At 69.3% G+C, this 53,461-nt stretch carries 61 protein-coding genes and 1 pseudogene (2 of these 62 only partly in view); 43 read left to right on the forward strand and 19 right to left on the reverse strand.

The genetic code is table 11. The annotated features are described in order from the left end of the window. The 9 genes from ACIBI5_RS16925 to ACIBI5_RS16965 all read left to right on the forward strand — a co-directional run. Window positions 1-315, forward strand: the final stretch of a protein-coding gene (locus tag ACIBI5_RS16925; protein ID WP_397247662.1) for an NADH-quinone oxidoreductase subunit G. 2,061 nt of this gene lie to the left of the window's left edge; the window shows 315 of its 2,376 coding nt (coding positions 2,062-2,376); its start codon lies beyond the left edge, outside the window; its stop codon occupies window positions 313-315. After that, on the forward strand, window positions 312-1,649 hold the full coding sequence (gene nuoH, locus ACIBI5_RS16930) for an NADH-quinone oxidoreductase subunit NuoH (RefSeq protein ID WP_397247664.1): 1,338 nt from the start codon (window positions 312-314) through the stop codon (window positions 1,647-1,649). The genes ACIBI5_RS16925 and nuoH overlap by 4 nt, the downstream gene beginning before the upstream one ends. Further along, the gene (nuoI, locus tag ACIBI5_RS16935; RefSeq protein WP_090931991.1) at window positions 1,636-2,151 is read left to right on the forward strand and encodes an NADH-quinone oxidoreductase subunit NuoI; all 516 of its coding nucleotides are present in this window, start codon (window positions 1,636-1,638) and stop codon (window positions 2,149-2,151) included. Before nuoH ends, nuoI begins: the two co-directional genes overlap by 14 nt. Beyond that, on the forward strand, window positions 2,144-2,908 hold the full coding sequence (locus ACIBI5_RS16940) for an NADH-quinone oxidoreductase subunit J (protein WP_397247666.1): 765 nt from the start codon (window positions 2,144-2,146) through the stop codon (window positions 2,906-2,908). Before nuoI ends, ACIBI5_RS16940 begins: the two co-directional genes overlap by 8 nt. Then, window positions 2,905-3,201, forward strand: coding sequence for an NADH-quinone oxidoreductase subunit NuoK (gene nuoK, locus ACIBI5_RS16945; protein WP_184958585.1), 297 nt, complete (start codon window positions 2,905-2,907; stop codon window positions 3,199-3,201). Before ACIBI5_RS16940 ends, nuoK begins: the two co-directional genes overlap by 4 nt. Before the next feature lie 70 nt (window positions 3,202-3,271). Next, complete coding sequence (gene nuoL / locus ACIBI5_RS16950; RefSeq protein WP_397247668.1) at window positions 3,272-5,119, forward strand: NADH-quinone oxidoreductase subunit L; 1,848 nt, start codon at window positions 3,272-3,274, stop codon at window positions 5,117-5,119. Next, a complete protein-coding gene (locus ACIBI5_RS16955) occupies window positions 5,119-6,678 on the forward strand; it encodes an NADH-quinone oxidoreductase subunit M (RefSeq protein ID WP_397247670.1) in 1,560 nt (519 codons plus the stop codon). Before nuoL ends, ACIBI5_RS16955 begins: the two co-directional genes overlap by 1 nt. After that, window positions 6,675-8,258, forward strand: coding sequence for an NADH-quinone oxidoreductase subunit NuoN (gene nuoN, locus ACIBI5_RS16960; protein ID WP_397247672.1), 1,584 nt, complete (start codon window positions 6,675-6,677; stop codon window positions 8,256-8,258). Before ACIBI5_RS16955 ends, nuoN begins: the two co-directional genes overlap by 4 nt. Before the next feature lie 8 nt (window positions 8,259-8,266). Next, on the forward strand, window positions 8,267-9,256 hold the full coding sequence (locus ACIBI5_RS16965; RefSeq protein ID WP_379638235.1) for a polyprenyl synthetase family protein: 990 nt from the start codon (window positions 8,267-8,269) through the stop codon (window positions 9,254-9,256). On the opposite strand, the gene ACIBI5_RS16970 is transcribed toward ACIBI5_RS16965, so the two are convergent. Both ACIBI5_RS16970 and rarD read right to left on the reverse strand, forming a co-directional pair. After that, window positions 9,248-9,586: a hypothetical protein gene (locus ACIBI5_RS16970; protein WP_397247674.1), complete on the reverse strand. Its 339-nt coding sequence runs from the start codon at window positions 9,584-9,586 to the stop codon at window positions 9,248-9,250. The two genes, ACIBI5_RS16965 and ACIBI5_RS16970, sit on opposite strands and share 9 nt — an antisense overlap. A gap of 2 nt (window positions 9,587-9,588) precedes the next feature. Further along, window positions 9,589-10,506 carry an EamA family transporter RarD gene (gene rarD / locus ACIBI5_RS16975; RefSeq protein WP_397247676.1) on the reverse strand — a complete coding sequence of 306 codons (918 nt, stop codon included), beginning with the start codon at window positions 10,504-10,506 and terminating at the stop codon, window positions 9,589-9,591. Window positions 10,507-10,630: 124 nt separating this feature from the next. Between rarD and msrA the strand changes: the two genes are divergently transcribed. Beyond that, window positions 10,631-11,290, forward strand: coding sequence for a peptide-methionine (S)-S-oxide reductase MsrA (gene msrA, locus ACIBI5_RS16980; RefSeq protein ID WP_397247678.1), 660 nt, complete (start codon window positions 10,631-10,633; stop codon window positions 11,288-11,290). A gap of 289 nt (window positions 11,291-11,579) precedes the next feature. On the opposite strand, the pseudogene ACIBI5_RS16985 reads toward msrA, so the two are convergent. Continuing rightward, window positions 11,580-12,566 (reverse strand): annotated as a pseudogene (locus ACIBI5_RS16985) (ATP-binding protein); the annotation flags it as partial. On the opposite strand from ACIBI5_RS16985, the gene ACIBI5_RS16990 reads away from it, so the two are divergent. The 4 genes from ACIBI5_RS16990 (at window position 12,497) to ACIBI5_RS17005 (ending at window position 14,474) form a co-directional block, all read left to right on the forward strand. After that, the gene (locus ACIBI5_RS16990) at window positions 12,497-12,793 is read left to right on the forward strand and encodes a helix-turn-helix domain-containing protein (RefSeq protein WP_397247680.1); all 297 of its coding nucleotides are present in this window, start codon (window positions 12,497-12,499) and stop codon (window positions 12,791-12,793) included. The pseudogene ACIBI5_RS16985 and the gene ACIBI5_RS16990 sit on opposite strands and share 70 nt — an antisense overlap. Before the next feature lie 189 nt (window positions 12,794-12,982). After that, window positions 12,983-13,294: a hypothetical protein gene (locus tag ACIBI5_RS16995; RefSeq protein ID WP_397247682.1), complete on the forward strand. Its 312-nt coding sequence runs from the start codon at window positions 12,983-12,985 to the stop codon at window positions 13,292-13,294. Further along, window positions 13,270-13,686 (forward strand): DNA-binding protein, encoded by a 417-nt coding sequence (locus ACIBI5_RS17000; protein ID WP_397247684.1) that lies wholly within the window; start codon window positions 13,270-13,272, stop codon window positions 13,684-13,686. Before ACIBI5_RS16995 ends, ACIBI5_RS17000 begins: the two co-directional genes overlap by 25 nt. 545 nt (window positions 13,687-14,231) lie before the next feature. Beyond that, the gene (locus ACIBI5_RS17005; RefSeq protein WP_397247686.1) at window positions 14,232-14,474 is read left to right on the forward strand and encodes a hypothetical protein; all 243 of its coding nucleotides are present in this window, start codon (window positions 14,232-14,234) and stop codon (window positions 14,472-14,474) included. A 134-nt stretch (window positions 14,475-14,608) separates the two neighbouring features. Here ACIBI5_RS17005 and ACIBI5_RS17010 read toward each other — a convergent pair whose 3' ends face one another. Together ACIBI5_RS17010 and ACIBI5_RS17015 are read right to left on the reverse strand one after the other, a co-directional pair. Continuing rightward, window positions 14,609-15,481 (reverse strand): hypothetical protein, encoded by an 873-nt coding sequence (locus ACIBI5_RS17010; RefSeq protein WP_397247688.1) that lies wholly within the window; start codon window positions 15,479-15,481, stop codon window positions 14,609-14,611. After that, entirely contained in the window at window positions 15,481-16,020 is a 540-nt protein-coding gene (locus ACIBI5_RS17015; protein ID WP_397247690.1) for an RNA polymerase sigma factor, read from the reverse strand. Before ACIBI5_RS17015 ends, ACIBI5_RS17010 begins: the two co-directional genes overlap by 1 nt. 84 nt (window positions 16,021-16,104) lie before the next feature. Between ACIBI5_RS17015 and ACIBI5_RS17020 the strand changes: the two genes are divergently transcribed. Both ACIBI5_RS17020 and ACIBI5_RS17025 read left to right on the forward strand, forming a co-directional pair. Next, window positions 16,105-16,287, forward strand: a complete 183-nt coding sequence (locus ACIBI5_RS17020; protein WP_397247692.1) for a hypothetical protein — start codon at window positions 16,105-16,107, stop codon at window positions 16,285-16,287. Between the two features lie 215 nt (window positions 16,288-16,502). Beyond that, on the forward strand, window positions 16,503-16,931 hold the full coding sequence (locus tag ACIBI5_RS17025; protein ID WP_397247694.1) for a hypothetical protein: 429 nt from the start codon (window positions 16,503-16,505) through the stop codon (window positions 16,929-16,931). Between the two features lie 21 nt (window positions 16,932-16,952). Here the strand turns inward: ACIBI5_RS17025 and ACIBI5_RS17030 are convergent, their stop codons facing one another. Then, on the reverse strand, window positions 16,953-17,690 hold the full coding sequence (locus ACIBI5_RS17030) for a MerR family transcriptional regulator (RefSeq protein ID WP_397247696.1): 738 nt from the start codon (window positions 17,688-17,690) through the stop codon (window positions 16,953-16,955). Window positions 17,691-17,751: 61 nt separating this feature from the next. Here ACIBI5_RS17030 and ACIBI5_RS17035 point away from each other — a divergent pair, with 61 nt between their 5' ends. The 3 genes from ACIBI5_RS17035 (at window position 17,752) to ACIBI5_RS17045 (ending at window position 19,358) form a co-directional block, all read left to right on the forward strand. Further along, window positions 17,752-18,411 carry a hypothetical protein gene (locus ACIBI5_RS17035; protein WP_397247698.1) on the forward strand — a complete coding sequence of 220 codons (660 nt, stop codon included), beginning with the start codon at window positions 17,752-17,754 and terminating at the stop codon, window positions 18,409-18,411. 300 nt (window positions 18,412-18,711) lie between these two features. Continuing rightward, window positions 18,712-19,059 (forward strand): type II toxin-antitoxin system RelE/ParE family toxin, encoded by a 348-nt coding sequence (locus ACIBI5_RS17040; RefSeq protein ID WP_397247700.1) that lies wholly within the window; start codon window positions 18,712-18,714, stop codon window positions 19,057-19,059. Continuing rightward, window positions 19,059-19,358, forward strand: a complete 300-nt coding sequence (locus tag ACIBI5_RS17045) for a multiprotein-bridging factor 1 family protein (RefSeq protein ID WP_397247702.1) — start codon at window positions 19,059-19,061, stop codon at window positions 19,356-19,358. The genes ACIBI5_RS17040 and ACIBI5_RS17045 overlap by 1 nt, the downstream gene beginning before the upstream one ends. Before the next feature lie 248 nt (window positions 19,359-19,606). Here the strand turns inward: ACIBI5_RS17045 and ACIBI5_RS17050 are convergent, their stop codons facing one another. Further along, window positions 19,607-20,206, reverse strand: a complete 600-nt coding sequence (locus ACIBI5_RS17050; protein ID WP_397247704.1) for a GntR family transcriptional regulator — start codon at window positions 20,204-20,206, stop codon at window positions 19,607-19,609. 24 nt (window positions 20,207-20,230) lie between these two features. Beyond that, window positions 20,231-21,088 carry a DMT family transporter gene (locus tag ACIBI5_RS17055; protein WP_397247706.1) on the reverse strand — a complete coding sequence of 286 codons (858 nt, stop codon included), beginning with the start codon at window positions 21,086-21,088 and terminating at the stop codon, window positions 20,231-20,233. An 81-nt stretch (window positions 21,089-21,169) separates the two neighbouring features. Between ACIBI5_RS17055 and ACIBI5_RS17060 the strand changes: the two genes are divergently transcribed. After that, window positions 21,170-21,547, forward strand: a complete 378-nt coding sequence (locus ACIBI5_RS17060; protein ID WP_397247708.1) for a hypothetical protein — start codon at window positions 21,170-21,172, stop codon at window positions 21,545-21,547. Here the strand turns inward: ACIBI5_RS17060 and ACIBI5_RS17065 are convergent. Beyond that, window positions 21,544-22,029: a GNAT family N-acetyltransferase gene (locus tag ACIBI5_RS17065; protein ID WP_397247710.1), complete on the reverse strand. Its 486-nt coding sequence runs from the start codon at window positions 22,027-22,029 to the stop codon at window positions 21,544-21,546. The genes ACIBI5_RS17060 and ACIBI5_RS17065 overlap by 4 nt on opposite strands. Window positions 22,030-22,141: 112 nt before the next feature. Here ACIBI5_RS17065 and ACIBI5_RS17070 point away from each other — a divergent pair, with 112 nt between their 5' ends. Both ACIBI5_RS17070 and ACIBI5_RS17075 read left to right on the forward strand, forming a co-directional pair. Next, window positions 22,142-22,777, forward strand: a complete 636-nt coding sequence (locus ACIBI5_RS17070; protein ID WP_397247712.1) for a TetR/AcrR family transcriptional regulator — start codon at window positions 22,142-22,144, stop codon at window positions 22,775-22,777. Beyond that, complete coding sequence (locus ACIBI5_RS17075) at window positions 22,774-23,583, forward strand: nucleotidyltransferase domain-containing protein (protein WP_397247714.1); 810 nt, start codon at window positions 22,774-22,776, stop codon at window positions 23,581-23,583. The genes ACIBI5_RS17070 and ACIBI5_RS17075 overlap by 4 nt, the downstream gene beginning before the upstream one ends. On the opposite strand, the gene ACIBI5_RS17080 is transcribed toward ACIBI5_RS17075, so the two are convergent. Then, window positions 23,469-24,713 carry an FAD-dependent monooxygenase gene (locus ACIBI5_RS17080; protein WP_397247716.1) on the reverse strand — a complete coding sequence of 415 codons (1,245 nt, stop codon included), beginning with the start codon at window positions 24,711-24,713 and terminating at the stop codon, window positions 23,469-23,471. The genes ACIBI5_RS17075 and ACIBI5_RS17080 overlap by 115 nt on opposite strands. Before the next feature lie 52 nt (window positions 24,714-24,765). Next, on the reverse strand, window positions 24,766-27,807 hold the full coding sequence (locus ACIBI5_RS17085) for a BTAD domain-containing putative transcriptional regulator (protein ID WP_397247718.1): 3,042 nt from the start codon (window positions 27,805-27,807) through the stop codon (window positions 24,766-24,768). 32 nt (window positions 27,808-27,839) lie between these two features. Here ACIBI5_RS17085 and ACIBI5_RS17090 point away from each other — a divergent pair, with 32 nt between their 5' ends. Continuing rightward, complete coding sequence (locus ACIBI5_RS17090) at window positions 27,840-28,538, forward strand: toxin glutamine deamidase domain-containing protein (RefSeq protein WP_397247720.1); 699 nt, start codon at window positions 27,840-27,842, stop codon at window positions 28,536-28,538. Window positions 28,539-28,552: 14 nt separating this feature from the next. After that, window positions 28,553-28,849, forward strand: a complete 297-nt coding sequence (locus ACIBI5_RS17095; RefSeq protein WP_397247722.1) for a YrhB domain-containing protein — start codon at window positions 28,553-28,555, stop codon at window positions 28,847-28,849. 3 nt (window positions 28,850-28,852) lie between these two features. Here ACIBI5_RS17095 and ACIBI5_RS17100 read toward each other — a convergent pair whose 3' ends face one another. The 3 genes from ACIBI5_RS17100 to ACIBI5_RS17110 are packed head-to-tail and all read right to left on the reverse strand — an operon-like array spanning window position 28,853 to window position 30,511. Beyond that, window positions 28,853-29,347 carry a hypothetical protein gene (locus ACIBI5_RS17100; protein ID WP_397247724.1) on the reverse strand — a complete coding sequence of 165 codons (495 nt, stop codon included), beginning with the start codon at window positions 29,345-29,347 and terminating at the stop codon, window positions 28,853-28,855. Window positions 29,348-29,352: 5 nt separating this feature from the next. Further along, the gene (locus ACIBI5_RS17105) at window positions 29,353-29,676 is read right to left on the reverse strand and encodes a hypothetical protein (RefSeq protein ID WP_397247726.1); all 324 of its coding nucleotides are present in this window, start codon (window positions 29,674-29,676) and stop codon (window positions 29,353-29,355) included. 10 nt (window positions 29,677-29,686) lie between these two features. Continuing rightward, window positions 29,687-30,511 (reverse strand): YbaB/EbfC family nucleoid-associated protein, encoded by an 825-nt coding sequence (locus ACIBI5_RS17110; RefSeq protein WP_397247728.1) that lies wholly within the window; start codon window positions 30,509-30,511, stop codon window positions 29,687-29,689. A gap of 85 nt (window positions 30,512-30,596) precedes the next feature. On the opposite strand from ACIBI5_RS17110, the gene ACIBI5_RS17115 reads away from it, so the two are divergent. The 6 genes from ACIBI5_RS17115 (at window position 30,597) to rfbD (ending at window position 36,031) form a co-directional block, all read left to right on the forward strand. Beyond that, complete coding sequence (locus ACIBI5_RS17115; RefSeq protein ID WP_397247730.1) at window positions 30,597-30,959, forward strand: MmcQ/YjbR family DNA-binding protein; 363 nt, start codon at window positions 30,597-30,599, stop codon at window positions 30,957-30,959. Between the two features lie 89 nt (window positions 30,960-31,048). After that, a complete protein-coding gene (locus ACIBI5_RS17120; protein WP_397247732.1) occupies window positions 31,049-31,399 on the forward strand; it encodes a hypothetical protein in 351 nt (116 codons plus the stop codon). Between the two features lie 269 nt (window positions 31,400-31,668). Then, window positions 31,669-33,123: a sugar transferase gene (locus ACIBI5_RS17125; protein ID WP_397247734.1), complete on the forward strand. Its 1,455-nt coding sequence runs from the start codon at window positions 31,669-31,671 to the stop codon at window positions 33,121-33,123. Window positions 33,124-33,125: 2 nt separating this feature from the next. Further along, window positions 33,126-34,196, forward strand: a complete 1,071-nt coding sequence (locus tag ACIBI5_RS17130; RefSeq protein ID WP_397247736.1) for a glucose-1-phosphate thymidylyltransferase — start codon at window positions 33,126-33,128, stop codon at window positions 34,194-34,196. A 54-nt stretch (window positions 34,197-34,250) separates the two neighbouring features. Beyond that, window positions 34,251-35,180 (forward strand): dTDP-glucose 4,6-dehydratase, encoded by a 930-nt coding sequence (rfbB, locus tag ACIBI5_RS17135; RefSeq protein ID WP_397247738.1) that lies wholly within the window; start codon window positions 34,251-34,253, stop codon window positions 35,178-35,180. Beyond that, window positions 35,180-36,031, forward strand: coding sequence for a dTDP-4-dehydrorhamnose reductase (rfbD, locus tag ACIBI5_RS17140; protein WP_397247740.1), 852 nt, complete (start codon window positions 35,180-35,182; stop codon window positions 36,029-36,031). Before rfbB ends, rfbD begins: the two co-directional genes overlap by 1 nt. Here the strand turns inward: rfbD and ACIBI5_RS17145 are convergent. After that, window positions 36,013-36,588: a dTDP-4-dehydrorhamnose 3,5-epimerase family protein gene (locus ACIBI5_RS17145; RefSeq protein ID WP_397247742.1), complete on the reverse strand. Its 576-nt coding sequence runs from the start codon at window positions 36,586-36,588 to the stop codon at window positions 36,013-36,015. The genes rfbD and ACIBI5_RS17145 overlap by 19 nt on opposite strands. A 123-nt stretch (window positions 36,589-36,711) precedes the next feature. On the opposite strand from ACIBI5_RS17145, the gene ACIBI5_RS17150 reads away from it, so the two are divergent. From ACIBI5_RS17150 to ACIBI5_RS17205, 12 genes are all read left to right on the forward strand, one after another. Then, window positions 36,712-37,917, forward strand: coding sequence for a class I SAM-dependent methyltransferase (locus tag ACIBI5_RS17150; protein WP_184958545.1), 1,206 nt, complete (start codon window positions 36,712-36,714; stop codon window positions 37,915-37,917). Further along, window positions 37,914-38,675, forward strand: a complete 762-nt coding sequence (locus ACIBI5_RS17155; protein WP_379639470.1) for a glucose-1-phosphate cytidylyltransferase — start codon at window positions 37,914-37,916, stop codon at window positions 38,673-38,675. Before ACIBI5_RS17150 ends, ACIBI5_RS17155 begins: the two co-directional genes overlap by 4 nt. Continuing rightward, window positions 38,672-39,310 (forward strand): PIG-L deacetylase family protein, encoded by a 639-nt coding sequence (locus ACIBI5_RS17160; protein ID WP_397247744.1) that lies wholly within the window; start codon window positions 38,672-38,674, stop codon window positions 39,308-39,310. The genes ACIBI5_RS17155 and ACIBI5_RS17160 overlap by 4 nt, the downstream gene beginning before the upstream one ends. A gap of 1 nt (window position 39,311) precedes the next feature. Then, a complete protein-coding gene (locus ACIBI5_RS17165; RefSeq protein ID WP_397247746.1) occupies window positions 39,312-40,331 on the forward strand; it encodes an NAD-dependent epimerase/dehydratase family protein in 1,020 nt (339 codons plus the stop codon). Beyond that, complete coding sequence (locus ACIBI5_RS17170; protein WP_397247748.1) at window positions 40,328-41,566, forward strand: DUF4910 domain-containing protein; 1,239 nt, start codon at window positions 40,328-40,330, stop codon at window positions 41,564-41,566. The genes ACIBI5_RS17165 and ACIBI5_RS17170 overlap by 4 nt, the downstream gene beginning before the upstream one ends. Continuing rightward, a complete protein-coding gene (locus ACIBI5_RS17175) occupies window positions 41,566-42,528 on the forward strand; it encodes a hypothetical protein (protein ID WP_397248029.1) in 963 nt (320 codons plus the stop codon). Before ACIBI5_RS17170 ends, ACIBI5_RS17175 begins: the two co-directional genes overlap by 1 nt. Then, entirely contained in the window at window positions 42,525-43,961 is a 1,437-nt protein-coding gene (locus tag ACIBI5_RS17180) for a lipopolysaccharide biosynthesis protein (protein ID WP_397247750.1), read from the forward strand. Before ACIBI5_RS17175 ends, ACIBI5_RS17180 begins: the two co-directional genes overlap by 4 nt. Then, on the forward strand, window positions 43,958-44,818 hold the full coding sequence (locus ACIBI5_RS17185) for a glycosyltransferase family 2 protein (RefSeq protein ID WP_397247752.1): 861 nt from the start codon (window positions 43,958-43,960) through the stop codon (window positions 44,816-44,818). Before ACIBI5_RS17180 ends, ACIBI5_RS17185 begins: the two co-directional genes overlap by 4 nt. A gap of 68 nt (window positions 44,819-44,886) precedes the next feature. Continuing rightward, window positions 44,887-45,753 (forward strand): hypothetical protein, encoded by an 867-nt coding sequence (locus ACIBI5_RS17190; RefSeq protein ID WP_397247754.1) that lies wholly within the window; start codon window positions 44,887-44,889, stop codon window positions 45,751-45,753. Between the two features lie 72 nt (window positions 45,754-45,825). Continuing rightward, window positions 45,826-46,695 (forward strand): hypothetical protein, encoded by an 870-nt coding sequence (locus ACIBI5_RS17195; RefSeq protein ID WP_397247756.1) that lies wholly within the window; start codon window positions 45,826-45,828, stop codon window positions 46,693-46,695. A 10-nt stretch (window positions 46,696-46,705) separates the two neighbouring features. After that, entirely contained in the window at window positions 46,706-47,410 is a 705-nt protein-coding gene (locus tag ACIBI5_RS17200; RefSeq protein ID WP_397247758.1) for a hypothetical protein, read from the forward strand. A gap of 2 nt (window positions 47,411-47,412) precedes the next feature. Beyond that, complete coding sequence (locus ACIBI5_RS17205; RefSeq protein ID WP_397247760.1) at window positions 47,413-48,807, forward strand: O-antigen ligase family protein; 1,395 nt, start codon at window positions 47,413-47,415, stop codon at window positions 48,805-48,807. On the opposite strand, the gene ACIBI5_RS17210 is transcribed toward ACIBI5_RS17205, so the two are convergent. Next, window positions 48,762-49,802, reverse strand: coding sequence for a hypothetical protein (locus tag ACIBI5_RS17210; protein WP_397247762.1), 1,041 nt, complete (start codon window positions 49,800-49,802; stop codon window positions 48,762-48,764). The genes ACIBI5_RS17205 and ACIBI5_RS17210 overlap by 46 nt on opposite strands. A 13-nt stretch (window positions 49,803-49,815) precedes the next feature. Next, window positions 49,816-50,361 (reverse strand): dTDP-4-dehydrorhamnose 3,5-epimerase family protein, encoded by a 546-nt coding sequence (locus ACIBI5_RS17215; RefSeq protein ID WP_397247764.1) that lies wholly within the window; start codon window positions 50,359-50,361, stop codon window positions 49,816-49,818. A 26-nt stretch (window positions 50,362-50,387) separates the two neighbouring features. Here ACIBI5_RS17215 and ACIBI5_RS17220 point away from each other — a divergent pair, with 26 nt between their 5' ends. After that, window positions 50,388-51,218 carry a glycosyltransferase gene (locus tag ACIBI5_RS17220; protein WP_397247766.1) on the forward strand — a complete coding sequence of 277 codons (831 nt, stop codon included), beginning with the start codon at window positions 50,388-50,390 and terminating at the stop codon, window positions 51,216-51,218. Window positions 51,219-51,220: 2 nt separating this feature from the next. Here ACIBI5_RS17220 and ACIBI5_RS17225 read toward each other — a convergent pair whose 3' ends face one another. Both ACIBI5_RS17225 and ACIBI5_RS17230 read right to left on the reverse strand, forming a co-directional pair. Further along, window positions 51,221-52,411: a glycosyltransferase family 4 protein gene (locus ACIBI5_RS17225; protein ID WP_397247768.1), complete on the reverse strand. Its 1,191-nt coding sequence runs from the start codon at window positions 52,409-52,411 to the stop codon at window positions 51,221-51,223. Then, window positions 52,401-53,461 carry the 3' portion of a nucleotide sugar dehydrogenase gene (locus ACIBI5_RS17230; RefSeq protein ID WP_397247770.1) on the reverse strand. Its footprint extends 253 nt past the window's final position, so only the last 1,061 of its 1,314 coding nucleotides appear in the window; its start codon lies off the right edge, out of view; it ends in the stop codon at window positions 52,401-52,403. The genes ACIBI5_RS17225 and ACIBI5_RS17230 overlap by 11 nt, the downstream gene beginning before the upstream one ends.

Below are 53,461 nucleotides of genomic sequence, written 5' to 3' on the forward strand. Positions count from 1 at the left end.
GCGCCGCAGGCGGGTCAGGCGCTGCTGGCGACCTGGCACCTGCTGCTCGACGACGGCCGCATGCAGGACGGCGAGCCCTACCTCGCGGGCACCTCCCGCGCGGCCGAGGCGCTGGTCTCCGAGAGCACCGCCGCCGAGATCGGCGTGGGCGACGGCGACAAGCTCGTCATCGGCGACGCGATCACGCTGCCGGTGCGCATCGCCGAACTGCCCGACCGTGTGGTGTGGGTGCCGGCGAACTCCGGCGGCAGCTCGGTCACCCGCGACCTGCGCGCGGTGTCCGGCGACATCGTCACGATCGGGAGCGCTTCATGATCCTCCTCGCCACGGAACCGACCCTGGCCGACTTCGGCAAGGATCCGCTCTGGATCACCATCGTCAAGGCGCTGATGCTCTTCGTCTTCCTGATGCTGGGGATCCTGTTCGGCGTCTGGTACGAGCGCAAGCTCATCTCCAAGCTGCAGAACCGCATCGGCCCCAACCGGGCGGGCAAGTTCGGCCTGCTGCAGTCGGTGGCCGACGGCCTGAAGATGGGCCTCAAGGAAGACCTGTTCCCGAACACCGTGGACAAGGCGCTCTACCTGATGGCTCCGGTCATCATGGTGATCCCCGCGTTCCTGGCCTTCTCGATCACGCCGTTCGCCGGCATGGTCAACCTGTTCGGCGTGCAGACGCCGCTGCAACTGGTGGACCTTCCGGTCGCGGTGCTGTTCATGCTGGCCATGGGCGCCATCTCGGTGTACGGCGTCGTGCTGGCCGGGTGGTCGTCGCGCTCGCCGTACGCGCTGCTGGGTGGTTTGCGGAGTGCGGCGCAGGTGGTCTCCTACGAGATCGCCATGGGACTGTCCTTCGTCGGCGTGTTCCTGTTCGCGGGGACGCTGTCCACGTCGGAGATCGTCAAGGCGCAGGCCACGGGCGGGGAGTTCTGGGGCATCCCGATGCCCTCCTGGTACGTGGTGCTGCTGCTGCCGTCCTTCCTGATCTTCGTGATCTGTGGCTTCGGCGAGGCCGCCCGTATCCCGTTCGACCTGCCCGAGGGCGAGGGCGAGCTGGTCGGCGGGTTCCAGACCGAGTACTCCTCCTCGCTGAAGTTCGCCCTGATCATGATGGGCGAGTACCTGCACACGTTCACCGCGTCGGCGATGGCGATCACGCTGTTCCTGGGCGGCTGGCAGGCGCCCTTCGGCCTGCCGGACGAGGGCTGGTGGGGACTGCTCTGGTTCTTCATCAAGTTCGTCCTGGTCTTCTCCTTCGTGGTCTGGGTACGGGCCTCGCTGCCGCGTGTCCGCTACGACCAGCTGATGTCGCTGGGCTGGAAGGTCCTCATCCCGCTGAACCTGGCGTGGATCATGCTCGTGGCCTCGGTCCGGGCGATCATGTACGTCAAGGAGGGTCCGACCTCCGGCTTCGAGGGAAGCATGGCGGTCGTCCTGACGATCACCGCCGTCGTGGTCCTCGGCGCGCTCGGCATCTGGGCCCGGTTCGACACCGTCAACCAGCGCCGCAAGGAAGCCGAGAAGGCCAAGGTCGCCGCGGAGTTCGAGGAGCTGGACCGCGAGCCGACCGCCGGCGGATTCCCGGTGCCGCCGCTCGATCTGCCGCACTACCACGGGGTGCAGCACAAGGAGGTTCCCAGTGGGACTAACTGATTGGCTGAACCCCGTCAAGGGCTTCGGCGTCACCTTCCACACGATGTTCAAGAAGCCCGTCACGGTGAACTACCCGGAGGAGAAGCGGCCCACGGCCCCTCGCTTCCACGGTCGCCACCAGCTCAACCGCTGGCCCGACGGGCTGGAGAAGTGCGTCGGCTGTGAGCTGTGCGCATGGGCGTGTCCGGCCGACGCGATCTACGTCGAGGGCGCGGACAACACCGAGGAGGAGCGTTTCTCCCCGGGCGAGCGCTACGGGCGCACCTACCAGATCAACTATCTGCGGTGCATCCTGTGCGGTCTCTGCATCGAGGCTTGCCCGACTCGCGCGCTGACCATGACCAACGAGTACGAGCTGGCCGACACCAACCGTGAAAGCCTCATCTACACCAAGGAGATGCTGCTCGCACCGCTGACGCAGGGCATGGAGCAGCCGCCGCACCCGATGCGGCTCGGTGAGACCGAAGAGGACTACTACCGCCTGGGACGGACCAATGGGTGAGCAAGTCACTTTCTGGGTGCTCGCCGTCGTGTCCGTGTCGGCGGCCCTGGGCGTGGTGTTCAGCCGCAAGGCGGTCTACTCCGCGCTGATGCTGGGCGGCGTCATGCTCTGCCTGTCGGTGCTGTACGCGGCGCAGGACGCGCCGTTCCTCGCCGCGGTGCAGATCATCGTCTACACCGGCGCCGTCATGATGCTCTTCTTGTTCGTGCTCATGCTGGTGGGCGTCGACTCCTCCGACTCCTTCGTGGAGACGTTGAAGGGGCAGCGCTTCTGGGCCGCGATCGCCGGGCTCGGCTTCGCCTCGCTGATCATCCTGGCCGTCGGCAACGCCGTCTTCGGCAACGCCAAGGGCCTGGCCGCGGCGACCGGTCAGGGCGGCTACATCCGCTCGCTGGCCGGGCAGATCTTCACCCGCCACGTGTTCGCCTTCGAGGTGACCTCGGCGCTGCTGATCACCGCGGCGCTCGGCGCGATGGTCCTCGCCCACCGCGAGCGGCTCACCGCCAAGGCCACGCAGAAGGACCTCTCGCGCGCCCGGTTCCAGGGCGACCAGCCCTCGCCGCTGCCCGGCCCCGGCACGTACGCCCGGAGCAACGCCATCGACATGCCGGCGCTGCTGCCCGACGGCTCGGTCTCCGAGAAGTCGGTCAACCGCTACATCGCGCGCTACGACGTCGAGCACGGCCACCTGCCCGCCGACCCGAAGCTCGCCGAGGCGATCAAGCACTCGGTCGAGGTCGAGGAGGACTCGAAGTGACGACGCAGTACCTGATCCTCTCGGGGCTGATTTTCGCCATTGGCGCGCTCGGTGTGCTGATCAGGCGTAACGCGATCGTGGTGTTCATGTGCGTGGAGCTGATGCTCAACGCCTGCAACCTCGCGTTCGTCACCTTCGCCAGGCAGAACGGCAACCTCGAAGGCCAGATCATCGCGTTCTTCGTGATGGTGGTGGCCGCGGCCGAGGTCGTGGTCGGTCTGGCCATCATCGTGACGATCTTCCGAACCCGCAGGTCGGCGTCCGTGGACGACGCGAACCTGCTGAAGTACTGAGGGGTGACTGGTGGATCCCGTTAAGATCGCCGATTTCGCTGGCAGCGGCGCGATCGGTGTGTCATGGCTGATGATCGCCTTGCCACTCCTCGGCGCCGCGATTCTGCTGGTTCTCGGCCGGATCACGAACAAGTGGGGACACCTGCTGGGCGTGGCGATGTCGCTCGCCTCGTTCGTCGTGGCGGTGCTCGGGTTCGTGGAGTTGCTCGGGCTTCCCGAGGAGAACCGGCGGCTGGCCGTACACCTGTATGAGTTCATCCCCGGCATGGTCGACATGGGGCTGCTGATCGACCCGCTGTCGATCAGCTTCGCGCTGCTGATCACGGGTGTCGGATCGCTGATCCACATCTACTCGATCGGCTACATGTCGCACGACCCCGACCGGCGCCGGTTCTTCGCCTACCTGAACCTGTTCGTCGCGGCGATGCTGCTGCTGGTGCTGTCCGACAACTACGTCGGGCTGTTCATCGGCTGGGAGGGCGTGGGTCTCGCGTCCTACCTGCTCATCGGGTTCTGGCAGTTCAAGCCGTCGGCCGCGGTCGCGGCGAAGAAGGCGTTCATCGTCAACCGCGTCGGCGACTTCGGCCTGCTGGTCGGCATGTTCATCATCTGGACCTCCTTCGGCACGCTCGCCTTCGGCGACCTGCAGGGCAAGGTGGGCGAGGCCTCCTCGGGCACGCTGACCGCGATCGGGCTCCTGCTGCTGCTCGGCGCGTGCGGCAAGTCGGCCCAGCTGCCGCTGCAGTCCTGGCTTCTGGACGCGATGGAGGGCCCGACCCCGGTCTCGGCCCTCATCCACGCCGCCACCATGGTCACCGCCGGCGTCTACCTGGTGGTCCGCTCGGGCGCGTTCTTCGAGGCATCCAGTACGGCTTCGCTCGTCGTCGCCATCGTCGGCGTCGCGACCCTGCTGGCCGGTGCGATCATCGGTTGCGCCAAGGACGACATCAAGAAGGGCCTGGCCGGCTCGACGATGTCGCAGATCGGCTACATGATGCTCGGCGCCGCCCTCGGCCCCGCCGGCTACGCCTTCGCGATCGCGCACCTCATCGCGCACGGCTTCTTCAAGGCCGACATGTTCCTCGGCGCCGGTTCGGTCATGCACGCCATGAACGACGAGGTCGACATGAGGAAGTACGGCGGGCTGCGCAAGCTCATGCCGATCACCTTCGCCACCTTCATGGTGGGCTACCTGGCGATCATCGGCTTCCCGTTCCTGTCCGGGTTCTACACCAAGGACGGGATCATGGAGACGGCCATGGAGCACGGGCAGTGGATGGGCTGGCTGGCCGTGCTGGGCGCGGGCATCACCGGCTTCTACATGTCCCGCATGATCTTCATGACGTTCTTCGGCGAGAAGCGCTGGGACAAGGACGCGCACCCGCACGAGTCGCCCTCGGTCATGACGGTGCCGCTGATCCTGCTGTCGCTCGGCTCGATCGGCCTGGGTTACTACCTGATCAGCGACAACCGGTTCATGAAGTTCCTCGCCCCGGCCGTCGGCCTGCCTGAGCGGCTGCCCGAGTTCCACCTGTTCAGCACCACCACGGTGGGGCTGTCGTCGCTGGCCCTCGTCGCCCTGGGCGCGGGCTTCGCCTGGTACAAGTACGGCAAGTCCGAGGTTCCGGTCCTGGCGCCGCGCGGTTCGTTCCTGACCGTCTTCGCCCGGCGCGACCTGTACGGCGACGCGCTCAACGAGTCGCTGTTCATGCGCCCCGGCCAGTGGCTGACCAGGATCGCCGTCTTCTTCGACAACCGCGGCGTCGACGGCCTGGTCAACGGGCTGGCGGCGGCGATCGGCGGGACCTCGGGCCGCATGCGGCGGCTGCAGACGGGCTTCGCCAGAACGTACGCGCTGTCCATCCTGTTCGGTGCGGCCCTCCTGGCCGGCGCCCTGCTCCTCGTTGGGAACATCTGATGTCACCCTGGCTTCCCATCCTCATGGCGGTGCCCGTGCTGGGCGCCGTCGTGGTGGCCCTGCTTCCCAAGGGCAGCGACAAGCTGGCCAAGCAGGTGACCCTGCTGGTCTCCCTGGTCGTCATGGTGCTGACGCTCGTCATGGCGGTGCAGTTCAGCCCGCGCGGCGACCGCTTCCAGTTCGTGGCCGAGTACAACTGGATCCCCAGCTTCGGGGTCAAGTTCGGCGTCGGGGTGGACGGCATCGCGCTGGTGCTGATCGCCCTGTCCGTGGTGCTGGTGCCGATCGTGGTGCTGGCCTCGTGGAACGACGCCGACGGCGTGAAGACGGCGGACGGCACGGTCATCGCGCCGAAGAGGTCGGTCAAGACCTACTTCTCGCTGCTGCTGGTGCTGGAGACGATGATGATCGGCGTCTTCGCGGCGACCGACATCTTCCTCTTCTACATCTTCTTCGAAGCCATGCTGATCCCGATGTACTTCATGATCGGCTCCTACGGCGGCGCCCAGCGGTCCTACGCGGCCGTGAAGTTCCTGCTGTACTCGCTGTTCGGCGGCCTGCTCATGCTGGTCGCGGTCATCGGGCTGTACTTCGCGGCGGGCAAGGGCACGTTCATGTTCCCCGAGCTCGTCGGCGCCATCCAGGACCCGGCCACGCAGAAGTGGCTGTTCGCCGGATTCTTCATCGCCTTCGCCATCAAGGCTCCGCTGGTGCCCGTGCACACCTGGCTGCCCGACGCGGCGGCCCAGGCTCCGGCGGGCGCGGCCGTGCTGCTGGTGGGCGTGCTCGACAAGGTCGGCACGTTCGGCATGCTGCGCTTCTGCCTGGAGCTCTTCCCGGAGGCGGCCAAGGCGTTCACGATGCCGATCGTGGTGCTCGCGGTGATCAGCATCATCTACGGCGCGATCGTGGCCATCGGGCAGACGGACATGAAGCGCCTGATCGCCTACACCTCGATCTCGCACTTCGGCTTCATCGTCATGGGCGTCTTCGCGATGTCCCAGGTCGCGCAGTCCGGCGCCGCCCTGTACATGGTCAACCACGGCTTCGCCACCGGCGCGCTGTTCCTGGTCGCGGGCTTCCTCATCTCCCGCCGCGGCTCGCCGTACATCGCCGACTACGGAGGCGTGCAGAAGGTCGCCCCGGTCCTGGCCGGGTTCTTCCTGATCGCCGGTCTGGCCGGACTGTCGCTGCCGGGGCTGTCGTCGTTCGTCAGCGAGTTCATGGTGATGATCGGCACGTACTCCAGCCAGGCGTTCGGATCCGGCGCCCTCGCGGTGGCGGCGATCGTCTCCGCGGTGGCGGTCATCCTCGCCGCCGTCTACATCCTGTGGATGGTCCAGCGGGCGCTGAACGGCCCGACGGCCGAGGGCGTCAAGGGCTTCAAGGACCTCAACGTCCGCGAGGTCGTGGTGCTCGCCCCGCTCGTCGCCCTGATCATCGGGTTCGGCTTCTTCCCGAAGCCGCTGCTCGACGTGATCAACCCGTCGGTGCAGCACACGCTCACCAACGTGGACGTCAAGAACCCCGCCATCGCTGAGAAGGGGGCCGGAGAGTGAACGGCTTCGAGGCGCCGACCATCGAGTACGGGCAGCTCGCGCCGCTGCTGCTCGTCTTCGGCGCGGCCTGCATCGGCGTCCTGGTGGAGGCGTTCGCGCCGCGCTACCTGCGCAAGTCCATCCAGGTGCCGCTTTCGCTGCTGAGCCTGATCGGCGCCTTCGCGCTGGTCATCGTGCAGGTGGCCAGGGGCGGCGTGCCGACCACGGCCTCGGCGATGGGCGCCGTCGCGGTGGACGGTCCTTCGCTGTTCATCTGGGGCGTCATCCTGGTGCTCTCGCTGGGCGCCGTGCTGATGGTCAACGACGACGGGCACTTCGTCGCGTCGGCGGCGGCCGTACCGGGGAGTGCGGATGAGGAGGAGGCGGAGACGAGCGGTAGCGCGCACACCGAGGTCTACCCGCTGGTGCTCTTCGCCGTCGGCGGCATGCTGCTGTTCGCGGCCTCGCACGACCTGCTGGTGATGTTCGTGGCCCTGGAGGTCATGTCGCTGCCGCTGTACCTGCTGTGCGGCCTGGCCCGCCGGCGCCGCCTGCTGTCGCAGGAGGCCTCGCTGAAGTACTTCCTGCTCGGCGCGTTCTCCTCGGCCTTCTTCCTGTACGGCATGGCCATGATCTACGGCTACGCCGGCACGGTCAGCCTGCCCGGGATCAGCCAGTCGATGTCCACCGGCTCGCTCATGGACCCGCTGCTGCTGCTCGGCCTCTCGCTGCTCGGCGTGGGCCTGCTCTTCAAGATCGGTGCGGCCCCCTTCCACGCGTGGAAGCCGGACGTCTACCAGGGCGCCCCGACGCCGGTCACCGCCCTGATGGCCTCCGGCACGCTGGTGGCGGCCATGGGCGCGGTCCTGCGGGTGTTCTGGGTGGCTCTGGGCAACCTGGACTGGGACTGGCGTCCGGTCATGTGGGTGGTCGCGGCGCTGACGATGATCGTCGGTGCGATCCTGGCGATCACGCAGACCGACATCAAGCGCATGCTGGCCTACTCCTCGATCGCGCACGCGGGTTTCCTGCTCATCGGCGTGATGGCGACGTTCGAGGCCGCGGAGAAGAACGCCGCCTCGCTGTCGGCGATCCTGTTCTACCTGCTGGTCTACGGCTTCACCACCGTGGGCGCGTTCGCCGTGGTCACCATGGTGCGCGACCCCGGCGGCGAGGCGGGTCATCTGTCCCGCTGGGCCGGACTCGGGAAGAGATCTCCGCTGCTTGCCGGTGTGTTCGCTTTCTTCCTGCTGGCTTTCGCTGGTATCCCTCTGACCAGCGGGTTCTTCGGGAAGTACGCCGTGTTCGCGGCTGCCGTGAGCAGTGGCACGCAGACCGGAGACTCGATGGGCGCGTGGATGACCGGCCTGGTCGTCGTGGGTGTCATCGCCTCGGCGATCGCGGCCTTCTTCTACGTCCGCGTCATCGTGCTGATGTTCTTCAGCGAGCCTGCCGCCGACGGCCCCACCGTGGTCGCGCCCAGCATGGGCACCGCGGTGGTCATCGGCGTCGCGCTGCTGGTTACGGTAGGAGTCGGGCTTTTCCCGCAGCCCGCACTCGACATCGCCAACCAGGCTGCGTCCGGCCTGTTCATTAGATAGGGGTACCTATGTCCGCGCCACCGGTTGTTGATCTGCCCATTGAGGATGAGCGGTTGGCGCAGGACATCGCCAGTGGGCTGAACGCGGTCGAGAAGCTGCTGCGCTCGTCGGTCGAGAGTGAGGACGCCTTCGTCACGGAGGCGTCCAAGCACCTCATCGAGGCGGGCGGCAAGCGGTTCCGCACGCTGATGCTGCTGCTGGCGGCCCAGTTCGGCGATCCGTCCGCGCCCGGCGTCGTGCCGGGCGCGGTGGTGATCGAGCTGACGCACCTCGGCTCGCTCTACCACGACGACGTCATGGACGAGGCTCCGGTACGGCGCGGCTCCCCGTCGGCCAACGCCCGGTGGGACAACACCGTGGCCATCCTGACGGGCGACTACCTGTTCGCCCAGGCCTCCGACCTCCTGGCCGACCTCGGCCCGGACCTGATCAGGGTCCAGGCGCAGACGTTCTCCCGGCTCGTGCAGGGCCAGATCAGGGAGACGATCGGCCCGCGTCCCGGCGACGACCCGATCTCCTTCTACATCAACGTGCTGGCCGACAAGACCGGCTCGCTCATCGCCGCCTCCGGGCGGTTCGGGGCGCTGCTGTCGGGCGCGCCCACGGGCGTGGAGGAGCGGCTGAGCCGGGCCTGCGAGGCGATCGGCGTGGCCTGGCAGCTCGGTGACGACCTGCTCGACGTGGCCTCGACCTCGTCGGAGTCCGGCAAGACGCCCGGGACGGACCTGCGCGAGGGCATCCGCACGCTGCCGGTGCTCTACCTGCTGGCCTCGCCCGAGGACTCGCGGCTCAAGACGCTGCTGTCGGGGCCGGTGGCGGAGGAGGACCTGGAGGAGGCGCTGACGCTGCTGCGGGCGCACCCGGCGATGGCTCAGGCCCGTGCGGAACTGGACGCGTGGGTGGACCGGGCGCGGGCCGACCTGTCGGGCCTGCCGAACATTCCGGCGAAGGACGCGTTTCTCGCTTTGTGCGACTACGTGGTGGAACGCTCAGGCTGATTTTTCGGGATATATCCGATCAAAGCGGAGGTTGCGGCGTAGTCGACCGCCGTCGCGGCGGTCGACGACCAGATGGTCCTTGGCCTTCGTCGCCCGGACGACGACCTGCTCGTCTCTGAGATGGCCTCTGGTCTCGAAGGTGTACGCGCCGCCGTCGCGCGTGTAGCGGGCCGTGTGGACGCCGGCCGGTGGGTCTTCCCGGCGGAGCCAGGTGGCGATGAGGGCTCCGCTCCGGGGGGTGGGGGCGGGCCGTACCAGAACATCCAGGACGAGACCGTCGGGATAGAAGCGGAAGACCTGCTCGTCGCCGGCGTAGATGCCGTCGAGCACGGTCAGGCCGCCGTCTTGACCAGCTCGGCGGCGGCCCGCTTCCGGTTGGCCCGCGCGGCGCTGATGCTGTCGTAGGTGAAGACCGACAGAGCCAGCCACACGATCGAGAAGCCGATCCAGCGGCTCGGCGGCATGGTCTCCTTGACGATCAGGACGCCGCACAGGAACTGCAGGATCGGCGCGATGTACTGCAGGACGCCGATCGTGCTCAGCGGCACCCTGATGGCCGAGGCGGTGAAGAACAACAGCGGAACCGCGGTGATCAGCCCCGCGCCGGCGAGCAGGAGCGCGTGGCCCGGGTTGGTGTGGCCGAAGGTGGCCTGGCCCGAGGCCTCCAGGTAGACGAGGTAGCCGAGGGCGGGCGTGAGCAGGACCAGGGTCTCGACGGTGAGGCTCTCGGCGGCGCCGACGTTGGCCTGCTTCTTGACCAGCCCGTACACGCCGAAGCTGACGGCCAGCGTGAGCGCGATCCACGGCAGCCGGCCGTAGTCGAGGGTGAGCACGACAACGGCCAGCATGCCGAACCCCACCGCCGCCCACTGCAGCGGCCGCAGCCGCTCGCGCAGCAGCAGGACCCCGAACAACACGCTGACCAGCGGGTTGATGAAGTACCCCAAGGCTGCCTCGACGACGTGGCCGGTGTTGACCGCGTAGATGTAGGTGCCCCAGTTGACCGTGATGATCACGGCGGCCAGGGCCAGCAGGACGAGCTTCCTGGGCTGCTTCAGCAACTCCCTGAACCACGACCAGTGCCGCCTCACCGCGAGGATGACGACCACCGCCACCAACGACCACGCCATGCGGTGGGCGAGGATCTCAAGCGCTCCCGAGGGCTTGAGCAGCGGCCAGTAGAGGGGGAACAGCCCCCACATCGCGTAGGCCGCGACCCCGAACAACACACCACGCTTCTCGTCAGGCATGTAGCCCATTTTCGGACATTACATGCTTAAACACAAACGCGTACTACTATGTGGGACTATTTAGGCTGTCTTAACGGTTGGCACCTCTGTATCGCTCTGTACGCTGGAAAGCAGGAGGTGCACCATGGGTTGGCTGTTCGGCAACAAGACATCGATGGTCCGTCAGGAGGAGGCCCTGCCGGGGCGCTCCGCCAGGATCCCGGTGCCCTCGCGGCACGCCGTACTCGACGCTCCGCCGGCTCCGCCGTACCCGGAGGGGCTGGAGATCGCCGACTTCGGCCTCGGCTGTTTCTGGGGCGCCGAGCGCAAGTTCTGGCAGACCGAAGGCGTGTACACGACCGCGGTCGGCTACCAGGGCGGCTACACCGAGAACCCCACCTACGAAGAGGTCTGCACCGGCGCCACCGGCCACACCGAGGCGGTGCGCGTGGTGTACGACCCGGCGAAGGTCTCGTACGAGGAACTCCTCAAGCTCTTCTGGGAGAACCACGACCCGACCCAGGGCATGCGCCAGGGCAACGACGTCGGCACCCAGTACCGATCCGCGATCTACTACCACTCGCCCGAGCAGGAGAAGTCGGCTCTGGCATCCCGAGACGCCTACCAGGCCGTCCTGAAGGCATCCGGCTACGACGAGATCACCACAGAAATCGCCCCGGCCCCCGAGTTCTTCTTCGCCGAGGAGTATCACCAGCAATATCTCCACAAAGTGCCCGATGGGTACTGTGGAATCGGCGGTACGGGCGTCTCGTGTCCGATCGGCCTGACCACCGGCGAGGCCTGACCTGCGATAGCTGACTGACCCTGGCCCCTGGTTGCCCAGCCTGCCCGATGACGATCAGGGGCCAGAGCCGGTTTCGGCGAAAGCCCTGTACCGCGAAGGTTGCTCATGGGTTTGCGGTTGCCTCCCATAGCGCGGATAGCGGGAGGGCACGCATTCGGTCTCCGAAAGGAAGCACTTCCTGGCCCGCATAGAGGACATATCCGGCGATGAGACGGTCGCCGAGCTTACGGGCCAAGTGCTGGAGTCCCCGGAAATCGTCGGCACGTACGGTCTCCGCCGCCTTCACCTCGATACCGACGACTTGGCCGGAGGCCCGCTCCAGAATGCCGTCCACTTCGACCTTGTCGCGGTCTCGGTAGTGGTAGAGGCGTACGGGTTCCTCCGACCACGTCAACTGGCGGGCCAACTCGCCGAGGGCGAAATTCTCCAGCAGCGGCCCCACGGGCGCCGTTACATCGGTAGTCCGAGCCGGGGTGAGGCCGGCGAGGTGCGCTCCCAGTCCGGAGTCGACCACGAGAAGCTTAGGCGTCGCGACGGCGCGCGTGGTCGTGTTGGACGACCAAGCCGGAATCCGCCTGATGACGTAAACGAGGTCCAGCAGGTCAAGGTATCGCTTCACAGTGTTGCGAGGGAGTCCGAGGTCGCGGCCGATGTTGTCGATCACAGCCAGTCCGCCCATCCGGCCGCAAAGGACGTTGAGCAGACGTCGCATGTCGGCAGGGCGCTCGATGTCGGACACCTGCTTCACGTCCCGATTGATCAAATCGGAGATGTAGGACTCGAAGAAGCGGGCCCTTCTCCGATGCGTGGGGCGGTGGACCGCCTCGGGATAGCCGCCCCTCAGAGCGCGATCCACATAGTCGGCTCGACGCAACGGAGATCTCGGAATCTTGAGATCAGGACCGCTTCGGAACGCCGCATCGATGAGAAGGAGCCCATCGTGGTGCACGATCCCGTCAGGATCCCGTCCAGGTCTGTGGCAGATCTGCCGCATTGCCTGTGGCGGATCTGCCGATACGTCTACGGCAGATTTGCCGCATCTACCGTGGCTGGTCTGCCGTACTACTGGATCGCTTCGGATCGACGGATCATCCTTCTGACCGTTTTCCACAGAACGCGAATGAGGGAAGATCGAGAACCGGACCGGGCGCGGCGGGCGTTGTCTCGTTGCGAGGGCGAGGCGCACTCGGTGGACGAGGAGTGGTGATGACCGAGCGGACCGAATGGGCTGATCTTCGTGACCGACGACTGTCCGAGCCCGGGGCGGCCGAGGCATACGACGCGGCTCGTCTCGCCTTCCAACTCGGTCGGGCAGGACGACAGATGCGGGAATCTCGTGGGTGGAGCCAGAGTGAGCCGGCTCGTGCGGCTGACATGGCGCAGTCAGCAGTGGCCCGTTTCGAAGGAGGCACCGTGCCGACGCTGCCGGTCCTCGAGCGGCTGGCTAGGGCTCTGGACGCCGAGCCGGAGGTGCGGATCAGTCCACGTGCTCCCGCAGCCTGAGCCTGATTTATCGCGCGAGATGAAGTGCTACCACCAGCAGTACGTGTTCAAGGTCCCGAACGGCTACTGCGGCATCGGTGGCACCAACGTCAAGCTAGGTGACCCTTCCTTGTGGTCTGTCCAACGGGACTCACGGCCTCTCACGACGATGCCTAGAAGTATTGCTACTTCGAGTAGTAAACTAGGGGGATGGCCATGCCAGAACAGGAGTACCAGCCCGGTGGGGGTCCTGCAGCAAAGGTGAGCGTGTCGCTGCGGGCCGGCAACATCCGGGCAGTCAAGGAGCGGGTGGGTTCTCGAGGCTTCTCGGCCTACGTGGACGCCGCTGTCGAGCGTCAGATCGAGCGTGACCTGCTGGAGGAAGCGCTCCAGGCGAATGAGGAAGCCGCCGGGCCTATCCCACAGGCGATGCGGGATGAGGCGGCAGCACTGTTCCGCGAGGTGAAGTCCGCACCTGAACTTCAGGAGGGCGGCGAATGGCGCGCACACGAAGCCGGTTGAGCGCTGGGACGCTGGTCCTGGACTGCCAGGGGTTGTCGAAGTGGTGTCAGGCTGATCCGCGCGTCAGCGCGTATGTCAGGGAAGCGCAGGGCAACGATTTTCGCGTGGTGGTCAGTGCGCTGACCCCCGTCGAAGCCCAGGATGTGAGAGTCAAGACGGATCGCCTCCGCTGGCATCTGTCCCGGCTGAGGGTAGAGCCGGTCAGCGAGGAGATCAGCCTGGCCGCGATCGAGTTGCTTCGTGCGTCTCGGTTGCACGGTCACAAGTACGCCATCGATGCCGTGGTCGCCGCTACGACCTTAAGCGCTGTCAGGCCTGCCATCCTGCTTACGTCGGATGTCGATGACATGAGCAAACTGTGCGGGAAGGCCGTAAAACTCGTCGCAGTGTGAGCGTTCCGGTCCAGGGCTACTGCGCGCCCACAGGCACCGGCGTCTCCTGCCCTGTGGGTCTGACCTCCGGAGAGGCATAGACGTACGGATATAGCTAGATCTCGACCTCTGATCGCCCAGTGCCGATGATGGGCCGGAGCCCTTCCTGCTCGACGCCGCATGTCGGGCAGCCGGAGGGTTTTACTTCGACGTGGCTGAGGCCGCTGACGCCGAGTTGCCCCGGCCGGCTCCGCCTTGTCCTTCATGGGCGAGTTCCTGGCGGGCAACGCACCATTGCGCGGCCGGTCCGGCCTTGAACTGCTCGTTCGCCCCACTTGATCACCGCCTTGCCGCCGAGTTCTGGGACGTCACCGATCCGCGCCTGGCTCTCATGGTGAACTCGATCGTCGGTGGCATACCCGCCTACCGGCGTGAGTTCGCGCGTGGTGACTCCCCGGCCGACTTCGATGATTGGCCGTCCGTACGGTCCTCAACCCGGAGACACCGCTCTTCCGAGAGGCTCGCTGTCTCCTTGCTGAGAACCCGATCTGCGCGTCCTGGGTGCGGTGGCCGACGGGAACACCACTCGCGGCCGGCAGCGCGAAGTGAGTCTGGCCGGCAAGCAAGCGCTGTTCGCCGGCGATGTCCTCGGCCCCCACTTCGAACAGGTTCGCCGCGACTGGGCCTTGCACCACGCTGAACCCGACCTGCTCGGCGGGTTGTCCGCCCGAGTGGGCACGCCATTCCACGACCCCGTCGCCCATACTGGCCACGAGATCGACCTGCCCGCCCTCTACGGCCAGAACTGAAGCGACCACGCAGCCAGGGGCATACCGTTGCTTCGGAACGCGCTCGCCGTGCTCGGACACCGAACCTAGGCGGACCCCGGCCGCCAGGTGGCCCCGGGGAGCTGGGATGGGTTCGCCGGATGCGCTGCCCATCCTCACGGAGCGGGCTTCACCAGCAGCTGGATGAACCGTTCGCCCTCCAGCGGGTCCTGGCGCGCGTCCACGACCACCAGGTTCTCGCCCTGGCCGCCGGGCATCACCACGAACGTCGAGTCCAGGCCGCGACGATCGAGTTCTTTGCGCACCTCTTCCAGCGGTTTGCCCTCAACCGGGTAGTCCTCCAGGAGGCCGCCCTTCCCGGTCGCCGAGCGGGAGGCGAACTCCTTGATCAGCTTCTCAGCGCGGTCGTCGGGGACCAGCTCGCACGGCGCGACGGGATCCTTCATGAGGATCGTGCTGGTGCTGCTGCCGCCGCCGGACAGCGGGGTGATCGTCCAGACGAACGTTTCACCCGGGCGGAATAGCTTGGTGTCGACCCGCATCTGCCAGCCCCGGTCGTCGCCCGGGATGTTCCGTGGCGCGTGGTAGAGGCCCTTGGGCACGTCCTCGACGTGCTCAGCGCGCGGCTCCCTGCACTTGTCGCCCTCGGGCACGTAGTCCACGATCGCGGGCACGCCCAGTTCTTTGAGCTGTCTGCTCAGCCCGGTGGCGTCCTTGAAGTCGGTCACTCTGACCCACACCACGCCGTCCGCCTGCTTGGTGACAGCCCAGGAGGCCGAGCTGTAGGTGCCGCTGTCATCCAGCACGCTCGGCACGACCACCGCCGCCGCGGCGACCGTCACGGTGACCGCCAGTCCCAGCGCCAATCGAGGCCGCTGCGACCAGCGCCGCGCCGTTGCTCTCTCGGCGGGCGGGCGCGCGGTGATCTCCGCCAGCAGCGCCCGCGCCCCCGCGCCGGACGGGTCCCCGCCGTGCTCGCCCGGCTTCACCCTGGCCAGGGCTTTCGTCATCGTCTCGATCTCGTCCATCACAGCGCCCCTTCCGCAGATACCCGCCGGTCCGTCCGCACTCCTGCCTCGGTCAGCGCCCGCGCGAACCGTTTGCGCGCGCGATGCAGCCGCACCCGTACGGCGTTGCGCGACAGGCCCAGCACCGCGGCGACCTCCGCCCGGTCCAGGCCTTCCCAGGCGACCAGGGCCAGCACCTCCCGATCGTCGCCGGGAAGTGTGGTGAACACCTGCGCCACCGCCTCGGCTTCGATCTTGCTCTCCGGCGCGGCGGCATAGAGGTCGGTCATCTCCGCGTCGAGCTCGACGGTCCTGGCCCGGCGCCGGTTGTCGGTGCGGTGGTGGTTGGCCAGCACCTTCCTGGCCACGCCGTACAACCAGAGGAGGGCCTGCTCGCCGTCTGGCAGTTTGTCCACCTTGCGCCAGGCGATGGCGAACGTATCGGCGACCACGTCGGCCGCGTCCTGCGGCACGGCGCAGCGCCGTATCGCATATGCGGTGATCTGACCATACGTCTGCCGGTAAACGGCCTCGAACCTGGCCAGCCGTTCCTCAGTCACGGGCATCCTTTGTCAGGAGAAACTACGGACACCACCGTCTATGTACGGCAAGGCCTGAGCATTACCGCCCTCCACAAAGCTTTGATGAGCAGGGTCAGACGCCTGCCCGCGAGCAGCAGCGGCGTGTCGCTGTCGTCGATCTACGCCATCGACGCTGTGGTCGCGGCCACCGCACTGCGCTCGGAGCGCCCGGCCATCGTTCTGACATCTGACGAGGACGATATGAGCAAACTGTGCGAAAAGGCGGTGCGAGTAGTCCCTGTCTGAGACGGCTTGAGGGGTGAGCAGAAGTCTTCGGAACTCTCGCGGGAGGCGAAGCGCCGCCACCAGCAGTACGTGTTCAAGGTCCCGGGTGTGCTCGGTTGCGGGAAGTCGGGCGATGTCCATGGATCGGCGGTTTGTGCGGTGGTAAAGGGGATCGAAAGCCGGGTTCCCTAGACTCCCCATGTTCATCGCTCAAGCCGGATGTATGGGGAGATGAGATGATCAAGAAGCTTGTCGCGATCTGCGCGGGAGCCCTGGTGGGGGCCGCGGTGTTGGTCGGTGGTAGTGGGGCGGCTCTGGCCGACTCGGACAAGTGCTATCCGTCCAAGCCCAACTGGGTCTGCTCGGGGAGCTACGGCTCCGGGCAGACCGAGGCGTGGATCTGCCGGCGGTCCTGTGAGCGTGAGGCCAACCTGGTCGCCGGAGTTCGGTACACCGACGAGGGGGATGTCGTCGAGGTGTTCGACAACGGTGGCAAGGCGCCTGTCGCCTACGTGAAGGTTGCCGGGAGCGGGACCGCGACCTTCTACGGCGAAGGCAGGTACAAGCAGAACTACACGGAGGGCAAGAAGATCTGGGTGAAGGTGTGCAGTTCGTCCTCGTCCAACCGTGCCTGCACTGACTTCAGCCCTGCCGGGCGTACCTGATGGTGTTCCAAGACGCCGATGTCATGTAGGTCGTCTCTTGGCTGATCCACTACTGGGGGACGCGACGGGGATCTCTAGGACGGTGGCGTGGGTGCCGTCGGCGTCGATGAGGTGGTCTTCCAGTGTGGGGCCGGTGATGGCGAGGTTGTGGCGGGTCAGCCAGGCGAACAGGTCCTGACCGGCGTGTACGACACCTGCCGAGGGTGGGACGACGGCTCGGATCACGGTGCGTACGGGCAGGGTGAGATGGTCGGCGGCCCGATCGGTGGCTATCGCGGCGTGGAAGGCGCCCGTCGGTCGCTCCCTGAGCCAGGTCAGCAGGGTCGCGGGTGGGGACGGGCAGAGGGTGGTCAGTTCGGATGGGTGGGTGAGGCGCGTGTGGTGGACGCGTAGCCGGCGCGGGGGCACCGTCGCCTGCTGAGGCAGGATCGACATCGGGACGGCGAGGTGGTCTTCGGCTTGGGCCGCGGTGGCGGCCAGGGCGGCTATGTCGTCGCGGATGTTGGTCACGATGTCGGTCAGTGCCTGTCGCAGCTGGGAATCGGGGGCTTCCAGGAGGTCGGCTATCTGGCGTAGGGGCAGGCCGAGGCGTTGGAGGCCGCGGATGCGTTCCAGCCGGGACAGCTCGGCCACGCCGTACCAGCGATAGCCCGTCGTGCGGTCGACCGCGGCGGGAACGAGCAGCCCGATCTTGTCGTAGTGGCGCAACGTGCGTTCGGAGACGCCGACCATACGCGCCAGTTTCCCGATTCGCCACATCGCGTCACCTTTCCCCGGCCTGTTGACTTTGTCCCTGCGGCAGAGTTTTAGCGTCACCGTCATGACCGATGCGAACGCTCGCGGCCGGCTCATTGGCGCGCTGTTGCTGACCTCGTTGGTAGCCATGGTCGCTGGTGCGGCCGTCGTGGTGCCATCGGGGTTGTCCCTGAGTCCGGCCGACCCCACCGCTGCGCTGAAGGCGGTGGGTCAGCAGGTCGGGCTGCATCTGACCGAGCTGGCTCTCGATGTGCTGGGCTGGCTGGCGTTGACCGCGGCCGGGCTGGTCGTGGCGGCCGGTCCGGCTCGGGCGTACCTGGAGACCCTCGCCGGTGGTCTGCTGGCGGGTGCTGGGCTGGCGGGGCTGCTTCATGACGGTGGAAACCTGGCCATGACGCAGCTGGCCGCCCGGCCTGCGGATCCGGCCGTCGCCACCGTGGCCCTGGCGGTGCTGCTCACCGCTAAATGGCTGGTCAACCTTGCCGGACTGCTGTGGGTGGCCGCGACCGTCGCTGGGGTGGTGGGGCTCGCTCTGCCTGCTTGGCTTCGGGCTGTCGGTGTAGGAGCGGCGCTCGCCGGGCTGGTCGCGGTCGCGCTTCCTTGGACGACCGGGACCGGCGGAGCTTCGGTGGCGCTGGAGCGGCTCGGCTATGCGCTCCTCCTGCCGATCATGATCTGGTACGGGATCCTGGGGTGGCGGTATCTGGTTGGTCGTCTTCTCTGAGTGAAGGTCGCGAAGCGGAGCTGGTACGGCGGGCGTTGTTCCGTCGCAGGGATGAGGCGCACGTGACCGAGCGGACCGATTGGGCTGATCTGCGGGACCGGCGACTGGCTGAGCCCAGGGCGGCAGCGCCGCGCACGATCAAAGCGCTCGCGCGAAGCGCGGCTTACTGGTGGGACTCCGATTGTCCAACCGCTGAGGCGGGTGACTGGAGCGGCTGTGGGATGGGAGCGAGATAACGCTAAGTGGCCGAATGCCTACAATCGCCTGACTGTAGAGGACCCTGGCCATAGCATCGTTGCTATGGCTTGGGGTAGCGTGGAGCTGGAACCGGAAGTCCGGGAGTGGCTTGAGAAGCTCTCGGCAGAGTCGTTCGCGCGAGCGGCTTTCTCTATCGACCTGCTGGCGGCGGAAGGCCCGTTGCTGGGAGAACCGTACACGCGACAGCTCGATGGAAAGCTGCGCGAGCTGCGGTTCTACCTTGATGAGCTGACAATGCGAATCACCTACTGGATCGCTCCGGACCGGAGGATCATCCTTCTGACCGTCTTCCACAAAACGCGAATGAGGGAAGATCGAGAAGTGGACCGAGCGCGGCGGGCGTTGTTCCGTTGTAAGGATGAGGCGCACTCGGCGGACGAGGAGTGGTGATGACCGAGCGGAGCGACTGGGCTGATCTGCGGGACCGACGACTGCGTGAGCCCGGGGCGGCGGAGGCCTACGATGCTGCCCATCTCGCCTTTGAGCTGGGCCGGGCGGTTAGAGAGATGCGGGAATCTCGTGGGTGGAGCCAGAGTGAACTGGCTCGTGCGGCTGACATGACACAGTCGGTCGTGGCTCGGTTCGAAGGAGGAGGCACCGTCCCGACGTTGCCGGTTCTTGGGCGACTGGCCAGGGCTCTGGACGCCGATCTGGAGGTACGCATCAGTCCGCGTGCGCCTGCGGCCTGAGGTTGATTTGTTGGGCGTTGGCCGGGGGCACTCGGTACGTTCGGCGCATTGACCTGCTGCCGGAAAGCGCTAGCACGGTTAAGCGTCCGAGCGGGGCGAGGCCCATGTGGGCAGGGTGGGATCCAACTGACCGACCACTCAGCTGGGCAACGGGTGGGGCCGGTAGGGCGTCCGACCGGAGGGAGGCCCTTCAGGGGTCGGGGCTTGCCCCGACTGGGAGAGCGTGCGGAGCGGAGCTCCTTGCCCTTCTATTCGCCCCAGGAGTGGTTGAGGTGGGTGGCCACTGCGGCTTGGGCGGCTTCTGCCGGGCCGGTGGCTATCGCGTCCAGGAGGTCTCGGTGTTCGGCGATCAGGCGGTCGCGGTCCTTGTAGACCTCGCGTAGGCGGACCACCCCGAGCTGGGTTTCGGCGGCCAGGGCGCTGTAGAGGCGTTCCAGGCGGGGGCTGCCCACCGCCTCTATCAGCGCCTGGTGCAACGCCATGTGTTCGGCCACTATCGCGGACCACGGGGCTTCTTCCGGGAGGGACTCCAGTCTCGCCAGCGCTGATTCCGCCGCCTCCACCCTCCGGCCGGCCAATGCTCTGGCCATCAGGTCTTCCAAGGGGCGGCGGACGTACATGAGGTCGCTCAGGTCTTCCAGGGTGACCAGGCGGACCTGGGCGCTGCGGTTGCGTTCGCGGCGGAGCAGGCCCTCGTGGACCAGTACGGCCAGGGCCTCGCGGACCGTCGGGCGGGCCACGCCATAGGTTGCCGCGATCTCCAGTTCGGGGAGGGAGGCGCCGGGTGCCAGTTCGCCGGACAGGATTCGGCCGCGTAGCGCTTCGGCCAGCGCGTCGACGGTGGACACGGGTCTGAACGGCACCATGGCACTCTAGCGGCTCACCGTACGGGGTTCGGGAAGGGCTACGGTCACCAGGCTGATCGCCAGGAGGGCCAGGCCGAGGATGGAGAGCAGGGCCAGGTGTTCGCCCAGGACCACCACGCCCAGAAGGGCGGCCACCGCGGGTTCGGCCAGGGCCAGGGTGGCGGCTGTGGCCACCGGGGTGGTGCGCAGGCCTCTGCCGTACAGGAAGTAGGCGAATGCGGTGGTGCCGAGGCCCAGGTACAGGACGGCCGCCAGGCTGGTCGGGGTGGTGAGCCAGTCCATGCCCTGCCACAGGAGGATGGGGAGCATGATCGCGGCGGCGCCGCCGAACAGGACGCCCATCACGGCGTTGGACGGCAGGCCCTGGGAGATGGCGCGGGCGGCGGTGACGGCGTAGTAGGCGTAGACGAGGCCGCCCGCCAGGGCGAACAGGATGCCGGAGAGCACCTGTCCGCCGGCCTGGGCGCCGCCGCCGGCGATGAGGGCCGCGCAGCCGGCGATCGCGGCGGTCGTGGCGGCCGACCAGCGTGCGCTGGGGCGCCGGCCGTGGAGCAGCCAGGACAGCAGGCCGGTGAAGACGGGGCCGCTGCCGATGGCGACGACGCTGCCGATGGCGACGCCGGTGCGGCTGATGGCCGCGAAGAAGCACAGCTGGTACGCCGCCACCGCCACCGCGCCCAGCAGAAGGCCTGGGCGAAGGGCGGATCTCAGTTCCGACGAGGCCAGCAGGGCCAGCGCCGCGCCGCCGATGACCAGGCGGGCGGCGGCCAGCGCCACCGAGTCGGCGGAGACGAGGAGGCCGGCGGTGCCTGCCGTACCCCAGAGGACGGCGGCGCCGACGACGGCGGACGGACCATTGCGCATACCAGGATTGTCTGACAAACAGACAATCCTGTCCAGGGGATCAGGTGGCGGGAGTGACGTCGCTGATCTACGCTCAGGTGCGTGGACAGCGAGAGTCTGGCCGCGGCCGCCCTGCTCTCGGCGCTGAGCCGGGCCGCGGGAACCCTCGCCGAGCTGCGTCATCCGTTCGTGCGGAGCGCCCCGTTCACCTACCTCGCCCCACCCGCCGGTGCGGTCGCCGGGACCGTCTTCACACTGCCCGACGGGCGGGAGGTGCGCTTCGCCGTCTCGGTCGCGGTCGCCGATGGCGCGTACCGCGTGGACGGCGAGGTGGTCGCGGAGGACGAGCCGCTCGTCGAACTGCCGCGCAAGAGCGTGCCGACGGTGGAGGAGGCGCTGGTCCTGCTGGATGAGTACACGATCGAGGTGACCGGGCCCGCGGTGCGGCTGCTCGACCGGTTATTGGAGGATCTGCGCTAGTCGGTGGCCAGGCGGGCGTGGCGTTCGACGTCGTAGCGGACGCCGTCGTAGCTGAGCTTGGCGCGTTCGATGCCCTCGGCGAGGAATCCGGCCTTGAGGGCGACCTTGCAGGAGGCGGGGTTGTTGACACGGTGGCCGAGTTCGAGGCGGAACAGGCCGCGCTCCTTGAACGCCCAGTCGGCCAGCATGGAGGTGGCGATGGCGGCCACGCCCCTGCCGCGGAATTCGGGGACGGTCCAGTAGGAGACCCAGCCGTTGAGGTGGCGGTCGATGCCGGTGACGGCAACGTTGCCCGCGACCTGGCCGTCCAGTGTCACGGCGAACGCGTGCCCGACCCCTTCCCAGGCGGCGATCCAGCCCTGGGCGTCCTTGAGGGTGATCATGGGCCACGGCGCCTGCCGGCGCATGTCCTCGGACTGAAAGGCCTGGAGCACCGCGGGGGTGTCCGCGTCGCGCCACTCTCGCAGCTCTATCCCTGTCAAGAAATATCCCCCCTACTGCCGACATATACCGATATACCCCATCACAGCGTCGACTTGAGCGGTCGCTCAGCCCCATCTACGCTTGGAAACCCGAAGAGGAGTGCCGCTGCCGATGTCCACCACCACCCGCGCCAAGCTGCTCGACGCGGCCCTGGCGACGCTGCGCGTCCAGGGCATCGCAGGCGTCTCCGCCCGCACGATCGCCGCCACGGCCGGGGTCAACCAGGCGCTGGTGTTCTACCACTTCGGCAGTGTCGACCAACTGCTCGCCGAGGCGTGCGAGAACGGCTCCACCGAGCGGGTGGCCCACTACCGCGAGCGCTTCGCCGCCGTCACGACCCTGGCCGAACTGCTCGCACTCGGCCGCGCCATCCACGACGAGGAGCAGGAGTCCGGCAACATCGCCGTGCTCGCGCAACTACTGGCCGGCAGCCAGACCGACGCCAAGCTGGCCCCCGCGACCGCGGCCGGTCTCCACCTGTGGGTCGAGGAGCTGGAGCGGACGCTGGCGCGGGTGCTGGGCGAGACGCCGCTGGCCGAACTGGTGGATGTGTCCGGGCTGGCGCGCTCGGTCGCCGCCGCGTTCATCGGACTGGAACTGTATGAGGGGGTCGACGCCGACGGCGCCGCGAAGGCGCTGGACTCGCTCGAACAGCTCGCCGTCCTGGTGAGCGTCCTGGACGAGATGGGCCCTCTGGTACGGCGGGCCGTACGGGGCAGGCTGCGCAAGGCGGCGACCCGAGGATGATCGTGCCGGAGGTCCGGCGCTACCTCTCGATCGCCGACCGCCTGCTCCCCGGCAGGATCACCGGCTTCTACGTGGTCGGCTCCACCGCGTTGGGCGCCTTCCGCCGGGGCCGCAGCGACATCGACTTCGTGGCCGTCACCGAGGGCGCGATCAGCCTGCACCGCCTGCGCGCCCTGCAATGGACGGCCAACACCCCGGCCGGCCTGCGCCAGCTCGCCCGCGGTAACTGGGCGATCCCGGGCACCGTCAACGGCGTGTTCGTCCCCCGCGAGGAACTCACCCGGCCCGTCACCCAGATCAGGCCCGTCGCCTCCCACAGCGGTTCCGGCTTCCGGGCCGGCGCCGCCTTCGACGTGAACCCGGTCACCTGGAAGATCCTGCGCGAACACGGCATCGCGGTGCGCGGCGCCGAGCCTGCGGAGCTGGGCCTCGACCCGGAGCCCGCGCGGCTGAAGGAGTGGAACCTCGCGAACCTGCGCGGCTACTGGAAGGGCCTGGCGGAGCGGGCCGCCCGCCGCGCGAAGCCGTCGCTGACCGGACGGAGAACGGGCATGGCCTGGACGGCGCTGGGACCGCCGCGGCTGCATCACACGATCGCCACCGGCGGAGTGATCTCGAAGGAGGCCGCCGGTGAGTACGCGCTCGACGTCTTCGACGCCCGCTGGCACCCCTTCCTGCGCGGCGCCCTCGCCTACTGGCGCGGCGGCCCGCCCGCCGCCGTGCGCCCCCGCGAGGCCGCGGACTTCGTGCTCGACGTGATCGCCGACGCCGAGCGGCTGTCGAGCGGCGGCTCGGGGCTCGGGTAGTCCTTCAGCTCGATGTCCGTGGCCGCCCGGTCGCCGATCTTCGTCATCGCCCGCAGCAGGAAGCGGTACTTGAAGATCCAGTTGCGCATTCTGATTCCGCGCCTGGTGGTCGGCGCCAGGAACGTGCCCGCGTTGCCGGTACGCGCGATCTTGGCGTAGCCGAGGAAGGCGTCCTCATAGGCCTGGTAGGCGGCCCGGTACTCGCCGCCGGCCGCGGCCAGCTCGCCCGCCAGCATGTACGCCGCGACCATCGCCAGACCGGTGCCGAACCCGCCCAGCGTGTTGCCGTAGGCGGCGTCGCCGATCAGCACCACGCGGCCCCTGGCGTAGTGGTCGAGGCGGACCTGGCTGATGGAGTCGAGGTAGACGTCGCCGGCCGCGGCCACGATCTCCGCCCCCCGCCAGCCGATGCCGCGGTAGGCCTCCACCAGGACCCGCTTCATGTCCTCGGCCGAGTGGCGGTCGAAGGACAGCTCACCGGAGGCGAAGACGAAGAGCGCCCCCGCCTTCGGCCCGCCCGAGGCGATCATCCGACCAGGCTCGTTGTACATCTGCGCCGGCCCGTCGAACCGCTGCGGCAGATCGGCCAGCGCGTAGTAGTGGCCGAGATGGGTGACGTAGTCGGACTCGGGGCCGAAGGCCAGCCTGCGCACGTTGGAGTGGATGCCGTCCGCGCCCACGACCAGGTCGTAGGTGCGCGGCGTGCTCCGCTCGAAGGTGACGTGCACGCCGCCCTCGGTCTCGGTCAGCGACGTGATCGAGTCGCCGAAGACGTAGCGCGCGCCGGCCGCCACGCTGACGTCGTACAGGATGCGGGACAGGTCGCCGCGCCCGATCTCGAGGTCGCCGCCGGTGAAGGAACCGGGTATCACCGCCAGCTCACGCCCGGCGGCGTCGACGATCTGCTGGTCGGTGCCGCCGGTCTGGTGCCGCGACACCTCCCGCAGGATGCCCGTGCGCTCCAGCACGAGCCGGTGCGTCTCACCCTTGAAGTCGACGGCCTGGCCGCCGGGGCGCAGCACGGGCGACTTCTCGACGACGGTCACGTTGAAGCCGCGGCGGGCCAGCCAGTAGGCGAGTGCGGGGCCGCCGATGCTCGCGCCGGAGATGAGGATGTTGCTGTTCTTCATGTCCACGAGCTTCGGCGGGGGCGCTGACAGTCCGGCGACGGCCGGCTGACGGTCACGACAGCACTGTCAGCGCCTCGTTCCTGCTCAGCGCCGCGCCCTTCGCGTACTGCGCGGCGAACCGCTCGGCGCCGATCGCCAGCGTCGCCGCCGCGGCCACGTCGGCCACGGCGCGGTCGCCGGTGACGGCCATGCCGCGCAGCGTCGCGGCAGCGCCCAGGAGGTAGGCGGCACGCTCCGCCGTACCGTCGAGAAGGGCCAGGTCGGCGTGGCCCTCGACCACGGTGGCCAGGTCGCCGGCCAGCGAGCGCGAGATGCCCGTGAGCGCCTCGGCGTGCAGCGCGCGTGCCCGCGCGTGGTCGCCGTCCCGCACGGCCAGGCGCGCGAGGGCGGTCTGCGCGTGCGGCCGCAGGCCCTCGGTGACGAAGACGCCGGGCTGGGCGACGGCCAGCGCGCTCTCGTAGTGCGCGCGGGCCGCGGCCGGGTCACCGCGCCGGTCGGCCAGCTCGCCCAGCGTGAACTCCACGATCGCCGGCCGCCCGGTCATGCGGGCCAGCTCGGCGGCTCTGGCCACGTCAGCGGCGGCCGCGTCCTGGTCGCCCTCGCGCATCAGCCCGCTGGCCCGGCGGCACAGGATGTCCACGACCTCGTCGTCCGCGCCCAGCTCGCCGATCAGGTCGAGTGCCCGCTGCCACAGCTCGCGCGCCCGCGCCCATTCGCCCCGCCAGCTCGCCAGCGTCGCCAGCGACTCCAGGCCCTGCGCCATGCCCCACCGCTCGCCCAGGGCGGTGAAGCTGGCAAGCGCCGTCTCCAGCCCGCGCTCGGCCTCGGCCAGCCGCCCGTCGAGCTGGTCGACCAGCGCCTCGCCGAGCACGGCCACCGCCCTGCTCCACGGCTCGGGACCGAGCATCCGCCCCCGCCGCCTCCGGTCGACGCCGGGACTGCCGGGCCCAGCGACCATGCCCCACAGGACGGTCCCGAACGGGTGGCGCAGCGTGCGGTCCAGCACGTTCATGATCGCCTCCGCCCGAGCCCACTGCTCCTCCCGCACATCCGGTACGGCCAGCAGCACGCACAGCACGTACTCCTCAACCAGCTCGGCAGGAGGCTCACCCACCCGGTCGAGCAGCTCCCGCGCCGACGCGGCGGCCTGCCCGCGCCGCCCGCTCAGGAACCAGTAGGCCGCCTGCGCCCCGACCAGCCGCAGCCCCGTTCCCGGATCGTGGCGTACGGCGTGCCGCAGCGCCGCCTGGAGGTTGGCCTGCTCGGCGGAGAGCCGGGCCAGCCAGTCGAGCTGCTCGGCCCGCAGCAGCCAGGGATCGGCCTCCCGCACCAGTTCCAGGAAATACGCGGCATGCACGTCCCGGGCGGGATCGCCGGCCTCTTCCAGCTTCTCCGCGCAGAACAGGCGGACCGTCTCGAACATCCGGTACCGGCCGTCGGCCGCCTCCACGAAGGACTTGTCCACCAGATCGGCGAGCACCTCGCCGTCGCCGCAGACCCGCTCGACGGCCTCCAGCCCGGCCCCGCCGGCGAACACGCTCAGCCTCCTGGCCACCACCTGCTCCTCGTGGCTGAGCAGGCTCCAGCTCCAGTCGACGACGGCGCGCAGCGTCCGGTGCCTGGCCGCGGCGGTCCGGTCGCCGCGGGAGAGCAGCTTGAACCGGCCGTGCTCGGCCAGCCGGGCGGCGATCTCCGCCACGGTGAAGGAGCGCAGGCGCGCCGCCGCCAGTTCGATCGCCAGCGGCGAGCCGTCGAGCGCCGTGCAGATCTCCACCACCTCTGGTCCCGGCTCGAACCCGGGGCGCACGGCCAGGGCCCGCTCGGTGAACAGCCGCACGGCCGGGGCCCGCGTCCACTCGCCCGGCTCCGCGCCGGCGACCGGAAGCGCCAGCGGGGCCAGCGGGACCAGTACCTCGCCGGTCAGCCCGAGCGGCTCGCGGCCGGTGGCCAGGACCGACAGCTTCGGGCAGGCGTCGAGCAGCCGTCTGGTCAGCAGCGCGGCCGCGGCGACGACGTGCTCGCAGTTGTCCAGGACGAGTAGCAGGTCCCGGTCGGCCAGCGCGGACACGACCCGCTCCACGGGGTCCGGCGGCTGGAGCAGCCCCAGCCCGGTCTCGCGCACGCCCAGCGCGCCCATCACCGCGTGCGGGACCAGCCCGGCATCGGCCACCGCCGACAGGTCGACGAAGCAGACGTCCCGGCCGCCCCGCCGGGCCGACTCCACCGCCAGGCGGGTCTTGCCGGTGCCGCCCGGCCCGGTGATCGTGACCAGCCGGGCGGCGGCCAGGGCGGTGAGCCGGTCCAGCTCGGCCTCGCGGCCGACGAAGCTGGTCAAGGGGGCGGGTAGCCGCAGGCTGGCGCGAGGGGCGTCGGCGCGCAGCATCGCCACGTGGAGTCCGGCCAGCTCGGGCGAGGGGTCGGCGCCCAGCTCGTCGGCCAGCAACCGGCGCCCCTCCTCGTAGACCTCCAGGGCCGCGGCCTGCTGGCCGCCCGCGTGCAGCGCGCGCATGAGCTGGCCGCGCAGCCGCTCGCGCAGCGGGTGCGCGGAGACGAGCTGCCTCAGGGAGCCGACCGAGGTGCCCGCGGGGAGGGCCAGTTCGGCCTCGATCAGGTCTTCCGTCGCGGCCAGCCGTACCTCGTCGAGGCGGGCGATCTGCGCGCCGGCGTGGGCCACTTCCGGCAGGGCGGGGCCGCGCCACAGCGCGAGGGCCTGCCGGAGCGTGGCGGCGGCGCGCTCCGGCTGGGCGGCGGCCAGCAGCGCGCGGCCCTCGGCGGCCAGGTGCTCGAAGCGGTGGGCGTCCACGTCGTCGGGGTCGACCGCGAGCCGGTAGCCGCTGCCGTGGAACTCGATCAGGTCGGGCGGGAGCTGCCGCCGCAACCGGGAGACGTGGGCCTGTATCGCGTTGACCGCGCCGGCCGGCGGGTCCTCGCCCCACTGGCCGTCGATGAGACGCTCGGTGCTGACCAGCCTGCCCGCGTCCAGAAGGAGGAGAGCCAGCAGCGCTCTGGGGCGGGGGCCGCCGAGCGCGACGGGTTCGCCATCCTCGCCCCTGACCTCCAACGGCCCCAGGACTCCGAACCGGGGAGCCGACATGCCTCCAGCCTACTGACTGCTATAAATCCCCAATGGCGAAGTTCGGTGGTGTCGTGCGGCTTGGGCTGTTCCGCGTCGCCGCTCCCTGGCTCAAGCGCGGTAAGGCGGCGCGCAAGGGCAGGCGCCCGCAGATGGCGGCCGGGCCCGGCCGGGTTCCGCCCCGGGTGCCGGGTCGTGGCCCTGTGCCGCTGGCGAACATCCGCCCGCGGCAGATCGACCAGTTCGAGCGCGCCGTGGCGCCGGTGTCGGCCGCGGACCAGGCCCTGATGCGGGCGGCGCACCAGGAGATCGCCCGCCTCCAGAGGGCGGCGGGCGACGGGCCGCTGTCGCGCATGAAGATCCGGGAGATGCTGGAGCGCATCAACCCGACCAGGAGCCTCAGAAACTGTCCCGAGACGGCCCTGGCCGTGGACGACGTGCTGGCCAGGCGGGTCGCGGTCGCCGGTCCGCTTCGGGGCTCGCCGATGGGCGAGGCCCGGGGCGTCCTGCAGAGGAGGGCGATCGAGGGCTCGACGCGGAGCGACTCCCTCGACCCCGTGGCGCGGACGATCGCCGCCAACCCGGGATCGCGCGGCATCATCATGGCGAGCGGCGGCAACGGCAACGCCCACATCTACAATGTCGCCAACGTCAACGGCAGGGTGCTCTACCTGGACGGGCAGTCCAGGCTGGTGTCACCGGTCAATACCCACACCCAGTTCAGCTCGTTCGAGTTCTTCCGCACCGCGTGAGGAGGCGGCCATCGATGATCGGCAGAGAGGCGGCCGAGCGCGCCGCGCGCGACTTCGTCGCCAGGGAGTTCCCGGACCTGGACGGCGCCGAGGAGGTCGCCGTCGACGACGCGGCCACGATCGAGAAGCCCTACGGGTGGCTGTTCACCTATACGACGGTGTCCTACCTGCGTACCCGCGAGCCCGGCGAGGGTCTGGCCGGTGCCGGGCCGTTGCTGGTGCTGCGCGAGGACGGGCGGATCATCGACTTCCCGTCCTTCCACACCCGCGAGTCCGCGCTGGAGGCCTACGAGAGCGGGCAGGCGCCCTGAGCCTCAGCCGCCGATGACCCCGTTCATCGCGATGGTGACGCACAGGTCGAGCAGGCGCCCGGTGATCTCCATGATGATCGGCATGCGCGCCGTCGAGGCGCCCATCGTGGCCGGGGCCGCGGCGATGGCGATCTGGAGCTGGATGACGAGCTGGATCAGCTGGACGATGAAGTTGATCTTCAGGATGAGGACGATCGCGGCCAGGACCATCAGCCCGAGGCCGATGACGCCGGCGCCGGTCGTGCCGTCGCGCAGGTTGCCCTGAGGGGAGTCCCCGGCGTTCCACGCCTGGCGGAAGGCGGTGACGCCGTCGCCCTTCTGCTCCGCCCACACCCCCGCCGCCGGGGTCTCGCTCTTGTTCACCGCCGTGCCCATGTCCCGGCCCAGCGCCATCCAGGCGAGGCCGATCTTGAACAGGTACTCCTCGTCGGTCATCGGCCAGTGGCGGCCCAGCGAGTACATGACCTTGCCGAGCCCGGCCGGGGGCTGCATCCCCATGACGTCTACCCGAGCAGTTTCTTGACGTTGTTGATCTCGATGAGATTCAGCTCTTCGCCCATTTGCTGGTTCGCCCCCATGGTCTCGATGTCCGCGGCGACGGCCTTCAGATCGTCGGTGTTCTCGCTGTAGGAGCCGAACGCCATCTCGTGGATGGCCGCGTAGACGGCGCCGATGAGCATGCCGAGGTCGTCGCCGCCGAGGGCGCCGCCGTCGCCTTCGACCTCGCGGCGGAAGGCCTCCAGCTGCGCCCGCAGCTCGTCGGCCGAGGCACCGACCTCGCCGGCCGCGCCGTACGTCCGAGCGGGTCTGTGCAGGCTGTCTTCCACGGCCACCTCCCTAGTCCGGACCCCGGACGCTGGACATGATGTCGCGCAGCGCCCGCGTGGCCCGGTGCATCTGGTCGAGGCTGAGGTCCTGGAGCTGGCGAGCCCGCCGGTCGAGGTCCTCACGGTGCAGGCCGGCCGCCGCCTCGCTCTCGGCACGCTGGGCCCGCAGGTCGGCGAACGCCTCGTTGACGGCGGTGCGCAGATGCCCGGCCAGCTCGTGCGTACCGGCGGACATCGCCTTCGCCCCGATCTCCAAGGCGTCCAGGCGGCCGTCGGCCGCGAGCGCGCGTACCTGGCCGTCGAGCGCGAGGCCCTCGCCGCGCGGCGGCTCGATCGGCCGCTCCTGTCCCTCGGCCGCCACGTCCAGGTAGGCCTGGGTGAGTTCGAGGAGCTGGTCGAGGCCGAGGCTGCGCGTGTCGGCCGCGCCCTCGACCCGGGTACGGCCATGCAGCTCGGCCATCGCAGAGGCGATGCCGCGGGCGATCGTGTCCATCTGGAACAGGGCCTCGTCGCGCGCCTGGCGCAACATCTGTGACATGGCCGCCAGGTCGGGGACGTCGGGAGCGCCGTGGGCGCCGCGCGCCTGCCCGATCGCCGCGTTGACGGCCCCGAGCACCAGCTCCGCCACCTCGTCCGGCGGCAGCCGCAGAAGGCGGGGGTCCAGCCTGATGCTCTCGACGGCGCCGCGGCCGACGGTGACGCGCACCCGGCCGTCCTCGCTCGTGCCTTCGCCGTACGGCGCCGCGTCCGCCTCACCCGTCCGCAACGCGTCGATCAGCGCGCGGGTGTCGGCCATCAGCCGATCGAGTTCCGTGTCGTCAAGAGGCTCCGGCACCGGACAGACATTACCTCAGCCAGACAAAGGCCGCTTCTCACCTTCGATACGGCAAATGTCGGACGGCTCTGCTAGACCTGTGGGCATGGGCGTAACCGTTGACGAGTTCCTGGAGATGCTGCGGCGGCTGCCCGAGCACGAGCTCGGCGACGGCGGCGAGTGGACCAGCGTGAAGGTCCACGGACGCGGGTTCGGCTACCTGTGGGAGCGCACGGAGACGGTCGGGCTCAAGGCCACCATCGAGGAGCAGCTCGCGCTCGTGGCCGAGCGGCCCGAGGTGTTCGAGGTGCAGTTCACCGCGGGGCGGTTCGGCTGGGTCGTCGTGCACCTCGACCGGATCGACGCCGAGGAGCTGTGGGAGCTGGTCGCCGAGGCGTGGTGCCTGACGGCGCCGCAGGAGATGGTGACGGCGTTCGAGGCCACCCTGGGGCTCATCGACAGCCCATGATCGCCGGTACGCGATTGCCGGTGGTCCCATAAGCACCTATAAGCGCAGGCCCTTGCGGGACGAGGCCCCGAGTCGCGAGAATCGCGCCCATGCACGGCAACCCGATGCCGGACTCCTACGTGTACGTGACCGAGGAGGGCGTCACCCGTCACTACGCCGACGGCAGCGTCGAGGCGCTGGCGTGGGAGGACGTGGTCGAGGTGAGGGTTGTCACCGAGCCCGGGGCCGACGTCCTCTACATCTTGCTGGATCGCGACGGCGAGGGCTGCGTCGTGCCGAGGTCGGCGACCGATGCGACGTTCCTTGCGCGCCTGCGGTATCTGCCGGATTTCGATCTTGATCGACTGGCCGTCGCGGCGGAGTCGGTGCAGGACGGGATTGTGGTCGTGTGGCGCAGTCCGGATCCGCCGTCCGCATTGCCAGATCTTGAGTATGACTAGCTCCTGAATTCTGGCGCTATCGCTGGGTTTCCAGTGGTCAAACAGACATTTCTCCTGCTCCTCGCTGCATCTTTGGATCGTTCCGTCAAGGTCAGAAATCTGCGCCCCGGCGTCCGATTGTGGACATAGTGCGTTATTCCCCAGCATGGAATCGATCTTTACTCTTTAGTGGGGGCCGCCGCCCTTGAGTTCATGTGGGATGTGGGTAAACCCATGCGCTTCAAGGAACGTCACGTTATTGCGGTGCCGAGAGTTGCAGGTGGGGTGTTATGAGGGTGGGGATAGGGGAGTCCGATGTCGTGCTCCTCCATGCCGTGCCGCGTCACGCATCCAGTATCTGGACGCGGGCGTATCTACGGCTCTTATTACTGGGCGACGTCGCCTGTGCGGTGGCCTGCTGTGCCTTCGTGTTCGGGGTGCGGCTGGGCTTCGGCGCGTACATTCCGGCGGAGGAGTTCGCGCTGGGCATCGGGCTGCTGGTGGCCTGGCCGCTGGCCCTGATGCTGGGCGGCGCGTACCGTCAGCGAGCCCACGGCGAGGGCACTGACGAGTTCCGCGCGGTGTTCAACGGCGGTGTCGGGCTGATGGCCGCTGTGGCCATCGGCGCCTACGCCACCCAGACGGCCGTCGCCAGAAGCTTCGTCATGGCCACGCTGCCGCTGGCCATCATGACGACGCTGTTCTTCCGCTACCGCATGCGCAAACGCCTGCACAGCAGGCGGGCGGTCGGCGACTACATGCGCCACGTCATCGCGGTCGGCCATCGGGAGGCCGTGATCGACCTGGTGGTGACCTTCCGCCGCCAGCCGCACCACGGCATGGTGGTCGTGGGCGCGTGCCTGCCGCCCGGCGCGATGGACGCCGATCTCGAGGGGACGCCGGTGCTCGGCTCCTTCACCGAGGTGGCCGACGTCGTGGCGAAGGTCGGGGCGGACGCCGTCGCGGTGCTGGCCTGTCCCGAACTCGACGGGACGACCCTGCGCAGGATGGCGTGGAGCCTGGAGACGGCCAAGACCGATCTGTTCGTGGCTCCGGCGCTCATGGAAGTGGCCGGGCCGCGCATCAGCATCCGGCCGGTCGCCGGGATGCCGCTGCTGCACGTGGAGCACCCGGAGTTCGGCGGGGCCAAGCGGGTGGTGAAGAACGCCTTCGACCGGGTGGTCGCGGCGCTCGCGGTGCTGCTGCTGTCGATTCCGCTGCTGGGCATCGCGCTCGCGATCTGGCTGACCAGTCCCGGGCCCGCGTTGTTCCGCCAGACGCGGGTGGGCAGGGACGGCACGACCTTCAAGGTCCTGAAATTTCGGACCATGGTGGTAAACGCGGAGCAACTCAAGGACACGCTTCTCGACGAGAACGAGTTCGACGGCGTGCTCTTCAAGATTAGGAACGATCCACGGATCACCCGGGTGGGCGCCTTCCTGCGCCGATACTCCATCGACGAGCTGCCCCAGTTGCTCAACGTCGTCGCCGGGGACATGTCGCTGGTCGGCCCGCGCCCGCCGCTGCCGGAAGAGGTCGCCAGATACGGCATAGACGTCCGCCGGCGCCTGGTCGTCAAGCCGGGTATGACCGGATTGTGGCAGGTCAGTGGCCGTTCCGACCTAACCTGGGAGGAGTCGGTACGGCTCGACCTCAGGTACGTCGAGAACTGGTCGCTCATTCTCGACCTGCAGATCCTCTGGAAGACCTGGTCGGTCGTCACCCGTGGAGAAGGGGCCTACTAGCCGTGAAAGCACTCGTCCTCGCCGGAGGGTCGGGGACCCGGCTCAGGCCGATCACCCACACCTCGGCCAAGCAACTGGTGCCCGTCGCCAACAAGCCGGTCCTGTTCTACGGGCTGGAGGCGATCGCCGCGGCGGGCATCCGTGAGCTGGGCATCGTGGTCGGTGACACGCACGCCGAGATCGAGGCGGCCGTCGGCGACGGCTCCGCGTTCGGGCTGGAGGTCACCTACCTGCGGCAGGAGGCGCCGCTCGGGCTGGCGCACGCGGTGCTGATCGCCCGCGACTTCCTGGGCGACGACGACTTCGTCATGTACCTGGGCGACAACTTCCTCGTCGGCGGCATCAACGACATCGTGTCCGGATTTATGGCCAGAAAGCCGGACGCGCAGATCATGCTGACCCGCGTCGGCGACCCCCGCCAGTTCGGCGTCGCCGAACTCAATCCCGACGGCGGCGTCAAGAGCCTGGAGGAGAAGCCGCAGCACCCCAAGAGCGACCTGGCCCTGGTCGGCGTCTACCTCTTCACCGCCGCCGTGCACGAGGCGGTGGCCGAGCTCAAACCGTCCTGGCGCGGCGAGCTGGAGATCACCGACGCCATCCAATGGCTCATCGACCGCGGCTACCACGTCGAGTCCACGACCGTCACCGGCTACTGGAAGGACACCGGCAACGTCGAGGACATGCTGGAGGTCAACCGGCTGGTCCTGGAGTCGATGGAGCCGGCCGTACAGGGGGAGAGCGTGGACAGCGAGCTCATCGGCCGGGTGCGGCTGGAGGCCGGCGCCCGCGTGGAGCGCTCGCGCATCGTCGGGCCCGCCGTCATCGGGGCGGGCGCGCGCGTCGCCGACAGCTACGTCGGCCCCTTCACCTCGATCGGCGCCGACTGCGTCATCGCCGACAGCGAGATCGAGTACTCCATCGTGCTGCCCAGAGCCTCCATCGAGGGCGTGCGCCGCATCGAGGCCTCACTCATCGGCCACGACGTCCAGGTCACACCCGCCCCGAACACCCCCAGAGCCCACCGCCTCGTGCTGGGCGATCACAGCAAGGTGCAGATCCATGACCGAACGTAGTGAGGGAACCATTAGGCGCAGCATGAATGTCACGATGACGACGAAGTCGGCATAGTGAAGATCCTCATCACTGGGGGTGCGGGGTTCATCGGCTCGGCGTACGCGCGCATGTGCGTGGACGACCGGGCCGAGATCACCGTCCTCGACAAGCTCACCTACGCCGGCGACCGGCGCAACCTCGACGAGGTGCGCCACACGTTCGTCCACGGTGACATCTGCGACGGCGCCCTGCTCGACGAGGTGGTGCCCGGCCACGACCTGGTGGTGAACTTCGCCGCCGAGTCGCACGTGGACCGCTCTATCGACGGTGCCGCCGAGTTCGTGCGCACCAACGTGCTCGGCACCCAGACGCTGCTCGACGCCTGTCTCAGAGCCGGTACGCGCAAGGTGGTCCAGGTCTCCACCGACGAGGTCTACGGCTCGGTGGACATCGGCTCGTGGACCGAGGACGCGCCGTTGCAGCCCCGCTCGCCGTACGCGGCGGCGAAGGCCGGCGGCGACCTGATCGCCCGCGCCTACGCCATCACCCACGGCCTGGACGTCTCCATCACCCGCTGCGGCAACAACTACGGCCCACGCCAGTACCCGGAGAAGCTCATCCCGCTCTTCGTGACGAACCTGCTCAAGGGCAAGAAGGTCCCGCTGTACGGCGACGGCGGCAACGTCCGCGACTGGGTCCATGTGAGCGACCACTGCGCCGGCATCCGGCTCGTGGCGGAAAAGGGCGAGCCTGGCGAGGTCTACCACATCGCCGGCACCGCCGAACTGACCAACGTGGAGCTGACCGGCCGCCTGCTCGACGCCTGCGGCAAGGACTGGGACATGGTCGAGTACGTGAGCGACCGCAAGGGCCACGACCGGCGCTACTCGCTCGACGACGCGAAGCTGCGCGCGCTCGGCTACCGGCCCGAGGTCGCCTTCGACCAGGGTCTGAAGGACACCGTCCGCTGGTACGCCGAGCACGGGGACCGGTGGAACGACTGATGCGCTGGCTGATCACCGGTGGCGGCGGCATGCTCGCCACCGACGTGCTGGAGCGGATCGCGCTCACCGGGGAGCCGGTGCTCGCGCTCACCCGCGCCGACCTCGACCTGTGCGAGCCGCGCGCGGTGCGCGACTTCATCGGCGCCTACCGGCCCAGAGTGGTGGTCAACTGCGCCGCCTGGACGGCCGTGGACGACGCCGAGAAGCACGAGGACGAGGCCATGGCGGTCAACGGCAGGGCGGTCGAGGTGCTGGCCGACGCCTGCGTGCGGGCCGGGGCGCGATTAGTCCAGCTTTCGACGGACTACGTCTTCGACGGGCGGTCGGCGCGGCCGTACCGGGAGGACGACGAACCACATCCGCTCAACGCCTACGGGCGCGGCAAGCTCGCCGGCGAGGTCGCGGCCGCCGGTCACTACGTGGTCCGCACCGCCTGGCTGTACGGCGCCGCCGGCCGTAACTTCGTCAAGACCATGATCCGCCTGGCCGGTGAACGCGAGTTCGTGAACGTGGTCGACGACCAGCGCGGCCAGCCCACCTGGACCGCCGACCTGGCCGACTACCTGGTCCGGCTGGCCCAGTCGGACCAGCCGCCGGGCGTCTACCACGGCACCAGCGCCGGCGAGACCACCTGGTACGGCTTCGCCCGCGAGATCTTCACGCTGCTCGGCACGAGCCCCGACCGGGTCAGGCCGATCACCACGGCCGACTACCCGATGCCCGCCGCGCGCCCTGCCAACAGCCTGCTCGCCTGCACCAGAGGCGAGCCGCTGCGCGACTGGCGAGCCGCGCTGCACGCCGCCTGGCCGGTGCTGGCCACGAGAGCTGGTCGTCAGTGCAGTCCCGCGTAGAACTTCTGGCACGCGGCGTAGGAAGGCAGCAGCCCGGACTCCAGCGCCGCCTTCAGCGTGGGCGCGGCCGCGTCCTTGTCCGACAGCAGCGGCTCGTCGACCGGCCACGTGATGCCCAGGTCGGGGTCGAGGGGGTGGACGCCGTGCTCGCCGCCCGGGTTGTAGCCGGAGGAGCACAGGTAGAGCACCGTGGCCTGCTCGCTCAGCGCGAGGAAGGCGTGGCCGAGCCCTTCCGCGATGAGCACGGCCCTGCGCTCGTCGGAGTCGAGCCGCACGGCCTCCCACCGGCCGAATTCCGGGGAGCCCTCGCGCAGGTCCACGACGACGTCGAGGATCGCGCCGGACACGCACATCACGTATTTCGCCTGTCCGGGAGGCACGTCGGCGAAGTGCACGCCCCGCAGGACGCCCGCCTTGGAGACCGAGCAGTTGACCTGCACGGTCTCGAAGGGCCTGGGCAGGTCGGCGGTTCGGTAGGCCTCCAGGAAGGCGCCGCGAGGGTCGGCGTGGACGCGCGGGGTGAACTCCCACGCACCGTCGATGCTCAGGGGCTTCATGGGGCGCAGCATCACACAAACACTCCTGAAAGGGCTAGGTCGAAGTGACCACCGTCTACTCCGCGGGCAGCAGCTGTAACGATCCGTCCGCTATGTCCGACGAACACGCGGGAGTGAGCTGAAATGATCGTTTGTCGTCTGTGCGGGTCGGGGGCGATGGCCGGCGTCGTGGACCTCGGCGCGACGCCGCCGTGCGAGCTGTTTCTCACCGCCGACCGCCTCGACCAGCCCGAGCAGACCTTCCCGCTGCACCTGCGGGTGTGCACGGACTGCTGGCTGGCCCAGCTCCCGCCGCTGATCACCCCCGAGGACACCTTCACCGAGTACGCGTACTTCTCCTCCTACTCCTCCTCCTGGGTGGAGCACGCCCGCCGCTTCGTCGACGGGCTGACGCTCTGGCCGGACTCGTTCGTGGTGGAGGTGGCCAGCAACGACGGCTACCTCCTGCAGCACGTGGTCGAGCGCGGGGTGCGCTGCCTGGGCATCGAGCCGTCGGCCAACGTGGGCGCGGCCGCGGTGGAGAAGGGCGTGCCGACGCTCACCGAGTTCCTCTCGCCCGAGGTGGGGCGGCGGGTGCGCGAGGAGCACGGCCCCGCCGACGTGGTCGTCGCCAACAACGTCTACGCGCACATCCCGGACGTGGTCGGGTTCACCCAGGGCCTGCGGGCGCTGGTGGCCGACGACGGCCTGGTCGCGATCGAGGTGCAGCACCTGCTCACGCTCATGGAGCTGAACCAGTACGACACGATCTACCACGAGCACTTCCAGTACTACACGGTCGCCTCGGCGCAGCGCGCGCTGGCCAGTGGCGGGCTGACGCTGGTGGACGTGGAGCTGCTGCCGACGCACGGCGGCTCGATCCGGCTGTGGGCGAAGCCGTCGGGCGAGCCGTCGGAGCGGGTGGCGGACGTCCTGGCGCGGGAGAAGGCCGCCGGACTGCATGAGATCTCCGGGTACGCGAACTTCGCGGCCCGCGTCGCCAAGGTCCGGCGCGACCTGCTGCGCTTCCTCATCGACGCCGCCGACGCGGGCAAGACCGTCGTCGGGTACGGCGCGCCGGGCAAGGGCAACACCCTGCTCAACCACTGCGGCATCCGGCCGGACCTGCTGGCGTACACGGTGGATCGCAACCCGTACAAGCATGGCAGGTTCACCCCCGGCAGCCGGATCCCGATCCTGCCTCCGGAGGCGATCGAGACCGACCGGCCTGACTACGTGCTGGTCCTGCCGTGGAACCTGCGTGACGAGCTGGTCGAGCAGCTCTCCTTCGTCCGCGAGTGGGGTGGCCGGCTGGTCTTCCCGATCCCCAGGCTGGAGGTCGTCGAGTGAAGGTCGTCCTGTTCTGCGGAGGGCGCGGCACCCGCATGCGGCACGAGGGCGTGGGCGGCGACATCCCCAAGCCCATGCAGCTCGTCGGTCCCCGGCCGCTGCTGTGGCATGTGATGCGCTACTACGCGCACTTCGGTCACAAGGACTTCATCCTGTGCCTGGGCTACGGCGCCCAGCACATCAAGGACTTCTTCCTGACCTACCAGTTCGCGCTGCGCGACGGCACCGTCGAGATGCTGGAGACGGACATCTCCGACTGGCGCATCTCGCTGGTGGACACCGGCCTCGACTCGCCGATCGGCGAGCGGCTGCGCCGGGTGCGCGAGCGGCTGGACGGCGATGAGATGTTCCTGGCCAACTACGCCGACGTGGTGGCCGACGCGCCGCTACCCAAGATCATCGACAGCTTCGCCGCCTCCGGCGCGGGCGCGTCCATGATGGTGGTCCCGCCGACGTCCAACACCTTCCACGTCATCGAGATGGGCGAGGAGGGCCTGGTCGGCGGCATCACCCCGGTCAGCGAGATGCCGCTGTGGATCAACGGTGGCTTCTTCGTGCTGCGCCAGGAGATCTTCGACCACATCCCGGAGGGCGGCGACCTGGTCGCCGACGGCTGCATGGAGCTGGCCAAGCGCGGCCGCCTCCTGGCCTACCGGCACCGCGGCTACTGGCGTCCGAGCGACACCGTCAACCAGCGCCTGGAGCTGGACAACTCGTGGAGCCGGGGCGAGCGTCCGTGGGCGCTGTGGGAAGCATGATCGGACTCAGGCCCGGCCGAGCCGGGCGGATCGTGGCACTCGGCGCCCATTGCGACGACCTCGCGATCGGCGCCGGCGCCACGCTGCTCACGCTGGGCGCGACCCGCGTGGACGCGCTCGTCCTGTCCGGCGGCGGCACCTCCAGGGAGGACGAGGAGCGGGCCGCGCTGAAGGCGCTCTGCCCCGAGGCCGAGGTGCACGTCACCGTCCTGGACATCCCGGACGGCCGGCTGCCCGCCCACTGGGAGCGCGCCAAGAACGCGCTGGAGGACCTGCGCGCCGCCACCGACCCCGACCTGATCCTGGCCCCCTGGACGGGCGACGCCCACCAGGACCACCGGGGCCTGGCCCAGCTCGTGCCGACGACGTTCCGCGACCACCTCACGCTGGGCTACGAGATCGCCAAGTGGGACGGCGACATGGGCCGCCCCAACGCCTACCATCCGATCGCGCCCGAGCTGGCCGAGCGCAAGATAGACCTGCTTCACCTGCTCTACCCCTCGCAGCGCGGGCGTGCCTGGTTCGACCGCGAGGCCTTCCTCGGCCTGATGCGCCTTCGCGGCATCGAGTGCAACAGCCGCTACGCCGAGGCCTTCCATGTGAACAAGCTGACGATCGACCTGGCTGGAGACTGACATGCGGGTACTTCTGACCGGACACCAAGGCTATCTGGGCACCGTGATGGCCCCGGTCCTGCGCGCGGCCGGCCATGAGGTGACCGGCCTGGACTCCGGCCTGTTCGCCGACTGCGTGCTGGGCCCGGCGCCGGACGACCCGCCCGGCCACACCGTCGACCTGCGCGACGCCGGGCCCGAGGTCTTCACGGGCATCGACGCGGTGGCCCACCTGGCGGCGCTGTCGAACGACCCGCTGGGCTCACTGGCGCCCCAGCTGACCTACGACATCAACCACCATGCCTCGGTACGGCTGGCCGAACTCGCCAAGGCCGCCGGCGTGCGCCGTTTCCTCTATGCCTCCACCTGCTCGGTCTACGGCGCCTCCGGCGGCGACGGCCTGGTCAACGAGGACGCCCCGCTGAAGCCGGTGACCCCGTACGCCGAGTCGAAGGTGCGGGTGGAGGAGGACCTGGCCAAGCTGGCCGACGACGACTTCTCGCCGGTGTACATGCGCAACGCCACCGCCTTCGGCTTCTCGCCCAGGCTCCGGGCCGACATCGTGCTCAACAACCTGGTCGGGCACGCGTTCCTGACCGGGGAGGTGCGCGTGCTGTCGGACGGCACGCCGTGGCGGCCGCTGGTGCACGCCCTGGACATCGCCCAGGCCTTCGCCCTCGCGCTGGTCGCGCCGCGCGGGGCCGTACACGATCAGCCCTTCAACGTCGGCACCGAGCGCAACAACGTGACGGTGGCCGAGATCGCGCGGGAGGTCGCGGACGCGGTGCCCGGCTCGCGGCTGACGATCACCGGCGAGGCGGGCAACGACCCGCGCTCCTACCGTGTGGACTTCGCCAGGATCCGGCAGGCCATGCCCGATTTCGACGCGGGCTGGACCGTGGCCGCGGGAGCCGCCGAGCTGGTCGAGGCCTACCAGCGGCACGGCCTGGACAAGCACGCCTTCGAGCGCCGCTTCACCCGTCTGGCCCGCCTGGCCGACCGGCAGGGCGCCGGGACCGTGGACGGGACACTGCGCCCGTGAAAGAGCTGGTCGAGCGCCTTTATCCGATCTGCCGCAGCATCACCGGCGACGGCGTCCGCGAGACGCTGGCGATCATCGGCGAACACCTGCCGCTGACGGTCTCCGAGGTGCCGACCGGCACCCAGGTGCTCGACTGGAACGTGCCGCAGGAGTGGAACATCCGCGACGCCTGGATCAAGGACCGGTCCGGCCGCAAGGTGGTCGACTTCCAGGAGCTCAACCTGCACGTGGTCGGCTACAGCGTGCCCGTGCGCGGCACGTTCACGCTGGAGGAGCTGCGCCCGAGGCTGCACACGCTGCCCGGCCTGGTGCCCTACCGCACCAGCTACTACAGCCAGACCTGGGGCTTCTGCCTCACGCAGGAGACGCTCGACGCGATGGACGAGGGCCCCTACGAGGTGCTCATCGACTCCACGCTGAGCGATGGCAGCCTGACCTACGCCGAGCACGTCATCCCGGGCGAAATCGACGACGAGGTGCTGATCTCCTGTCACACCTGCCACCCGTCGCTGGCCAACGACAACCTGGCCGGCATCGCGGTCGCGGTGGAGCTGGCGAAGAGCCTGGTCAGCCCCCGCCACACCTACCGGTTCATCTTCGCGCCAGGCACCATCGGCGCGATCACCTGGCTGGCCCGCAACCGCGGGCGGACCGAGCGGATCAAACACGGCCTCACCCTGGCCTGCGCCGGCGACCCCGGCCCGCTCACGTACAAACGCAGCAGGCGCGGCGACGCCCCGATCGACCGGGCCGTCGCCCACGTGCTGCGCGAACGACCGCACACCCTGCTCGACTTCTCGCCCTACGGCTACGACGAACGCCAGTACTGCTCACCCGGCTTCAACCTGCCGGTCGGCGGTCTGACCAGGACCCCGTACGCCGGCTACCCCGAGTACCACACCTCGGGCGACAACCCGGGCTTCGTCACCGAGGAGGCCATGGCCGACACCCTCGACACCCTCGAACAGGTGGTCGAGGTCCTGGAGGGCAACCGCGCCTACCTCAACCTCAGCCCGTACGGCGAGCCGCAACTAGGCCGGAGAGGCCTCTACGCGTCACTGGGCGGAAGGAGTGACACGAAACAGGCCCAGATGGCGATGCTGTGGGTGCTGAACCTCTCCGACGGCGAACACACCCTGCTCGACATCGCCGAGCGCGCGAACCTGCCGTTCTCCGCGGTGGCCCAGGCCGCTGTCGCGCTGCATGGCGCGAGCTTGTTGAAGGAGAAGACGTGATGGAGCTCCGGGTCGGGGACCTGGTGGAAGTTCGGAGCGAAGAAGAGATCCTGGCCACCCTGGACGATCGGGGCGAGCTGGACAGCCTGCCGTTCATGCCGGAGATGCTCAAGTACTGCGGGCAGCGCATGACCGTGCACAAAGTGGCGCACAAGCTCTGCGACACGATCGAGAAAGGACGCATGCGCAGGATGGAGCATGCCGTACATCTGACCGGGGCGCGCTGCGACGGCGGCGCGCACGGCGGGTGCGGGACGGCCTGCTCCATCTACTGGAAGCACGACTGGCTGAAGAAGGTCACGCCCGCGGATCCGGAGGAGGCGGCCAGGCCGGCGCCGAAGCTGCTGCCGCTGCTGGACGCCAACACGCTGAAGGGTCCCGACCGCTTCGCCTGCCAGGCCACCGAACTGCTGCGGGCGGCGCCGACCTGCGTGCGCTTCAGCGACGTCGGCCAGTACGTGACCGATGTGAAGACCGGCAACGCGGGCGTGCTCGCGACCGTGCGCACGATCACGGTCGGCCTGTTCAACCACTGGCAGCGCTTCTCCCGCCGGCTGCCCCGGCCGTTACGCATCAAGAACGGCATCAACTGGGGTTTCGTGCCGCCGGGCACGCTCAAGCGCACCCCGTCCGGCGAACTCGACCTCAAGCCGGGCGAGCTCGTACGGGTCCGGCCGAAGGCCGACATCCTCGCGACGTTGGACGCCAACCGTAACAACAGGGGCCTGGGTTTCGAAGAGGAGATGGCCAGGCACTGCGGCAAGGTGACCAGGGTCCGCTCACGGGTGGAGGTCTGCGTCGACGAGCGTACAGGCGAGTTGCTGACCATGAAGAGCCCGTGCATCACGCTCGAGGACATCGTCTGCGCGGGCGCTTACAGCGTCAACTGCCCGCGGGAGTTCGTGCCGTTCTGGCGGGAGATCTGGCTGGAACGTGTCAACGAGAGCGAGAAGTATCAGTGACATCCATAGGTCAGCAGGCCGGGCGCGGGTTGCGCTGGGGTCTGGTCGGGAATCTGATCACCCGGGCCGGGTCGTTCACCATGGGCCTGGTCCTGGCCCGGCTGCTGACCCCCGAGGACTTCGGCGTGTTCGCGGTGGCCATGGCCGCCACCGCGTTCGTCATGACGGTCAAGGACCTCGGCATCATGGCCGCGGTCGTGCAGTGGCGTGGCAAGCTCGAAGACGTCACGCCGACCGCGACCCTGCTCTCGTTCGTCTCGGCGATCATCCTCTACGGGATCTTCTGGCTCGGCGCCCCCTACTACGCCGCCGCCTCCGGCGCGCCGGAGGCCACCGGCGTGGTCCGGCTGCTGACCGCGATCATCCTGGTGGAGGCGTTCACCGCGGTACGCAGCGCGGCCATGCTGCGCCGCTTCGAGCAGGACAAGCTGACCACCGCCATCGCGATCGGCTTCGTGGCCAACGCCGCCGTGGCCATCTCGCTGGCCAAGGCGGGCGCGGGCGCGTACAGCTTCGCGTGGGGCCAGGTCGTGGCGGCGGTCATCACCGGCGTGATCGTCTTCTTCTGGGCCAAGCTGCCCGGCAGGATCGCCTTCGACCGGCCGATCGCGGTCAAGCTGATGAAGTTCGGACTGCCCTCCGCGGCGGGCGTCGGGCTGGAGAGCGTGCTGCTCAACGCCGGCTACATCGTGGTCGGCGCGGTCATGGGCCCGGACTGGCTCGGCTACTTCCTGCTCGCCTTCAACGTCTCCAGCTGGGTGCCCGGCCTGATCGGCAACGCGATCAGGAACGTGGCCATCCCCGGGTTCTCCCGCCTGGCCGAGGACGGCGGCGAACGCCTGTCCGACGGGGTACGGCGGGCCACCCCACTGCTCTACACCGCCATCCTGCCGTTCGCCGTGATCATGGCGACCCTCGCGCACCCGCTCATCGACCTCCTCTACGGCGAGAAGTGGGGCCAGTCGGCCGGCGTGCTGCGCTGGCTGGCGGTGGTCATGGTGGTCAGGATGCTGGTCGCGCTGACCTACGACATCCTCACCGCGCAGGGCGCCACCAAGGCGACGGTCTGGATGAACCTCGGCCACGCCTTCGTGCTGCTGCCCGCGCTGATCGCCGGCGCGCATCTGGACGGGATCCGGGGCGCGGCCATCGGCCAGGCGATCGCCTCGGTCGCCGCGGCGATGCCGCTGGCCGTGTTCTTCCTGCGCAGAGCGGGCGTGGACCTGCACGGCGTCCTGCCGTCGCTGCTGCGTCCGACGCTCGCGGCTGTGCTCGCCACCGCCACCGCGTACGTGATCGAGCGCCTGGTGAGTGCTCCGGCGGTGGTCGAGCTGATCACCGCGGGCGGCGCCGCCATGCTCGTGTACACCCTTGTCGTCGTGCCCGTTCTCAGGAAGATGCCCTCTTTCGGGAAGAAGGAAGTCGCGTCATGACCGTCTCCATCGGCCTGCCCGTCTACAACGGCGCCGAGCATCTGGCCGAGACCGTGCGATCGATCCTGGCTCAGGATCACACCGACATCCAGCTGGTCATCTCCGACAACGCCTCCACGGACGGCACACAGGAGATCTGCCGCGAGCTGGCGGCGGCCGACGAGCGCGTGCTGTACCACCGCCAGCCGCGCAACCTGGGGACCATCCCCAACTTCATGACCGCGATGGAGCTGTCGACGGGCGAGTACTTCCGCTGGATCGGCGACGACGACCGGATCGAGCCGAACTACGTCTCACGCGTGCTGCGCGAGTTCGAGCGTGACCCGCGGGTCATCCTGGTGACGCACCAGACCGCGTACACCACGGAAGGCGTGACCACCACGGCCCGCTACGAGGGCACCGAGCTGGGTTCCGACGACCCGGTCGAGCGCTTCGCCGAGCTTCTGCGGCTGCTGACCGAGAGCTACACGATCATCGACCCGCTCTACGGGCTCATGCGGCGCGACGTGGCGGTGAGCATCCCGCGGCCGATCCTGGTGCGCGAGGACGAGCTGGCGGCGGCCCGCTACGCCCTGGCCGGGCCGTGGGCGCACGTCAACGAGGTGCTGGCGGCCCGGATCTGGATTCCGGCCCGCATGCTGAAGATGTCCAGGCGGCACGAGCTGCCGACCTGGCGCGGCGTCTTCGCCAACGTGATCTTCACCCGCGAGCTGCTGCGCGCCGCCGAGGAGGCCGGGCTCGACGCCGACCAGCGCCGCCGGGCGCGGGCCGCGGTCTACAAGCACTACGCGGCTCGGCAGCGGATGTTGCTGCGCCGCCGTACGCGCCGTCTCATGCGCCTCATTCCGGGCATGTAACGGATCGCCCCATATTGCCGAGATATAAAGCAATTAATTGGGGCGGGGAGCACGAGAAAGTTCAACCCATGACGTCAGTCTTCTCCAGCAGCACCTTTGACGACGACGCTCGCCGGGATCTCATCTTCAAGGGGGAGATCTTCACCTTTCCGGCCACGGCGGCCTCGACCGAGCTGATCACGTTCGCGCGGGAGCTGATCGAGGAGGCCTTCGCGGGCAGGAACCCGGAGACGGCGCAGTTCGAGATGCCCGTAGAAGAGTTCGCCGGACTGCTGTCGGACCTGAAGCCGCGGTTCATCCACCACCCGCGGTGCAAGGAGATCCTGCCCAAGATCTTCGAGGAGATGGGCATGAACCTGGAGCGCACCTACTACGACGTCCCCCGATTACGGACGTCCACCTCCGACCGCTACCTCGACTCGGGCATCTCCTACGCCTACCACGCCCACCGCGACTGCTGGTATTCGGCGCCCTTCAGCCAGGTCAACTGGTGGATCCCGGTGTTCGAGGTGGTGCCGGAGAACGTCATGGCCTTCCATCCGCGCTACTTCGACCGGCCCGTGGCCAACGGCAGCGCCCGTTACGACTATGGCGAGTGGAACCGCGTCGGGCGGCCCACGGCCGCGCGCCACATCCACTCCGACACCCGCGAGCAGCCCAAGCCGGAGGAACCGCTCGACCTGCAGCCCGAGATCAGGATCGTGCCCGAGCCCGGCGGGATCCTGATGTTCTCCGGCGCGCAACTGCACTCGACCGTGCCCAACACCTCCGGGCGCACCAGGTTCAGCGTCGACTTCCGGACCGTGAATCTGGACGACGTGCTGGCCGGAAGGGGTGCGCCGAACGTGGACGCCGCGTGCAGCGGCACCACGCTGGGCGACTTCATGCGGGCGAGCGACCTTGAGCGGATACCGGAAGCCGCGCGTGCTATGTAACGACAAGCCCCATTGGAACGATGAAATCGTGTTGGGGGCCTGCGTCCCGGGCACTGAGGGGGAGACCGGCACGTGAATTTCTGGAAGGCGCTCCTGCGCCTCCTCCTGCAGAAGCGCATTGGGATCCCAGTCGCCTTGGCCGCCGTAGGCGTCGCGGCGGCGACCTTCGCCGTCATCCCGGTCCGCTACATGTCGAGCACCATCATGATGGTGTCCCCGCCGGTCAACGGCGGCATCGTCAACCGCAACGCGGTCAACCCGGGCGGCGGCGGCAACCCGCTGCTCATCCAGACCGAGGGGCTCAGCACCGCCGTCGCCACGCTGGTGCTCGCGCTGAGCGTCGAGGAGACGCGGGTCGAGCTGGGCGCGCCCAAGGACGGGCCCACCGAACTGGTCGTCAACGACGGCAGCACCAGTCCCCGGCTCATCGGCATGGACGGACCGTTCCTCTATGTGGAGGCCACCAGCACCTCGGCCAAGGCGTCGGCGGACGTCGTGGCCAAGGCGCGGGAGCGGCTGATCCGCGAGCTCGACGGCCGGCAACGGGAGCTGGGCGCGCCGACGGCCACGTACGTGGTGCTCATGGACATCGTGCCGCCCACGCCGCCCGAGTCGGACTCCATGGACAAGTTCATGGGCGCCGCGATGGGCTTCGTGATCGCGATGTTCCTCGGGATCAGCATCGTGTACGGGCTGGAGCGCCGCCGTGCCCGGAGGCGGGTGGCGCGGGCGCCGGCCGTACCGGAGAAGGAACTGGTGGTCCACGCGCAGATTCCGGGCAAACGCCCGGAGCCCGCCGCCGACGAGGACGACATGCCGACCGACTCCTTCCCCGCCGTGGTCGCCGAGGAGACCTCCAACGGCAACGGCAAGGCCAAGGCGGAAGAGCCGGAGGACGACAGCGAGCCCGAGGACGCCGTGGCCACCGAGCGCGGCGGCTGACGGGAGCGCCATGGACTTCTGGAGCACGATCGGCGTGCTGTTCCGGCGCTGGTATGTGGTGCTGCCCGCGTTCGCGCTGGCGATCTTCGCCTCGCTCGCGGTCTACCGCACGGTCCCGGTGCAATACGCGTCGAACGCCGTGATCGCCCTGACCCTGCCCAAGAACGGCGGGGTGCTGCCGTACAACCCCAGGGAGCCCAATCCGGAGCTCAACCCGCTGATCGTCACCGAGCGCGGGCTGACCGCCACGGCCTCGATTCTCATCGCCGCGCTCAACTCGCCCGACGTGGCCACCGAACTGGGCGCGCCCCCCGGTGGCGCGGTCGAGCTGAGCGTCAACAACGGCAGCAGCAACCTGGAGGCGATGGCCAACGGGCCGCTGGTGTACATCGAGGTGGAGAGCCCGTCGCCGGACCTGTCGCGTGAGCTCGTGCAGCGGGTCAGCGCCCGCGCGCGGGTGGAGCTGCGCGAGCGGGAGGTGCAGGTCGCGGCCCCGGCCACGACCTACATCGTGGTCACCGACGTCGTGGCGCCCACCGCGCCGGAGCCCCGGCTGGCCCGCAAGTCGCGGGCCATGGTCGTGGCGCTGGCGCTCGGCGGCATGGCCGCGCTGACCTCCGCCTACGCCGCGGAGAGCTTCGCGCTGGCCCGGCGCAGGCGGGGGGCCAAGGACGCGGGCCTGCCCGAGGTGGTCCTGCCCGAGCGGGTGCCCTGACCATGGCCATCGACTTCCGGCCCGCCGGGCTGCCCAGCCTCAACGGGCACCGGCCGGTGCAGGTGGCCGACCTCGACGGGATGTTCGCCGGCCCGCGCGCCGACGGGGCCACGATCGCCTGCATCTACATCGTGATCCTGCTGACGACGCCGGCCGCGCTCATCGTGCGCGGGCTGCCGCTGTCGGTCACGCCGGCGGCGATCGTCGGCATGATCGGGCTGGTGCTGTGGCTGATCACCCAGCTGACCACCACGCTCGGGGCGGCCAAGGGCCGCAACATGGCGCGTTCAGGCCTGTTCCTGTTCTTCACCGCGAACCTGGTCAGCTACGGCTACGGCACCTACCACTGGCTGCCGTCCGACGAGCTGAACCTGGCCGACCAGAACCTCTTCCTGCTGCTGGCCAACCTGGGCATCGGGCTGCTGGTCTGCGACGGCGTACGCGGGATCGAGCGGCTGAACCTCGTGCTGAAGGCGGCGGTGGCCGGTGGCGCGATCATCGGCGTCATCGGCGCGATCCAGTTCGTGACCGGCTTCGACATCACGCGCTACCTGGTGCTGCCCGGTCTCCGGCTGAGCTGGGAGGACCTCTACGTCTTCGAGCGCGGCTCGGTGCGCAGGGTCGCCGCCACCACCGCGCACCCGATCGAGTTCGGCGTGATCAGCGCGATGCTGCTGCCGATCGCCGCGCACTACGCGCTGCGGGCCAAGGCGCTGGGCCGGCCGTTCCTGCGCTGGTGGGCGTGTACGGCGATGATCGGGGCCGGGCTGATGTTCTCGGTCTCGCGTTCGGCGGTGCTGAGCCTGGTGGCGATCGGCGCGGTGCTGGTGTGCGGATGGACGTGGAAGCGGCGGCTGCGGGCGCTGGCCGTGCTCGCCGGCTTCCTGGCGGTGATGAAGGTGGCGGTGCCGGGGCTGCTGGGCACGTTCCTCGACCTGTTCGTCAACTTCTTCACCGACTCCAGCGTGCAGTACCGCACGCACGACTACGGCATCGCCATCGCCGAGATCGAGCGGCACCTGTGGCTGGGGCGCGGCACCGGCAGCTGGTATTTCCCGAAATATCAGGTGTTCGACAACCAGTACATGCAGACCGCGATCGACCTGGGCCTGATAGGCACCGCCGTCTACGTCATCATGATGGCGCTGGGCATCGTGGCCGGGCTCTGGGCCAGAAGGCTCAGCAAGGACCCGCACGTGCGCGATCTCGGGCTGACGCTGGGCGGCGTCATGCTGGCCCCGATCGTGGCCTCGGCCACCTTCGACCTGCTCGCCTTCGCCACCGTGACTGGGCTCATGTTCCTGCTCATCGGCGCGTGCGGCGCGCTGCTGCGCGTGGCCAGGCAGGAGGCTCAGCCCATGCAGGCCAGCGGCCCGACCACCCCGGTCACCCGGTAGGCGTCGTCGATGGTCACGAGCTTGTTGTCGCGCCAGTCGACGGTGGCGCACTCGACCTCCGCCGGTTTGTAGTCCCAGGTGTTGTCGACGAGCAGGTTGTTGCGGAAGATCACGTACCCGCCGATGTCCCAGAGTTGGATGCTGAACGTGCCGCCCATCAGCAGGTTGTTGGTCATCACGACGTTCTCCACGTCGGGGTTCTGCGTGCGCGGGATGAAGATCGGCGCGTTGTGGTCGGTGACGTCGCGCTGGTCGATGGTGTTGTGGTCGAAGACCAGGTTGCTTCTGGCGTAATAGCCCTGGATGCCGTCGGAGTGGTCCTTCGGGTTGGAGCACAGGTCGATGAAGGAGTCCTGGACGACGATGTTGTCGCCGGAGAAGCGGATGCCGTCGCCGTGGTTGCGCACGTGCACGCGGACCGCGGTGAACTCGCCGTCCCCGATGCCGGGCAGGCTGTCGCAGCCCTGCTCGGGGCCGACCGTGCTGTCGCTGATCGTGAAGCGCTTGAGCTTCCTGTCCTTCTCGTTGAGTATGCGGCCGTCGATCACGCTGTTGGTGATCACCACGTCGTCGGCCAGGACGACCAGGTCGCCCTTGATGTGCACGCGGTCGAGCCGCCGCCCGGCCACGTCGACGCGGTGGGCCTGGCCGCTGTCGTTGAGCACCGCCTCGGTGAGCTTGGTGCCGGGCGGCACGCCGGTGCAGGCGGCCGTCGGGTGGTCGGGGCAGGCGCGGCCGTCGGGCGCGACGACCTGGCGCGGACCCAGCGCGGTCGGCCTGCTCGTGGCCTTGGGCGTCGGCTGCGGTTTGCCGGTGCTGGTCAGCGGGGAGGCGCTCGGCGACGGGTTCGCCGAGGCGGTCACCGTGACCGTGACGGTCGGCCCGCCCCGCGGGGTCAGGGCCCCGCTCGACGGCGCCTGGCCGCCCGCGGCCGTGCACGCCGCCGTCGTCACCAGCGCGGCGAGCACGGGCAGGCCCTTGAACAACCGTCGCATCGCAGCCACTCCTTCAGGTCAGGCGGTCGAGCAGCCGCGCCCACGAACCGGCGGCGAGGTCACGCGCGCTGACCGCCGCGGCGGGCAGCGGCCAGTCGATCTTGAGGTCCGGGTCGTCGTAGCGGACCGAGAGGTCCTCGGACGGGTCGTGCTCGCGGTCGATGCGGTAGCAGACGTCGGTCTGCTCGGTCAGGGCCTGGAATCCGTGCAGGAATCCAGCGGGCACGTAGAGGGTCACGAAGCTCTCGTCGTCGAGCGTGACCGCCTGGCTCCGGCCGAACGTCGGCGAACCCGGCCGGATGTCGACGAGCATGTCACGGACCGCCCCTCGCGCACATCTCACCAGTTTGGCCTCACCGCGCCCGGCTCGCCCGTGCATTCCGCGAATCGTGCCCTGGCGCGAGCGCGACTGGCTGTCCTGGACGAACGCGGCCGGGTCGATGCCGTGCTCGGCCGCGAGCACCGCGTCGAACGTCCGCGTGAACAGGCCCCGATCGTCACGGTGCGGGGTCGGAACGAACAGCAGGACCCCGTCCAGGGCGGTCCGCTCTACTCTCATGGTCGGCCTTCCGAAGGGAACGACAGGTGAATCCCGTCGCCAGCATCGTCATCCCCGCGCACAACGAGGAAGCGGTCATCGCGGCCGGACTCGACCGGCTGCTCGGCGGCGCGGCTCCGGGCGAGTTCGAGGTGATCGTGGTGGCCAACGCCTGCGCCGACGCCACCGTATCGGCCGCCGCGCGCCCCGGCGTGCGGGTGCTGGAGACGCCGGTCGCGGGCAAGGCCAACGCGCTGCGGATGGGAGACGCCGCCTGCGGCGCCTTCCCGCGGATCTACGCCGACGCCGACGTCGGGCTCGACGCGGACTCCGCCCGCGCGCTCGCGGCCGCGCTGGCCCGGCCGGGTGTCCTGGCCGCCGCGCCCAGGCCCGTCTGGGACCTGGAGGGCGCCACGTGGGTGGCCGGGCGGGTGCACCGCGTGCACGACGCGCTCGTGGCGCCGCACCGCGCGCTGGCCGGCGTCGGCGTCTACGCGCTGGGCAAGGAGGGGCACGCGCGCGTCTTCCCGCTGCCCGACGTGCTGTCCGACGACGGCTGGGTGCACGCGAGCTTCGCGCCGCACGAGCGCGTGGTCGTGGACGGCGCGAGCTCGGTGGTGCGTCCCGCGCGCTCGGTCCGCGCGCACCTGCGCCGCCGCGTGCGGGTGCGGCTGGGCAACCGGCAGCTGGCCGAGCTCGGCCGGCCGGTCAACGCGGTGCCGCTGCGGCTGGGCGATCTGGGCGCGCTGCTGCGCGCCGGCCGGGTGAGCGTGCTCGACGCCGGCTGCTACCTCGCCGTCCTCCTCGCCGACCGTCTCCTGACCCGGGTACGGCGCGGCCGCCCCGCCGACTGGGGCACCGACGCCAGCAGCCGCTGAGCTCATGATGAGGCGACGGCGGCCTCGTAGGCGGCCAGCAGCGCGGTGCGCGAGTTCGCCCAGGACAGCGGCCCCGACACCCGGGCCTGCCCGATCTCGCCCATCTTGCGGCGCTCGTCCGGGTCGTCCAGCAGCAGCGCGATCAGCTTGGCGAACTCCGACTCGTCGTTGGGCGGCGCGTACCGGGCCGCCTCGCCCGCCGAGACCCTGGCCTCGCGCAGGTCGAAGGAGACGATCGGCCGGGCCATCGCCATGTACTCCATGATCTTGTTCATCGTGGAGACGTCGTTGAGCGGGTTGAGCGGGTCGGGCGCCAGGCAGACATCCGCCGTGGACAGATAGCGCAGCAGGTCCGCGTCGGGGATGCGGCCGGTGAACTCGACGACGTCCTCCAGCCCGAGCGTCCTCGACAGCTCGACCATGGCCTCGAACGTGTCGCCGCCGCCGACGAAGACCGCGTGCCAGTCGTCACGGCCCAGCTCGTCGCGGAGCTTGGCCAGCGCGCGTAACGCGTAGTCGACGCCGTCCTGCGGCCCCATGACGCCCAGGTAGCACAGCAGATGGGGGCGGCCCTTCTTGAGCTCGGGCTCGGGCGGCACCTGGTGGAAGCGCTCGACGACAGGGGCGCTGCGGACGACGAAGACGTCCTCGGGCCGCTTGCCGCCGCGGGTGAGCGCCACCTGCCGGTAGGACTCGTTGGTGGCGATGACGACGTCGGCGACCCGGTAGGTGGCCCTCTCCAGGGCGCAGACCGCCCGGTAGAGCAGGTCGCGGCCGCGGGTGAAGCGGGACTCGTACAGCTCGGGGATGAGGTCGTGCTGGTCGAAGACGTAACGGCTGCGCCAGCGCAGCTTGGCCAGGAGGGCGACGAGGAAGAAGAAGTCGGGCGGGTTGCAGCCGTGGACGACGTGGACCGGGCCCACACGCCTGGACAGGCGGAACGTGTGCCACAGGGCGGTGCCGTACTCCTTGAGGTAGCCCTTGGGGCCGCCGGTCGCGGCGGTCAGCGGGTAGCGGTGGATGGTGATGCCGTCGATGACGGCGTACGGCTCGGTGTCCTGCTTGGCGCCCTGCGGGCAGATGACGTGCACCTCCCAGCCCGCGTCGCGCAGCGTCGTGCTCTCCTGCCAGACGCGCCGGTCCATCGGCACGGAGAGGTTCTCGACAAGGATCAGCGCTTTCCTACCAGCCAAGGCCCACATATCCAGGTTCAGCCCGCCGCTGCTCGGCGTCGGGCAGGCGGACGAGGTCGATGACCGGGCGGTCCCCGGCGCGCGTGAGCACGTCGAGCACGGCCTGGTCCTTGCAGCCGACCACGCACACCTCGGCGTGGTCGAGCACCTCCTGCGCGGAGTCGGTGAGCAGGTCGGCCAGGTGCGGCAGGCGCTGCTCGACGTAGGCGCGGTTGGCGCCCATCAGCCGCGACAGGGTGACGTTCGCGTCGTAGATGCGCAGGTCGTAGCCCTTGCCGAGCAGGCGTTCGGCCATCTCGACGAGCGGGCTCTCCCGCAGGTCGTCGGTGCCGGGCTTGAACGACAGCCCGAACAGCCCGACCTTGCGCCGGTCGGCGCCGATGACCAGGTCGAGTGCGCGCTGCAGGTGCGCCTCGTTGGCGGGCAGCACGTGGGACAGCAGCGGTACGGAGACGTCGGCCCGGCGCGCGGCGTAGACCAGGCCGCGCAGGTCCTTGGGCAGGCAGGAGCCGCCGAAGGCGAAGCCGGGGCGCAGGTAAGCGGGGGAGACGTTGAGCTTCCTGTCGGCCAGGAAGATGTCCATGACGCGGTGGGAGTCGATGCCGAGGGCCTGGGAGACGGCGCCGATCTCATTGGCGAAACCAATTTTCACCGCATGGAACGCGTTGTCGGCATATTTCGTCATCTCGGCGACGGGAATCGGGACGCGGAATACCTCACCCGGTAAATCCCGGTATAACGCGGCGACCAGATCGCCCGTCTCGCGATCGGATTCCCCGATCACCGTTTTCGGCGGGTCGAAGAAGTCACGCACGCTGGTGCCCTCGCGCAGGAACTCCGGATTCACCGCCACCCCGAAATGCGTCCCCGCCTTCAGGCCCGAGGCGCGCTCCAGGATCGGGATGAGCAGGTCCGCGCAGGTGCCCGGAAGCATGGTGCTGCGGAAGACGACGGTGTGCCTGCGCGTCCCGTCGATCGCCCGCCCGATCTGCTCGGCCACCCGCTCCAGGAAGGCCGTCGACAGGCTTCCGTTCGCCGCCGACGGCGTTC

Source organism: Nonomuraea sp. NPDC050540, assembly GCF_044457485.1.
Taxonomy (GTDB): Bacteria; Actinomycetota; Actinomycetes; order Streptosporangiales; family Streptosporangiaceae; genus Nonomuraea.

Coding starts and splice junctions, on each gene's coding strand:
- nuoH (WP_397247664.1), top strand. CDS start 312: ATGATCCTCCTCGCCACGGAACCGACCCTGGCCGACTTCGGCAAGGAT.
- ACIBI5_RS16940 (WP_397247666.1), top strand. CDS start 2,144: ATGGGTGAGCAAGTCACTTTCTGGGTGCTCGCCGTCGTGTCCGTGTCG.
- nuoL (WP_397247668.1), top strand. CDS start 3,272: ATGATCGCCTTGCCACTCCTCGGCGCCGCGATTCTGCTGGTTCTCGGC.
- ACIBI5_RS16955 (WP_397247670.1), top strand. CDS start 5,119: ATGTCACCCTGGCTTCCCATCCTCATGGCGGTGCCCGTGCTGGGCGCC.
- ACIBI5_RS16965 (WP_379638235.1), top strand. CDS start 8,267: ATGTCCGCGCCACCGGTTGTTGATCTGCCCATTGAGGATGAGCGGTTG.
- rarD (WP_397247676.1), bottom strand. CDS start 10,506: ATGCCTGACGAGAAGCGTGGTGTGTTGTTCGGGGTCGCGGCCTACGCG.
- msrA (WP_397247678.1), top strand. CDS start 10,631: ATGGGTTGGCTGTTCGGCAACAAGACATCGATGGTCCGTCAGGAGGAG.
- ACIBI5_RS16990 (WP_397247680.1), top strand. CDS start 12,497: ATGACCGAGCGGACCGAATGGGCTGATCTTCGTGACCGACGACTGTCC.
- ACIBI5_RS16995 (WP_397247682.1), top strand. CDS start 12,983: ATGGCCATGCCAGAACAGGAGTACCAGCCCGGTGGGGGTCCTGCAGCA.
- ACIBI5_RS17000 (WP_397247684.1), top strand. CDS start 13,270: ATGGCGCGCACACGAAGCCGGTTGAGCGCTGGGACGCTGGTCCTGGAC.
- ACIBI5_RS17010 (WP_397247688.1), bottom strand. CDS start 15,481: ATGGACGAGATCGAGACGATGACGAAAGCCCTGGCCAGGGTGAAGCCG.
- ACIBI5_RS17020 (WP_397247692.1), top strand. CDS start 16,105: ATGAGCAGGGTCAGACGCCTGCCCGCGAGCAGCAGCGGCGTGTCGCTG.
- ACIBI5_RS17025 (WP_397247694.1), top strand. CDS start 16,503: ATGATCAAGAAGCTTGTCGCGATCTGCGCGGGAGCCCTGGTGGGGGCC.
- ACIBI5_RS17030 (WP_397247696.1), bottom strand. CDS start 17,690: ATGTGGCGAATCGGGAAACTGGCGCGTATGGTCGGCGTCTCCGAACGC.
- ACIBI5_RS17035 (WP_397247698.1), top strand. CDS start 17,752: ATGACCGATGCGAACGCTCGCGGCCGGCTCATTGGCGCGCTGTTGCTG.
- ACIBI5_RS17040 (WP_397247700.1), top strand. CDS start 18,712: ATGGCTTGGGGTAGCGTGGAGCTGGAACCGGAAGTCCGGGAGTGGCTT.
- ACIBI5_RS17045 (WP_397247702.1), top strand. CDS start 19,059: ATGACCGAGCGGAGCGACTGGGCTGATCTGCGGGACCGACGACTGCGT.
- ACIBI5_RS17055 (WP_397247706.1), bottom strand. CDS start 21,088: ATGCGCAATGGTCCGTCCGCCGTCGTCGGCGCCGCCGTCCTCTGGGGT.
- ACIBI5_RS17070 (WP_397247712.1), top strand. CDS start 22,142: ATGTCCACCACCACCCGCGCCAAGCTGCTCGACGCGGCCCTGGCGACG.
- ACIBI5_RS17075 (WP_397247714.1), top strand. CDS start 22,774: ATGATCGTGCCGGAGGTCCGGCGCTACCTCTCGATCGCCGACCGCCTG.
- ACIBI5_RS17080 (WP_397247716.1), bottom strand. CDS start 24,713: ATGAAGAACAGCAACATCCTCATCTCCGGCGCGAGCATCGGCGGCCCC.
- ACIBI5_RS17085 (WP_397247718.1), bottom strand. CDS start 27,807: ATGTCGGCTCCCCGGTTCGGAGTCCTGGGGCCGTTGGAGGTCAGGGGC.
- ACIBI5_RS17090 (WP_397247720.1), top strand. CDS start 27,840: ATGGCGAAGTTCGGTGGTGTCGTGCGGCTTGGGCTGTTCCGCGTCGCC.
- ACIBI5_RS17095 (WP_397247722.1), top strand. CDS start 28,553: ATGATCGGCAGAGAGGCGGCCGAGCGCGCCGCGCGCGACTTCGTCGCC.
- ACIBI5_RS17100 (WP_397247724.1), bottom strand. CDS start 29,347: ATGGGGATGCAGCCCCCGGCCGGGCTCGGCAAGGTCATGTACTCGCTG.
- ACIBI5_RS17115 (WP_397247730.1), top strand. CDS start 30,597: ATGGGCGTAACCGTTGACGAGTTCCTGGAGATGCTGCGGCGGCTGCCC.
- ACIBI5_RS17120 (WP_397247732.1), top strand. CDS start 31,049: ATGCACGGCAACCCGATGCCGGACTCCTACGTGTACGTGACCGAGGAG.
- ACIBI5_RS17125 (WP_397247734.1), top strand. CDS start 31,669: ATGAGGGTGGGGATAGGGGAGTCCGATGTCGTGCTCCTCCATGCCGTG.
- rfbD (WP_397247740.1), top strand. CDS start 35,180: ATGCGCTGGCTGATCACCGGTGGCGGCGGCATGCTCGCCACCGACGTG.
- ACIBI5_RS17145 (WP_397247742.1), bottom strand. CDS start 36,588: ATGAAGCCCCTGAGCATCGACGGTGCGTGGGAGTTCACCCCGCGCGTC.
- ACIBI5_RS17150 (WP_184958545.1), top strand. CDS start 36,712: ATGATCGTTTGTCGTCTGTGCGGGTCGGGGGCGATGGCCGGCGTCGTG.
- ACIBI5_RS17160 (WP_397247744.1), top strand. CDS start 38,672: ATGATCGGACTCAGGCCCGGCCGAGCCGGGCGGATCGTGGCACTCGGC.
- ACIBI5_RS17165 (WP_397247746.1), top strand. CDS start 39,312: ATGCGGGTACTTCTGACCGGACACCAAGGCTATCTGGGCACCGTGATG.
- ACIBI5_RS17175 (WP_397248029.1), top strand. CDS start 41,566: ATGGAGCTCCGGGTCGGGGACCTGGTGGAAGTTCGGAGCGAAGAAGAG.
- ACIBI5_RS17185 (WP_397247752.1), top strand. CDS start 43,958: ATGACCGTCTCCATCGGCCTGCCCGTCTACAACGGCGCCGAGCATCTG.
- ACIBI5_RS17190 (WP_397247754.1), top strand. CDS start 44,887: ATGACGTCAGTCTTCTCCAGCAGCACCTTTGACGACGACGCTCGCCGG.
- ACIBI5_RS17200 (WP_397247758.1), top strand. CDS start 46,706: ATGGACTTCTGGAGCACGATCGGCGTGCTGTTCCGGCGCTGGTATGTG.
- ACIBI5_RS17205 (WP_397247760.1), top strand. CDS start 47,413: ATGGCCATCGACTTCCGGCCCGCCGGGCTGCCCAGCCTCAACGGGCAC.
- ACIBI5_RS17210 (WP_397247762.1), bottom strand. CDS start 49,802: ATGCGACGGTTGTTCAAGGGCCTGCCCGTGCTCGCCGCGCTGGTGACG.
- ACIBI5_RS17215 (WP_397247764.1), bottom strand. CDS start 50,361: ATGAGAGTAGAGCGGACCGCCCTGGACGGGGTCCTGCTGTTCGTTCCG.